Annotated in this window: 64 protein-coding genes and 1 pseudogene (2 of these 65 cut by a window edge); 37 read left to right on the top strand and 28 right to left on the bottom strand. The window is 59.2% G+C overall.

Going from position 1 to position 52634, the window contains the following annotated elements:
* A protein-coding gene (locus ACTG2B_RS19495; protein ID WP_429202430.1) for a zinc/cadmium/mercury/lead-transporting ATPase crosses the window boundary here: on the bottom strand, positions 1-2149 show its 5' portion. It extends 299 nt beyond the left edge of the window; 2149 of the gene's 2448 nt are visible here — the first part of the coding sequence; it begins with the start codon at positions 2147-2149; the stop codon falls past the left edge of the window.
* A 184-nt stretch (positions 2150-2333) separates the two neighbouring features.
* Here ACTG2B_RS19495 and tpx point away from each other — a divergent pair, with 184 nt between their 5' ends.
* On the top strand, positions 2334-2834 hold the full coding sequence (gene tpx, locus ACTG2B_RS19490; protein WP_021230929.1) for a thiol peroxidase: 501 nt from the start codon (positions 2334-2336) through the stop codon (positions 2832-2834).
* 59 nt (positions 2835-2893) lie between these two features.
* On the opposite strand, the gene ACTG2B_RS19485 is transcribed toward tpx, so the two are convergent.
* A complete protein-coding gene (locus tag ACTG2B_RS19485) occupies positions 2894-3721 on the bottom strand; it encodes an ABC transporter substrate-binding protein (protein WP_421318414.1) in 828 nt (275 codons plus the stop codon).
* A gap of 144 nt (positions 3722-3865) precedes the next feature.
* Here ACTG2B_RS19485 and ACTG2B_RS19480 point away from each other — a divergent pair, with 144 nt between their 5' ends.
* Positions 3866-5086 carry a DEAD/DEAH box helicase gene (locus ACTG2B_RS19480; protein ID WP_439996695.1) on the top strand — a complete coding sequence of 407 codons (1221 nt, stop codon included), beginning with the start codon at positions 3866-3868 and terminating at the stop codon, positions 5084-5086.
* A 2-nt stretch (positions 5087-5088) separates the two neighbouring features.
* Here the strand turns inward: ACTG2B_RS19480 and ACTG2B_RS19475 are convergent, their stop codons facing one another.
* From ACTG2B_RS19475 to ACTG2B_RS19465, 3 genes are all read right to left on the bottom strand, one after another.
* The gene (locus ACTG2B_RS19475) at positions 5089-5874 is read right to left on the bottom strand and encodes a hypothetical protein (RefSeq protein WP_439996694.1); all 786 of its coding nucleotides are present in this window, start codon (positions 5872-5874) and stop codon (positions 5089-5091) included.
* Positions 5871-7187 (bottom strand): sphingomyelin phosphodiesterase, encoded by a 1317-nt coding sequence (locus ACTG2B_RS19470; protein WP_439996693.1) that lies wholly within the window; start codon positions 7185-7187, stop codon positions 5871-5873. The genes ACTG2B_RS19475 and ACTG2B_RS19470 overlap by 4 nt, the downstream gene beginning before the upstream one ends.
* 200 nt (positions 7188-7387) lie before the next feature.
* On the bottom strand, positions 7388-8218 hold the full coding sequence (locus tag ACTG2B_RS19465; protein WP_439996692.1) for a lysostaphin resistance A-like protein: 831 nt from the start codon (positions 8216-8218) through the stop codon (positions 7388-7390).
* A 120-nt stretch (positions 8219-8338) separates the two neighbouring features.
* Between ACTG2B_RS19465 and ACTG2B_RS19460 the strand changes: the two genes are divergently transcribed.
* On the top strand, positions 8339-9076 hold the full coding sequence (locus ACTG2B_RS19460; protein ID WP_439996691.1) for a substrate-binding periplasmic protein: 738 nt from the start codon (positions 8339-8341) through the stop codon (positions 9074-9076).
* Positions 9077-9144: 68 nt separating this feature from the next.
* Here ACTG2B_RS19460 and ACTG2B_RS19455 read toward each other — a convergent pair whose 3' ends face one another.
* Both ACTG2B_RS19455 and ACTG2B_RS19450 read right to left on the bottom strand, forming a co-directional pair.
* The gene (locus tag ACTG2B_RS19455) at positions 9145-9441 is read right to left on the bottom strand and encodes a hypothetical protein (RefSeq protein ID WP_005348860.1); all 297 of its coding nucleotides are present in this window, start codon (positions 9439-9441) and stop codon (positions 9145-9147) included.
* A 66-nt stretch (positions 9442-9507) separates the two neighbouring features.
* The gene (locus ACTG2B_RS19450; RefSeq protein WP_031227767.1) at positions 9508-9882 is read right to left on the bottom strand and encodes a YacL family protein; all 375 of its coding nucleotides are present in this window, start codon (positions 9880-9882) and stop codon (positions 9508-9510) included.
* A 209-nt stretch (positions 9883-10091) separates the two neighbouring features.
* Between ACTG2B_RS19450 and ACTG2B_RS19445 the strand changes: the two genes are divergently transcribed.
* The 3 genes from ACTG2B_RS19445 to ACTG2B_RS19435 all read left to right on the top strand — a co-directional run bounded on the left by ACTG2B_RS19445 (position 10092) and on the right by ACTG2B_RS19435 (position 13731).
* Positions 10092-11207 carry a sugar diacid recognition domain-containing protein gene (locus ACTG2B_RS19445; protein WP_439996690.1) on the top strand — a complete coding sequence of 372 codons (1116 nt, stop codon included), beginning with the start codon at positions 10092-10094 and terminating at the stop codon, positions 11205-11207.
* Positions 11208-11325: 118 nt separating this feature from the next.
* Positions 11326-12588: a GntP family permease gene (locus ACTG2B_RS19440; protein ID WP_439996689.1), complete on the top strand. Its 1263-nt coding sequence runs from the start codon at positions 11326-11328 to the stop codon at positions 12586-12588.
* A gap of 9 nt (positions 12589-12597) precedes the next feature.
* The gene (locus ACTG2B_RS19435; protein ID WP_439996688.1) at positions 12598-13731 is read left to right on the top strand and encodes a glycerate kinase; all 1134 of its coding nucleotides are present in this window, start codon (positions 12598-12600) and stop codon (positions 13729-13731) included.
* A 122-nt stretch (positions 13732-13853) separates the two neighbouring features.
* On the opposite strand, the gene ACTG2B_RS19430 is transcribed toward ACTG2B_RS19435, so the two are convergent.
* The gene (locus ACTG2B_RS19430) at positions 13854-14333 is read right to left on the bottom strand and encodes a MarR family winged helix-turn-helix transcriptional regulator (RefSeq protein ID WP_429202417.1); all 480 of its coding nucleotides are present in this window, start codon (positions 14331-14333) and stop codon (positions 13854-13856) included.
* A 163-nt stretch (positions 14334-14496) separates the two neighbouring features.
* Between ACTG2B_RS19430 and ACTG2B_RS19425 the strand changes: the two genes are divergently transcribed.
* Together ACTG2B_RS19425 and ACTG2B_RS19420 are read left to right on the top strand one after the other, a co-directional pair.
* A complete protein-coding gene (locus ACTG2B_RS19425; RefSeq protein WP_439996687.1) occupies positions 14497-15024 on the top strand; it encodes a hypothetical protein in 528 nt (175 codons plus the stop codon).
* Between the two features lie 9 nt (positions 15025-15033).
* Positions 15034-16632: a BCCT family transporter gene (locus ACTG2B_RS19420; RefSeq protein WP_439996686.1), complete on the top strand. Its 1599-nt coding sequence runs from the start codon at positions 15034-15036 to the stop codon at positions 16630-16632.
* Between the two features lie 118 nt (positions 16633-16750).
* Here ACTG2B_RS19420 and ACTG2B_RS19415 read toward each other — a convergent pair whose 3' ends face one another.
* Positions 16751-17989: a multifunctional CCA addition/repair protein gene (locus tag ACTG2B_RS19415; protein ID WP_439996685.1), complete on the bottom strand. Its 1239-nt coding sequence runs from the start codon at positions 17987-17989 to the stop codon at positions 16751-16753.
* Between the two features lie 237 nt (positions 17990-18226).
* On the opposite strand from ACTG2B_RS19415, the gene mutY reads away from it, so the two are divergent.
* The 3 genes and pseudogenes from mutY to mltC all read left to right on the top strand — a co-directional run bounded on the left by mutY (position 18227) and on the right by mltC (position 20779).
* The gene (gene mutY, locus ACTG2B_RS19410) at positions 18227-19279 is read left to right on the top strand and encodes an A/G-specific adenine glycosylase (RefSeq protein WP_279459784.1); all 1053 of its coding nucleotides are present in this window, start codon (positions 18227-18229) and stop codon (positions 19277-19279) included.
* 8 nt (positions 19280-19287) lie between these two features.
* Positions 19288-19558, top strand: a pseudogene (locus ACTG2B_RS19405) (oxidative damage protection protein).
* A 117-nt stretch (positions 19559-19675) separates the two neighbouring features.
* Positions 19676-20779 carry a membrane-bound lytic murein transglycosylase MltC gene (mltC, locus tag ACTG2B_RS19400; protein WP_199427754.1) on the top strand — a complete coding sequence of 368 codons (1104 nt, stop codon included), beginning with the start codon at positions 19676-19678 and terminating at the stop codon, positions 20777-20779.
* A gap of 85 nt (positions 20780-20864) precedes the next feature.
* Here mltC and ACTG2B_RS19395 read toward each other — a convergent pair whose 3' ends face one another.
* Positions 20865-21251, bottom strand: a complete 387-nt coding sequence (locus ACTG2B_RS19395) for a YgiW/YdeI family stress tolerance OB fold protein (RefSeq protein WP_005335826.1) — start codon at positions 21249-21251, stop codon at positions 20865-20867.
* Positions 21252-21505: 254 nt separating this feature from the next.
* Between ACTG2B_RS19395 and ACTG2B_RS19390 the strand changes: the two genes are divergently transcribed.
* Positions 21506-22543, top strand: coding sequence for an SGNH/GDSL hydrolase family protein (locus ACTG2B_RS19390; protein ID WP_069526899.1), 1038 nt, complete (start codon positions 21506-21508; stop codon positions 22541-22543).
* Between the two features lie 265 nt (positions 22544-22808).
* On the top strand, positions 22809-23846 hold the full coding sequence (ompA, locus tag ACTG2B_RS19385; protein ID WP_005363030.1) for a porin OmpA: 1038 nt from the start codon (positions 22809-22811) through the stop codon (positions 23844-23846).
* 131 nt (positions 23847-23977) lie between these two features.
* Here ompA and ACTG2B_RS19380 read toward each other — a convergent pair whose 3' ends face one another.
* Complete coding sequence (locus tag ACTG2B_RS19380) at positions 23978-25000, bottom strand: GGDEF domain-containing protein (RefSeq protein ID WP_019445736.1); 1023 nt, start codon at positions 24998-25000, stop codon at positions 23978-23980.
* Positions 25001-25134: 134 nt separating this feature from the next.
* On the opposite strand from ACTG2B_RS19380, the gene rnr reads away from it, so the two are divergent.
* The 4 genes from rnr to ACTG2B_RS19360 are packed head-to-tail and all read left to right on the top strand — an operon-like array spanning position 25135 to position 29361.
* Positions 25135-27528, top strand: coding sequence for a ribonuclease R (rnr, locus tag ACTG2B_RS19375; RefSeq protein WP_005354835.1), 2394 nt, complete (start codon positions 25135-25137; stop codon positions 27526-27528).
* The gene (gene rlmB, locus ACTG2B_RS19370; protein ID WP_069530024.1) at positions 27525-28274 is read left to right on the top strand and encodes a 23S rRNA (guanosine(2251)-2'-O)-methyltransferase RlmB; all 750 of its coding nucleotides are present in this window, start codon (positions 27525-27527) and stop codon (positions 28272-28274) included. The genes rnr and rlmB overlap by 4 nt, the downstream gene beginning before the upstream one ends.
* Before the next feature lie 2 nt (positions 28275-28276).
* Positions 28277-28849, top strand: coding sequence for a Crp/Fnr family transcriptional regulator (locus tag ACTG2B_RS19365; protein WP_439996684.1), 573 nt, complete (start codon positions 28277-28279; stop codon positions 28847-28849).
* Positions 28850-28905: 56 nt separating this feature from the next.
* On the top strand, positions 28906-29361 hold the full coding sequence (locus ACTG2B_RS19360) for a GNAT family N-acetyltransferase (protein ID WP_064341653.1): 456 nt from the start codon (positions 28906-28908) through the stop codon (positions 29359-29361).
* 72 nt (positions 29362-29433) lie between these two features.
* Here ACTG2B_RS19360 and srmB read toward each other — a convergent pair whose 3' ends face one another.
* Positions 29434-30657, bottom strand: a complete 1224-nt coding sequence (srmB, locus tag ACTG2B_RS19355) for an ATP-dependent RNA helicase SrmB (protein WP_005335816.1) — start codon at positions 30655-30657, stop codon at positions 29434-29436.
* A 119-nt stretch (positions 30658-30776) separates the two neighbouring features.
* Here srmB and ACTG2B_RS19350 point away from each other — a divergent pair, with 119 nt between their 5' ends.
* The 3 genes from ACTG2B_RS19350 to brnQ (ACTG2B_RS19340) all read left to right on the top strand — a co-directional run bounded on the left by ACTG2B_RS19350 (position 30777) and on the right by brnQ (ACTG2B_RS19340) (position 34712).
* Positions 30777-31487, top strand: a complete 711-nt coding sequence (locus tag ACTG2B_RS19350; protein WP_213387725.1) for a tRNA1(Val) (adenine(37)-N6)-methyltransferase — start codon at positions 30777-30779, stop codon at positions 31485-31487.
* Between the two features lie 191 nt (positions 31488-31678).
* A complete protein-coding gene (gene brnQ / locus ACTG2B_RS19345; protein ID WP_005335813.1) occupies positions 31679-32983 on the top strand; it encodes a branched-chain amino acid transport system II carrier protein in 1305 nt (434 codons plus the stop codon).
* A gap of 451 nt (positions 32984-33434) precedes the next feature.
* Positions 33435-34712, top strand: coding sequence for a branched-chain amino acid transport system II carrier protein (gene brnQ, locus ACTG2B_RS19340; protein ID WP_439996960.1), 1278 nt, complete (start codon positions 33435-33437; stop codon positions 34710-34712).
* Between the two features lie 73 nt (positions 34713-34785).
* On the opposite strand, the gene ACTG2B_RS19335 is transcribed toward brnQ (ACTG2B_RS19340), so the two are convergent.
* The 15 genes from ACTG2B_RS19335 to ACTG2B_RS19265 form a co-directional block, all read right to left on the bottom strand.
* Complete coding sequence (locus tag ACTG2B_RS19335) at positions 34786-35016, bottom strand: hypothetical protein (RefSeq protein WP_194494999.1); 231 nt, start codon at positions 35014-35016, stop codon at positions 34786-34788.
* 4 nt (positions 35017-35020) lie between these two features.
* Positions 35021-35482 (bottom strand): chemotaxis protein CheX, encoded by a 462-nt coding sequence (locus tag ACTG2B_RS19330; RefSeq protein ID WP_005335807.1) that lies wholly within the window; start codon positions 35480-35482, stop codon positions 35021-35023.
* Positions 35472-35930, bottom strand: coding sequence for a zinc uptake transcriptional repressor Zur (zur, locus tag ACTG2B_RS19325; protein WP_005335805.1), 459 nt, complete (start codon positions 35928-35930; stop codon positions 35472-35474). Before zur ends, ACTG2B_RS19330 begins: the two co-directional genes overlap by 11 nt.
* A 291-nt stretch (positions 35931-36221) precedes the next feature.
* Positions 36222-36473: a pyocin activator PrtN family protein gene (locus ACTG2B_RS19320; protein WP_150389718.1), complete on the bottom strand. Its 252-nt coding sequence runs from the start codon at positions 36471-36473 to the stop codon at positions 36222-36224.
* Between the two features lie 65 nt (positions 36474-36538).
* Entirely contained in the window at positions 36539-37066 is a 528-nt protein-coding gene (locus ACTG2B_RS19315) for a single-stranded DNA-binding protein (RefSeq protein ID WP_439996683.1), read from the bottom strand.
* Entirely contained in the window at positions 37066-37323 is a 258-nt protein-coding gene (locus tag ACTG2B_RS19310) for a hypothetical protein (RefSeq protein WP_005347020.1), read from the bottom strand. Before ACTG2B_RS19310 ends, ACTG2B_RS19315 begins: the two co-directional genes overlap by 1 nt.
* Before the next feature lie 282 nt (positions 37324-37605).
* On the bottom strand, positions 37606-37794 hold the full coding sequence (locus ACTG2B_RS19305; RefSeq protein ID WP_439996682.1) for a hypothetical protein: 189 nt from the start codon (positions 37792-37794) through the stop codon (positions 37606-37608).
* A complete protein-coding gene (locus ACTG2B_RS19300) occupies positions 37770-38207 on the bottom strand; it encodes a hypothetical protein (RefSeq protein ID WP_439996681.1) in 438 nt (145 codons plus the stop codon). The genes ACTG2B_RS19305 and ACTG2B_RS19300 overlap by 25 nt, the downstream gene beginning before the upstream one ends.
* A complete protein-coding gene (locus tag ACTG2B_RS19295) occupies positions 38207-38362 on the bottom strand; it encodes a hypothetical protein (protein WP_439996680.1) in 156 nt (51 codons plus the stop codon). The genes ACTG2B_RS19300 and ACTG2B_RS19295 overlap by 1 nt, the downstream gene beginning before the upstream one ends.
* On the bottom strand, positions 38359-39273 hold the full coding sequence (locus ACTG2B_RS19290) for a DNA cytosine methyltransferase (RefSeq protein ID WP_439996679.1): 915 nt from the start codon (positions 39271-39273) through the stop codon (positions 38359-38361). Before ACTG2B_RS19290 ends, ACTG2B_RS19295 begins: the two co-directional genes overlap by 4 nt.
* The gene (locus ACTG2B_RS19285) at positions 39270-39662 is read right to left on the bottom strand and encodes a helix-turn-helix transcriptional regulator (RefSeq protein WP_439996678.1); all 393 of its coding nucleotides are present in this window, start codon (positions 39660-39662) and stop codon (positions 39270-39272) included. Before ACTG2B_RS19285 ends, ACTG2B_RS19290 begins: the two co-directional genes overlap by 4 nt.
* On the bottom strand, positions 39659-40783 hold the full coding sequence (locus ACTG2B_RS19280) for a phage N-6-adenine-methyltransferase (RefSeq protein ID WP_439996677.1): 1125 nt from the start codon (positions 40781-40783) through the stop codon (positions 39659-39661). The genes ACTG2B_RS19285 and ACTG2B_RS19280 overlap by 4 nt, the downstream gene beginning before the upstream one ends.
* Positions 40780-41394 carry an Nmad5 family putative nucleotide modification protein gene (locus ACTG2B_RS19275; RefSeq protein WP_439996676.1) on the bottom strand — a complete coding sequence of 205 codons (615 nt, stop codon included), beginning with the start codon at positions 41392-41394 and terminating at the stop codon, positions 40780-40782. Before ACTG2B_RS19275 ends, ACTG2B_RS19280 begins: the two co-directional genes overlap by 4 nt.
* A 35-nt stretch (positions 41395-41429) precedes the next feature.
* On the bottom strand, positions 41430-41567 hold the full coding sequence (locus tag ACTG2B_RS19270) for a hypothetical protein (RefSeq protein ID WP_232307780.1): 138 nt from the start codon (positions 41565-41567) through the stop codon (positions 41430-41432).
* Between the two features lie 115 nt (positions 41568-41682).
* Positions 41683-41928, bottom strand: a complete 246-nt coding sequence (locus tag ACTG2B_RS19265) for a hypothetical protein (RefSeq protein ID WP_439996675.1) — start codon at positions 41926-41928, stop codon at positions 41683-41685.
* An 815-nt stretch (positions 41929-42743) separates the two neighbouring features.
* Between ACTG2B_RS19265 and ACTG2B_RS19260 the strand changes: the two genes are divergently transcribed.
* On the top strand, positions 42744-44138 hold the full coding sequence (locus ACTG2B_RS19260) for a DUF4041 domain-containing protein (RefSeq protein WP_439996674.1): 1395 nt from the start codon (positions 42744-42746) through the stop codon (positions 44136-44138).
* Positions 44139-44175: 37 nt separating this feature from the next.
* Here ACTG2B_RS19260 and ACTG2B_RS19255 read toward each other — a convergent pair whose 3' ends face one another.
* Complete coding sequence (locus ACTG2B_RS19255) at positions 44176-44883, bottom strand: LexA family protein (RefSeq protein ID WP_439996673.1); 708 nt, start codon at positions 44881-44883, stop codon at positions 44176-44178.
* A gap of 325 nt (positions 44884-45208) precedes the next feature.
* On the opposite strand from ACTG2B_RS19255, the gene ACTG2B_RS19250 reads away from it, so the two are divergent.
* The 16 genes from ACTG2B_RS19250 to ACTG2B_RS19175 all read left to right on the top strand — a co-directional run.
* On the top strand, positions 45209-45715 hold the full coding sequence (locus tag ACTG2B_RS19250) for a phage regulatory CII family protein (RefSeq protein ID WP_439996672.1): 507 nt from the start codon (positions 45209-45211) through the stop codon (positions 45713-45715).
* A gap of 68 nt (positions 45716-45783) precedes the next feature.
* Positions 45784-46080 (top strand): hypothetical protein, encoded by a 297-nt coding sequence (locus ACTG2B_RS19245; protein WP_263085398.1) that lies wholly within the window; start codon positions 45784-45786, stop codon positions 46078-46080.
* The gene (locus tag ACTG2B_RS19240) at positions 46073-47152 is read left to right on the top strand and encodes a hypothetical protein (RefSeq protein WP_439996671.1); all 1080 of its coding nucleotides are present in this window, start codon (positions 46073-46075) and stop codon (positions 47150-47152) included. Before ACTG2B_RS19245 ends, ACTG2B_RS19240 begins: the two co-directional genes overlap by 8 nt.
* Positions 47130-47633: a hypothetical protein gene (locus ACTG2B_RS19235; protein WP_439996670.1), complete on the top strand. Its 504-nt coding sequence runs from the start codon at positions 47130-47132 to the stop codon at positions 47631-47633. Before ACTG2B_RS19240 ends, ACTG2B_RS19235 begins: the two co-directional genes overlap by 23 nt.
* 2 nt (positions 47634-47635) lie before the next feature.
* Positions 47636-47905: a hypothetical protein gene (locus tag ACTG2B_RS19230; RefSeq protein WP_439996669.1), complete on the top strand. Its 270-nt coding sequence runs from the start codon at positions 47636-47638 to the stop codon at positions 47903-47905.
* Positions 47905-48165: a hypothetical protein gene (locus ACTG2B_RS19225; RefSeq protein ID WP_439996668.1), complete on the top strand. Its 261-nt coding sequence runs from the start codon at positions 47905-47907 to the stop codon at positions 48163-48165. The genes ACTG2B_RS19230 and ACTG2B_RS19225 overlap by 1 nt, the downstream gene beginning before the upstream one ends.
* Complete coding sequence (locus tag ACTG2B_RS19220) at positions 48162-48812, top strand: hypothetical protein (RefSeq protein ID WP_439996667.1); 651 nt, start codon at positions 48162-48164, stop codon at positions 48810-48812. The genes ACTG2B_RS19225 and ACTG2B_RS19220 overlap by 4 nt, the downstream gene beginning before the upstream one ends.
* Positions 48809-49036, top strand: a complete 228-nt coding sequence (locus tag ACTG2B_RS19215) for a hypothetical protein (protein ID WP_439996666.1) — start codon at positions 48809-48811, stop codon at positions 49034-49036. Before ACTG2B_RS19220 ends, ACTG2B_RS19215 begins: the two co-directional genes overlap by 4 nt.
* A complete protein-coding gene (locus ACTG2B_RS19210) occupies positions 49036-49242 on the top strand; it encodes a hypothetical protein (protein ID WP_439996665.1) in 207 nt (68 codons plus the stop codon). Before ACTG2B_RS19215 ends, ACTG2B_RS19210 begins: the two co-directional genes overlap by 1 nt.
* Before the next feature lie 101 nt (positions 49243-49343).
* Positions 49344-49727, top strand: coding sequence for a DUF4406 domain-containing protein (locus ACTG2B_RS19205; protein ID WP_323936220.1), 384 nt, complete (start codon positions 49344-49346; stop codon positions 49725-49727).
* Between the two features lie 46 nt (positions 49728-49773).
* Positions 49774-50580 (top strand): BRO-N domain-containing protein, encoded by an 807-nt coding sequence (locus tag ACTG2B_RS19200; protein WP_439996664.1) that lies wholly within the window; start codon positions 49774-49776, stop codon positions 50578-50580.
* A 163-nt stretch (positions 50581-50743) separates the two neighbouring features.
* Positions 50744-51376 carry a 3'-5' exonuclease gene (locus ACTG2B_RS19195; protein WP_439996663.1) on the top strand — a complete coding sequence of 211 codons (633 nt, stop codon included), beginning with the start codon at positions 50744-50746 and terminating at the stop codon, positions 51374-51376.
* A complete protein-coding gene (locus ACTG2B_RS19190; RefSeq protein WP_439996662.1) occupies positions 51373-51687 on the top strand; it encodes a hypothetical protein in 315 nt (104 codons plus the stop codon). Before ACTG2B_RS19195 ends, ACTG2B_RS19190 begins: the two co-directional genes overlap by 4 nt.
* Positions 51688-51709: 22 nt before the next feature.
* On the top strand, positions 51710-51871 hold the full coding sequence (locus ACTG2B_RS19185) for a hypothetical protein (protein ID WP_439996661.1): 162 nt from the start codon (positions 51710-51712) through the stop codon (positions 51869-51871).
* A complete protein-coding gene (locus ACTG2B_RS19180; RefSeq protein WP_439996660.1) occupies positions 51861-52127 on the top strand; it encodes a hypothetical protein in 267 nt (88 codons plus the stop codon). Before ACTG2B_RS19185 ends, ACTG2B_RS19180 begins: the two co-directional genes overlap by 11 nt.
* A protein-coding gene (locus tag ACTG2B_RS19175) for a DUF968 domain-containing protein (protein WP_439996659.1) crosses the window boundary here: on the top strand, positions 52124-52634 show its 5' portion. The gene runs 476 nt beyond the window's last position; 511 of the gene's 987 nt are visible here — the first part of the coding sequence; it begins with the start codon at positions 52124-52126; its stop codon lies beyond the right edge, outside the window. The genes ACTG2B_RS19180 and ACTG2B_RS19175 overlap by 4 nt, the downstream gene beginning before the upstream one ends.

The following is a 52634-nucleotide window of genomic DNA, read 5'->3' as shown; positions in this document are numbered from 1 at the left end:
GGGCATCGTTGATGCCATCGCCGATCATCGCGACTTTCTGCGAGCTGGCGAGCTTGGCAATTTCATTGACCTTGCCCTCCGGTAGCAGACCGGCGCGCCAGCCCATGCCCAGCTCGGTGGCGATCGCCTCCGCAGCGCGGGGGTTATCGCCGGTCAACATAATGCTGTTGAGCCCGAGCCGGTTGAGCTCTTGCAGCGCAGCCGCCGCCTCCGGCCGGATCTGATCCCGCAGCGCCAGCAGGGCGACCGGCAGCGCTTGGTCGCCGCTGCTCTGGCAGAGCACCACGACGGTCTTGCCCTGCCGCTCCAGCGAAGCAATCCGGGTTTGCTGTTCCATATTCAGGATCGCCACCCGGCTCGGTGCCAGCAGTTGCCACAGTTCACCGTTGATGTGTCCCTCAACCCCCATGCCCGGCAGTGCGCGCAGGTCGCGGGCCTCCGCCAGCGTCAGCCCCTGTTCGGTCGCGTTGGCGACCACGGCGCGGGCCAGCGGGTGGTGGGAGCCCTGCTCGATGGCAGCCGCCAGTGCCAGCAACTCGGCCTCCGGTTGGCCATTGAGGCTGACCAGCTCGGTCAGCTGCGGCTTGCCCAGGGTCAGGGTGCCTGTCTTGTCAAACGCCACGGTATCGATATGGGCCAATCGCTCCAGCGCGGCCCCGCCCTTGATTAGTGCCCCCTGACGGGTGGCGGCGGCAAGCGCCGAGGTAACCGCTGCCGGGGTGGAGATGACCAGCGCGCAGGGGCAACCGATCAGCAGCAACGCCAGTCCGCGATAGATCCACTCGTCCCAGCTCTGGCCGAAGGCAAGGGGCGGCACCAGCACCACCAGCAGGGCAACCAGCATCATGGCCGGGGTATACCAGCGGCTGAAGCGGTCGATAAAGCGCTCGATGGGGGCGCGCTGGCTCTCAGCTTCCTCGATGAGGTGCAGAATGCGGTCGATGGCGTTGTTGCCGGGTTCGGACACTACCTCGAGGCGCAGTACCCGATCCGCCGCTAGACTGCCGGCCGGCACCTTGTCCCCCTGGCGACGTTCCACCGGAATGGATTCACCGGTCAGGGCGCTCTCGTCAAACGCACCGAGTTCATCGAGCAGGCGGGCATCGGCAGGTAGGCGGGCACCCGGGGCGATTTCGATGATATCACCGGGACGCAGCTCATCGGCAGCGACCTCTTCGCGCACCTCGCCCTCGGCAGTGGTACGGATCCGCAGCGCCTTGTCAGGCACCAGCGCCATCAGGGCGGTGACCCCGGCCCGGGCGCGACCGGCGGCGTAGGCCTCCAGATGTTCACCCAGCATAAAGAGCAGCAGCACCATGGCCGCTTCCGCGGTTTCGCCGAGGAACAGGGCCCCCACGGCGGCGACCGTCATCAGGGTCTCGATGGCGAAGGGGGAGCCGCTCTTGGTCAGCGCCCACGCCTTGCGGGAGATGGGCCATAGCCCCCAGAGGGTCGCCAGGGTAAAGAGCGGCTGACCGAGCTCTTTCGGCAGCAGGGCAGCGACCAGCATCAGACTGGCCAGTGACAGGGGCTGCCAATATTTGCCCAAAAAGTTACCGAATAGATTGCCTTGCAGGGGCTGTTGTGACGCTTGCTTACGGCCAGCTGCCTGCTTGTCAGCACTTTCCCCCTTGAGCTGGAAACCGGCGGCCAGCACGGCGGCGGTGACGGGATCGGGGGAGAGGCCGGGTGCCAGATCCACTACCAGCTTCTCGGTGGCAAACAATACGCGCGCCTGTTGCACGCCGCTCACCCGGCTGACGGCGGTCTCGATCTTGCGGGCGCAGCTGGGGCAATCCATCCCCAATACCTGCCAGCTGTGGCGGCTGTTGCCTTGCACCGGCGCAACCAGCGGGTCGGCAGGGGGCATATCGTGCTCATGCTCATGCTTATGATCGTGAGCTGGCGATAAGGGGGCGCTGCAGCACGCTTGAGCGTGACAGCTTCCTCGGGGAGGCTCTTCATCCCCGGGGGATTCATTGCCGTCACGGGATGCGTGCTCATGAGGCGTCTGGGTTGAACAGCAACTGACGGGCGTGGTGTTGTCGCAGCAGTGGCTATCGTGGTGATGTTCACTCTGGCCGGGGGCCGCCTTGCTGACGGCCTTGATGGGGGCGGCGTGCTGATGATTGCAGCAGGATTTGCTCATGATGAGTCCCTCTTGATGGATCCCGCCCCTGCGAGATCCCTGATTACCGAGAAGGAGTCTAAACCTTGGTGTTAAGTCCAAGGTCAACCCCTTTATATCCCTTGTCTTCGCGGGTGTTTGTCTGGTCCCGCCGCCCCTATACTGATCACCCGGATTTTTACTACACCAATAAAGGACATAACACATGAGCAACTCAGTCACTCTGCAAGGCAACCCGGTTTCCGTCGCTGGTCACTTCCCGGTCGCCGGTGAGCAAGCCAAGCCCTTCTCCCTGGTGGCCAAGGATCTCTCCGACGTGACCCTGGCAAGCTTTGCCGGTCAGCGCAAAATCCTGAACATCTTCCCGAGCGTCGATACCCCGACCTGCGCGACCTCTGTGCGCAAGTTCAACGAGCAGGCCAGCGCGCTGGATAACACAGTTGTACTGTGCATCTCCGCCGATCTGCCGTTCGCCCAGTCCCGCTTCTGCGGCGCCGAAGGTCTGGACAAGGTAGTGACCCTCTCCACCCTGCGCGGTGCGGCCTTCATGGAAGATTACGGCGTTGCCTTCTCTTCCGGTCCGCTGGTCGGTCTGACCGCTCGCGCCATCGTGGTGCTGGATGGTGACAACAAGGTGCTGCACAGCGAGCTGGTCGCCGAAGTGGCCGACGAGCCGAACTACGCTGCGGCGCTGGCCGTGCTGTAAGGCTGCAAGCCATAAAAAAATCCCGCTTCGGCGGGATTTTTTATGCGGGAATTGTCCGTTCAGGGCGTAGCGGGCGGGGTGGTCGCCGGTTCAGCCTTGGCGTTTGGGGAGGGTTGCCACTCCACATAGGGGCGGTGGATCTTCTCGTAAATCTCGGCCAGTTTGCCGGTGGCGGCCAGCTTATCGATGGCTTGGCGGAGAAATTCGTCCATCTCATCACCTGCTGCCCCTTTCTGGATGATGAAGACATCCTCGAAATCTCCGAAAAATTCTCGCCTGATATTGGTCAGCCCCAGCTGCTTGAGCATCAGGTCGGCCTCCTCTTGCGCCCAGACAAAGGCGTCGATACGGCCGCGTGAGAGCTTGCGCAGTGACTGCTCGATACTCATCGAGCGCTGCACCGGGAAGGGCATATAGTCGGGAACGGCCTCGATTAGCAGATCCCGTTTGGTGGGCACTATGCCGTAGGCCATATCCGTGGTGACTGGATAACTGGTATTGCTGTAGATGACATGGGCAACCTTGCCAAAACTGCGGGTACTGAAGCGATAAGCCAGCATATCGATATCCTTGAGGTTGCGGATGGCGGGCAGCCCCAAATCAGCCTTGCCGGAGATCACCCCAGCCATGGCACGGGCGATGGGGTAGATGGTGATCTTGATGGTTACATCGGGGTAGAGGTCATCGATGGCGTGTACCAGATCGACAAAGGGGCCTGTCTTGTCGGCATTGATCAGCCCCGGCAGCTCGCCAAGGTGGGCATTGAGGATGCGCACAGGTTTCGGCGGCTCGGGGGCGGCGTCGTTCTCCGGAGTCTGCGACAGGCCGAGAGTCGCGCTGCCGAGCAGGGTGACCACGAGCAGCAGAAGGGGGATGTGTCTGGTCATGGCGGGTCTCTCTTGGTGATGGGTCAGCTAAAGTGTAGTCAGCCCGTCGCCAGCGCCCCTCGGCCAGGCCATCATGGATATGGTTTTACTTCTCGGCCCCCGCTCACTAGACTTCGCCTCCCACTTCTTTGTTGACGTAGCGCCATGACCTTTAGCGAACTTGCCCTTCATCCTGCTCTGCTTGCCTCTTTGCCCGCCACCTTGCAGACGCCGACCCGCATCCAGCAGCTGGCGATTCCGGCGGCGCTGGCGGGGCAGGATCTGCTGGCGCTGGCCCAGACCGGCAGCGGCAAGACTCTGGCGTTTGGCTTGCCGCTGCTGCAACGGCTGGATCCTTCCTCCAGTCAGGTGCAGGGTCTGGTGCTGGTGCCAACCCGCGAGCTGGCGATTCAGGTCACTGCCGCGCTTGAAGAGGGCGCCGAGGCGCTGGGGCTGCGTATCGTGACGCTATGTGGGGGCGTTGCGCAGGAGCGGCAACAGGACGAGCTGGCGCAGGGGCCACAGCTGCTGGTCGCCACGCCGGGGCGGTTGCGGGATCTGCTGACCCAACAGTTGCTGGGGCTGGATGGTTTGCAACTCTTGGTGCTGGATGAAGCGGATCGCCTGCTGGAGATGGGCTTTGCTCCCGACATCAAGGCGCTGCTCGGCTTTATTCCTGCGGATCGCCAGACCCTGCTCTTCTCCGCCACCTTGCCTGCCGAGCTGGAGACGCTGGCCAACGGCTTGCTGCGCGAGCCAACCCGTATCGAGGCCAACCCCCTCAACAGCGTGGTGAACGAGATCGAAGAGCGGCTCTATCTGGTCAACAAGAGCAGCAAGGTCCCGGCGCTCATCAGCCTGCTCAAGGAGCAGGCGTGGCCGCAGGTGCTGGTCTTTATCAGTGCGCGGGATGATGCCGACGGGGTTGCCAGAAAGCTGGCCAAGGCGGGCATTGCGGTGGCCGCCCTTCATGGCGAGAAGGAGCAGGCGGTGCGCGAGCAGGCGCTCGGCGATTTCAAAGAGGGCAAAATTCGGGTGCTGGTGGCCACCGACCTGATGGCGCGCGGCATCCATGTGGAGGCGCTGCCGGTGGTGATCAATCTGGATCTGCCCGCCAGCGCCCCTGTCTATGTACACCGCATCGGTCGTACCGCCCGGGCTGGACGCGAGGGGCTGGCCATCTCGCTGGTTTGTCATGGCGAGAGTGACATGCTGCAAGCCATTCGCACCCTGACCGGCCGCGAGCTGCCGTTGGGCGATCTGGCTGGATTCCCGGTTACCGACCAGCCTGCCAGCGGGGAGGGCAAGCGCCCCCCGCGTGACAAGCAGGCCAATCGCCGTACTCAGGCCAAGCGCAGCGTCAAGCAGTTCAAGGGCAAGCGCTGACCTCAGGGTTTGCCTTGCTCCCGCGCGAAGAAGTCACGACGCCACTGGCTCAACACCTCCTCCTTGTGTTGTTGCCACAGCGCAGGATCCATCTGCTGTTGGCTGGCCGCCAGTTGCTGCTCCAGCTCGGCCAGCTCTCGCTGGTAGCGGCTGCGTTGATCCAGCTGTTGCTGGCGCGCCCCGGCAAACGCCAGCGTGGCTTCAGCCTGCTCTGCGGGCAGGAAGTGGCGGGCCAGTGTGGCCAGCTCCTCATCTCCCCAAAGCTGACTAGCTTGCTGCAGGCGGGCATCCGGGTTGAACAGCTCGCCTGCCAGATCTGGATGATCCGCTGCCCACCGGTCCTGCAAGCGGCTGAGGGTGTCCAGCCGCTCGGCCAACGGTAACTGCTCGCTCTCCTGCGCCAACTGATCCAGCGCCAGGGCATAGCGCCCCTGTAACCGGATCAGACTCCCCCCCTCGCTCAGCCACCCGGCCTCTGTTGCTTCCAGATTGCTCACACGCTGCGCCAGCGGCAACTCGCTGTCGCTGATCTCGCTGGCAAGCTGGTTGATCAGTTCATCCGGCATCGCCTGCCAGCTGCTGGGCACTTCTTTGCTTTTGCCATCCATCCCCTCAGCGTTTGGCATTCGGGGAGGCGGGCTCCCCGGTTCTGCTGGCAACTGCATATCGGCCGGAGAAGGCGTCGCCGACCGTTCTGGCGATATCGGGGACTGCTCTTCCTGCCAGCCCAGATTCACCAGCAAAAGGGTCAGGATAGCCAGCGCCAGTATCCCGTAACGGCGAGTCATCGGCTGATCTCTCCCTTGACCGGGAAGTGGTCTGAGAGGTTGCTGGCGGGCCAGAGGCTGCCATCGCTGCTGCGCGGGATCCAGACCGTGTTGAGGTTGTGGCTGGCGCTGCCGTACTCCCGGCTCACCACCAGATAGTCCAGATACTCGACGTTGGCGCCACCGGAGAGTGGGCCACCGGCATAGGGGTTGATCCTGGGATCGAAGGTGGCTTCGGTATAGCCGCCATAGGCGGGTTCATGGGCGTTCAGATTGGCCAGCATGTTGGCGTAGTCATCGGCAAACTTGCGTTTGTTGACGTTGAAGTCGCCGCCGTAGATGACGGTGTCGCTGGCGGGGATCTTGAGGCTGGCTGCCAGAGAGCGGATCTGACCGAACTGGATCTGGCGCAGCTTGCGGGCCTCGTCGGTGTCGAAGCTGGCGGTGTGGGTGGCGAACAGGTGCCACGCCTTGCCCCCCTTGATCACCTCGGCGTACATCACCCCCTTGTCGGCGAAGCAGTCGGTGCCGGTGCATTGGGGATAGACCAGCTGGGCCTCCCGCACTATGGGATAGCGGCTGACGATCACCACGCCGCCGTCATGAATGTTGACCCCGGGCTTGTCGAGTACCTTGGTCTGATAGGGGTACTCTTTCGCCAGCGCCTGCAAAAAGCCTTCGCGGCGGCCATCGAATACCTCTTGCAGCAGCAGGGCGTCATAGCCCTTGAGATAATCAGGCAGCAAGGTCAACCGCTCGCCGATGCTGGAGGCGATCACCGGCAGTGCCCAGACGTTGTAGCTGGCCACCTTGAGCCTGTTCTCTGCCGGTTCCGGTTGCTCCCGTTTTTGGGGAGGCGTGATCATATAGTGCAAATCGTCGTAACGGCCGGTGAACTTGGCGGCAAAGGCCAGATCTTGTGGCCCCGTAACTCGGTGGATCACCCGATCGTTTTGCCAGCCGGATGCGCTGGTCGGTGTCTCGCCACCGTGCTGCAAGGTGGTGTTCCACCAGGTTCCCTCCATCAGCTGGTTGAGCCGATAGACGTCGCCACCCGCTGTGGTCACGCGGGTTTCGAACAGATAGCTCTTGCCCGCCTTGACCCCCTCATAGCGATTGAAGCTGAGTACCATGGCGCTCTCCCACGGGCCCAGCTCGGTGCGGTGCTGGCTCCACTGACTGCCGGGTTGCAGCTGGCCGCTGCCGCTTTGGCGGATGTCGATCTGGAGCGGTTCAGGACTGTTGTTGGTGAGGTAGACATCGGTATCGGCCAGTGTCAGTTGCGGAAACTGGCTGACCAGCAGCAGGGCGGCATAACTGAGGGTTTTCTGCATCACAGGATCCTTTTGGTTGCAGGGCAATGGAAAGTGACTGTTATGGCGAATGCAGAGGTCAGCTTGTTTACATTTTGGTTACAAGTAAATGAATTGGTTTTGTTTGGAGCTTTGTGGAGGTGTAAAGCGAGCGAGGCAGCACGCTTAAAGAGAGAGGGGGAGGAGCGAGGGAAGGCGCCCGTGTCAGGCGCCTTCAGGAATTAGCGGTGGGCCAGAGGGTAGGTGAAGAGCGCCAGATGGGCGAAGTTGAAGGCGAAGTGGATCAGGATGGCCACGGAGAGTCGCCCGCTGAGCTGGAATGCCAGGCCGTAGCAGCAGCCTGCCAGGGTCGCAAACAGCGCCAGCAGTGGGCCACCGGGCAAGTGGATGGCTCCGAACAGTAGCGCAGCCACGACGATGCCAATCCAGGGGCGGTAACGCCCGGTCAGCCCCTGCTGGATCGCGCCGCGAAACAGCGCCTCTTCCGCCACACAGGTGAACAGCAGATTGTTGAGTGCAAACAGCCACCACCAGTGGGGCAGACCCACTTCCGGTTTCAGTGCCCCCAGTTGCCAAGCGATGACCAGCAGGGCACCCAGCGGCAGCAGTAACAGGGCCAGTGGGCGCCAGCGGATTGCGCCCCCCTTGCCCAGCAGCATCGGGCAGGCCAGCAGCAAGCCAAAGAGCAGCAGCGGTTTGTCGAGGTTCAGATACATGTTGAACGGCACGCTGGCGGGGCCTGCCAGCGCCTGATCCAGCACCTTGAGATTGTTGAAGCCGGGGATCAGGTGCAGGGTCAGCGCAATCGCCCAGAGGATCAGCACCACTCTGGCCGCCATCGCCCGGCGGGCGGGGAGGGTTGGCGTACGCCATGCCAGCAGTAATCCTGCGACCGAGACCAGCAGGGCGGGTAGTGTCATTCGGTCAAGCCACAGTGCCAGCAGCAGGGAGAGTCCCAGCAGGGCCAAGGCGGGAAGACGCTGGCGGAAGAGGGCAAGCAGCACGGCCAGCGCCAGCGCGCCCCAGATAAATGAGTCGGGGAGGGGTAACATTGGATCTCCTTGATCGAGGCAGGCGGCAACCTTAACAAGTGGGCGTCAGCAGGACAACCGCGCAGGAGGTGGTCGGATCCCTTCTCTATACTCATCAACAGGGTAAAGGGAGAGCAGCTGATGAAGCACTGTCTGTGGTTGTTGTGTTGTTGGTGTGTCTGGCTGCAGGCCGCACCCTTGCTGCTGGTGACCGGTGAGTTCACCCCATATACCGGCAAGGCACTACCTGAAGGCGGCGAGAGCTCCCGGCTGGTGACGACCCTGCTGCAAGAGGCCGGGTATCGGGAGATCTGGGTCGACTACCTGCCCTGGCCCCGCGGCTATCAGTTGACCCGCAATGGGTTGGTCGCGGCCACCTTCCCCTACGCCTGGACTGCCGAGCGGGCCAAGCTCTTCCACTACAGCGCTCCCATTCATATAGATCGCCTATCCTGGTTCACCTATCGGGGGAGCGAGGCCATTCAGGCTGGCCGCTGGCAAGGGCTGCGAGTCTGCATTCCGCTGGGGTGGAGCACCAGCCATGCCGACGGGGTGATCAAGCGTTTCGGGCTGGATCTGCAGCGCCCCAAGACCCTGGCACAGTGTCTGCAACTGCTGGATCGCAAACGGATCGATCTGCTGCCGATGAACGAGACGGTGACCCGGGATGCCAGCCGCCAACTGTTTGGCGACCCATGCCATCTGCAGGCCTTGCCCCACTTTCGACAGAGCGACACCTTTTACCTGATCATTTCAAGGCAGTACCCGGAGGCCGCCAGCCTGCTTGAGCGCTTCAATCATGCGCTGGCTGCCGCCCGTGCCGATGGTCGCTATGACCAACTGGTCTCCCGAGCCGGAAAGGGGATCGATTGCCGTTGAGAGTGCACGGCCGGAAAACAAAAAGCCGGAGCAGTGGCTCCGGCTTTCTTTTATGCCTTCAGGGGCGATTAGCGGCCTGATTCTGCGATCACGCGGGCGATGATATCGGCGCGCTTGCCGGCTTCCAGTTCGCCCAGGGCGATCAGGCCAGCCTTGAAGATGACGTTCTTCGGCAAGCTGACGTCGTCCAGCGTGGCGATCGCTTCAACGTGCATGCCGTTCAGACGGCTGGCATCGCGCGGGCTCAGGTTGACCTGAGTGTTCATCACCTGCTTGCCTTTCTTCTTGGCAGGTGCAGCCGCTTTCTTGGTGGATTCCTGTTCTTCGTCTTCCGGCAGTTCGTCATCAAAATCGTAAATAGACATAGTCAATCCTGTTGAGTTAGGCAAAAGGGCACGTTTGCCCGACATAGTAATCCGACATTGGGTCAATCAGCCCATATCCTCGTTACGGATAAAGGCGCGCCAGGAGCCGAGCACCTGGGCAAAATCTTCCAGCCCGCACATGGCCAGCTGTTCATCATCGTAGTAGGCGAGATCGTCAAGATCCTCACCCAGCTCGATATTGAGGGCGTTGGCTTTCACCTCCGCCTCTTCATGGGTCAGCAGCAGGGAGTAGTCACCGCCGTTGAGCCGATATTCGACTCGGGTGCGGTTGGAGAGCTGATCAATGATGGAGAAGAGCTCGTCGAGCTTCTCCTCATCCTTGCCAACCTCGTCGATCAGCCACTGACCGATGGCTTCATGGCCCATGGAGAACCGGGCGCGATAGCCACCAAACGGGTCGCGGCGAAATTCATAATCCATAGCACAGTCCAGATCGGAGGGATGGGTCATCACGGGCAGGCGGGTGCAAGCACGCAATTCCTGCTCCATGGCGGGGCACACATCGGGTAAAGTGGCCTATTCTAGCGATCCCCCTCTCGCTTGTCTTGATGATGTGGCATCTTTGCGCCCATGTGCCCTGAATCGCCTCGTGGTGACGTAGCCAGATCAGCCCCTTGTCCGGAGATGTTATGCAGCTAAACGATAACCTTGCCAGCCAGATCGTCGCACGGGCGATGAAGATCCTGTCGTTCTCGGTCAACGTGATGGACGAACATGGCCTCATCATTGCGTCCGGCAATCCGGAGCGGATCCATCAGCGCCACGAAGGGGCCGTGCTGGCGCTCACCGAAAACCGGGTGGTGGAGATCAGCGAAGCGACTGCCTTGCAGCTCAAAGGGGTGCGACCCGGTATCAATTTGCCCATCTCCTATCAGGGGGAGCTGATCGGGGTGATCGGCATCTCCGGCGATCCGGAGGAAGTGCGTGCTTACGCCGAGCTGGTGCGAATGACCGCCGAGCTGATCCTGGAGCAGGCGGCGCTCACCGAGCAGTTGCAGTGGGACAAGCGCCACAAGGAGGAGCTGGTGTTGCAGCTCATTCGTGGCGAGGGACGAGTCGATCAATTGCAGCAGGCGGCCCGTTTTCTCGGGCTGGAGTTGGCCCAGCCTCGGGTGGTGGCCGTGCTGGCGCTGGAGGAGGCCGATCCGGCGCGTCTGCGAGAGCTGGTTCATCAGCTGGAAAATCCGGAGCGGGACAATCTGGTCGCCATCAACGGGCTCGACGAGATAGTGGTGCTCAAACCGGCACAATTGAGTTATGGCGTCTGGCAATCGGCGCAGGAGCGCAGCCGGATCAAGCAGTTGCTGGCCCGCATTCCCCACTTCAAGGTGCATATCGCGGTGGGCGATTACTTCGCCGGGATCGACGGGCTGGCGCGCTCTTACCAGACGGCGCGAGATACCCTGCGCCGTGGCATGCGGCAGGCGCCGCGCAAGCAGGTCTACTTCTTTGAGGACTACCGTTTGCCGGTGCTGCTGGGCAGTCTGGCGGACTCCTGGCAGGCGGATCAGCTGCGCACACCGCTGCAGAAACTGGCCCGGGAAGATGGCAAGGGAGCGCTGCAGAAGACCCTGCGCCACTATTTCTTGCAGGATTGTGATCTGCATCGCTGTGCCGAAGCCCTGTTCATTCACCCTAATACCCTGCGCTATCGGCTGGGGCGGATAGAGCAGATAACCGGGTTGAATTTCAACAAGTTAGACGACAAATTTTTGCTCTATCTCGGCCTTAATCTCGACTTATGATTGTAATATTAGACAAAAAACCACTTTTACTTGACGCGATTTTTGGCTATTCAGCCAAAGCGTTCTGATTGCAGATCTCCATAATGGCGGCCATTCACTCCCATTGAAGGTGTCCGTCATGATCCCGGTTACAGCCCTTGGCGCCATCGCGGCGCTCTCCATCGCCATCATCCTCATTTTGAAGAAGGTGCCGCCCGCTTACGGCATGATCGTGGGTGCCCTTGCCGGTGGCCTGATTGGCGGTGCCGATCTGACCCAGACCGTCGCCCTGATGATCGGCGGTGCCCAGGGGATCACCACTGCGGTGATGCGGATCCTGGCGGCCGGTGTACTGGCCGGCGTGCTGATCGAATCGGGCGCGGCCACCACCATCGCCGAAACCATCGTCAAGAAACTCGGTGAAACCCGCGCCTTGCTGGCGCTGGCGCTGGCAACTCTGATCCTGACTGCGGTCGGCGTGTTCGTTGACGTGGCCGTCATCACGGTCGCCCCCATCGCGCTGGCCATCGCCCGCCGTGCCGATCTCTCCAAGGCGGCCATCCTGCTGGCGATGATCGGCGGCGGCAAGGCGGGCAACGTCATGTCCCCCAATCCCAACGCCATTGCCGCGGCTGATGCCTTCCATCTGCCCCTCACCTCGGTCATGGCGGCGGGCATCATCCCGGGCCTGTTTGGTCTGGTGATGGCTTACTGGCTGGCCAAGCGGCTGAACAACAAGGGCAGCAAGGTCGCCGCCGACGAGGTAGTGAGCTTCGAGGGCACCAAACTGCCGGGCTTTGCCGCCGCCATCAGCGCGCCGCTGGTCGCCATCCTGCTGCTGGCCCTGCGGCCGGTCGCCGGTATCGTGGTGGATCCGCTGATTGCGCTGCCGCTTGGTGGTCTGGTCGGTGCCCTGATGATGGGTAAATTCAGCAAGGTGAACCAGTTTGCGGTCTCCGGTCTCGCCCGCATGGCGTCGGTCGCCATCATGCTGCTGGGTACCGGTACCCTGGCGGGCATTATCGCCAACTCAGGCCTGAAAGATGTGCTGATCAGCGGCCTGACCGCCTCCGGCCTGCCCTCTTACCTGCTGGCCCCCATCTCCGGTGCCCTGATGTCGCTGGCGACCGCCTCGACTACCGCCGGTACTGTGGTGGCCTCCAACGTATTCAGCTCCACCCTGATTGAACTGGGGATCAGCAGTTTGGCCGGAGCAGCCATGATCCATGCCGGTGCCACCGTGTTTGACCACATGCCCCACGGCTCCTTCTTCCACGCCACCGGTGGCAGCGTCCACATGGGGGTGGGTGAGCGCCTGAAACTTATCCCTTACGAAACCGCAGTCGGTCTGACCATTGCCACTGTCTCCACCCTGATGTTTGGCGTGTTTGGCCTCGCCTAAGGAATTGATATGAAAATTGTTATTGCCCCCGATTCATTCAAGGAGAGTCTGAGCGCCATGGCGGTGGCTGATGCCATCGAGGCCGGTTTCAAGCAGGTGCTGCCGAACGCCACCTACGTCAAATTGCCGATGGCCGATGGCGGTGAGGGCACGGTGCAATCGCTGGTGGATGCCACCGGTGGCCGCATCCTGCCGGTCGAAGTGACTGCGCCCCTTGGCAACAAGGTGCAGGGCTTCGTCGGTCTGCTGGGTGATGGCGAGCGTGCCGTCATCGAGATGGCCGCCGCTTCCGGCATCCATCTGGTGGCGCCCGAGCAGCGCAATCCGCTGCTCACCTCCAGCTTCGGTACCGGTGAGCTGATCCTGGCCGCGTTGGAGATGGGGGTGAAGCACCTGATCCTCGGTATCGGCGGCAGCGCCACCAATGACGGCGGTGCTGGCATGATCCAGGCGCTCGGTGGCAAGTTGCTCAAAGCCGATGGTTCAGCCATCGAGCTGGGTGGCGCAGGTCTCAGTGAGCTCGCGACCATCGATCTGAGCGGTCTGGATCCGCGTCTGGGTGAGCTGGTTATCGAGGTGGCGTGTGATGTGAACAACCCGCTGTGCGGCCCGAAAGGCGCCTCTGCGGTGTTTGGCCCGCAGAAGGGAGCGACCCCCGAGATGGTGGCGCAACTCGATGCCAACCTCTCCCGTTATGCCGACTGCATCGAACAGGCCCTTGGCAAGCAGGTGAAGGATATTCCGGGGGCGGGTGCCGCCGGTGGCATGGGTGCCGCGCTGGTTGGCCTGCTTGGCGCCGAGCTCAAGCCCGGCATCCAGATCGTGATTGAAGCCCTGAAGCTGGCCGATGAAGTGGCCGATGCGGATCTGGTTATCACCGGCGAAGGGCGCATCGACAGCCAGACCATCCATGGCAAGACGCCAATAGGTGTCGCACGTTGCGCCAAGCAGTTCGGCAAGCCGGTGATCGGCATCTCCGGTTGCCTAACCGACGATTGCGGTGTGGTACACGATCACGGGCTGGACGCGGTATTCGCCGTGGTCAACCGCGCCATGTCTCTGCCGGAGGCGCTGGAGAGCGCCAGCACCAATATTCAACTCACTGCGCGCAACGTAGCAGCGCTCTATCGGTTGCCCCGCTGATATTTGGGTCGATGCCTGTTATCCGGGCATCGACCATCCCTTGCCCTATGCGGGCCTTGCTCAACTCATGAGAAATCCGGTTGCCCTTAGCATTTTGCGCCGACCCATCGAGGTCGGCTTTTTTATGCCTGCTCTTCGGTGAGGAGTCTGACGCTCAGCACCGGGGCGGCATCGATTTCGTCTGCATTCATCATGGCGGAGATGCGTTGCAGGGAGGAGAGCAGCAGGGTCTGCTCCCACGCTTCCAGCGCCTGAAAACGTTGGATGAAGCGCTCTTGCAGCGGGGTCGGGGCCTCAGCCAGCAGGGCGCGGCCTGCGTCAGTCAGTGTCGCGTGAACCTTGCGTTTGTCGGTATTGCTGCGAACGCGCTGCACCAGTTGGCGGCTCTCCAATCGGTCCATGATGGTGGTGGCGGTGGCCTGGCTCATGTTGGTGTGATCGGCCAGCTGACGCATGGAGATCTGTCCCAGCTCGTCGATCCCTTTGAGCAGCAAGAGTTGCGGGGAGGTGAGCCCGGCTTCTTTGATCAAGCGCCTGGAGTGCATGTCGATGGCACGAATAATCTGGCGCAGGGCGACCAGCACTTCATCATGTTTTTCCATGGGGTGTGCGTCATTGGAGGGCAATGGAGAGGCGCAAAATTTTCCGCCTAATTCGTCACAAGGTCAATATTGTTTTTGTTGTAATAATTTCTGCTCTAACTAATTTTGTGTTAGGTTGACGGGCATTTCACGGAATTCACCCTGACATTTGAGGAGCGAAATGATGAATGACGAGCTGGATATCAAGTCTCTGGTGGCCGAGTTACGTGTGGTCAGAGTGCGCTATGAACTGCCAGATACCTCGGCTTTTGTGCGCTATCAGCCTGCCTATGATGAAGACCCCAACAACCTCAAGGTACACCACTATGATGGTGAGTTACCCCTCTCTTGCAGTGAGACAGATACTTTCAACCTAAAGGAGTTGGTGAATGAATTACGCTATGCCTATGTGCTGGTGCACCTCTTTCCTGACGAAAGTGCCATGAACTTCTATCTGACCGGCCTAGATACCGGCCTGGCCCAGCTGGAGTTCATCGGTGGCTCTTACGACTTCAACCGCCTCTGGATCACCAGCGGTATCTCCAATCTGGGCGTCCCCATGGCCATCTTCCTTGGCAAGCGTCACGCCGTGAATGGCCAGCCCTCGGTTTCGCTGGTGGATCACCGCGAACAGGCGGCTGGCAAACTGGTCTATCGCGCCATCGGCGGTGCCGGTGATCATGTGGGCGAAGACTTTTTCAACAACGACTAAGGAGGCTGGATGCGAGCAAGCAAAGGGCTATTGAAAGGCCTCAACCCCACCATGGCCATGACGGCCCTCACCGTGATCACCCTGTTTTTGCTGTTTGGCGTATTTGTTCCCGATACCGCGGCCGCCTGGTTTGTCGGTGCCAAGGATCAGATTATTGCCGGGTTCAAGTGGTACTACATTCTGGTGGTCGCCCTGTTCCTGTTCTTCGCTGTCTACCTGATGTTCAGCCGTTTTGGCAGCATCCGGCTGGGTGACGACGACCAGGTACCGGAGTTCGGCTACTTCGCCTGGTTCTCCATGCTCTTTAGCGCAGGCATGGGTATCGGTCTGGTGTTCTGGAGCATCGCCGAGCCGATGAACCATCTGCAGGGCAATCCGTTCATTACCGAAGGGATGACCCCGGAAGCGGCCCAGATCGCCATGCGCCTCACCTTTTTCCATTGGGGCCTGCACCCCTGGGCCATCTATGTGATCGTCGGCCTGTCACTGGCCTTTTTCAGCTACCGGCGCAAGTTGCCGCTGGCGATCCGCTCTGTGCTTTACCCCATCCTTGGCGAGCGGATCTACGGCTTCTGGGGCCATGCGGCCGATGTGCTGGCCGTGTTCGGCACCGTCTTCGGGGTGGCGACTTCCCTTGGACTGGGTGTCTCCCAGATGAATACCGGCCTCAACCAGATGTTCGGTATGGACGTATCGCAGTCCAACCAGCTCTGGCTGATTGGCGGCATCAGCCTGATCGCCACCCTCTCGGCGGTCTCCGGGGTCGGGCGCGGAGTGAAGATTCTCTCCGAGCTCAATATCTGGCTGAGCGTGTTCGTGCTCGCACTCTTTCTGGTGCTGGGGCCGACCACCTATATCCTCAACGCCTATGTGCAGAACATCGGTGATTACCTGCAGAACATCGTCAAACTGAGCTTCTGGACCAACACCGAGGCCAACGGCACCTCGGCCTGGCAGTCGAGCTGGACGGCGTTTTACTGGGGCTGGTGGATTGCCTGGGCGCCGTTTGTCGGCATGTTTATCGCCCGTATCTCCAAGGGGCGTACTATCCGCGAGTTTGTGCTCGGTGTGCTGTTGGTACCCTCGCTGCTCGGCATGTTCTGGCTCACCGTGTTTGGCGGTACGGCGATGAATCTGGAGCTGTTCGGTGGTGGTGGCGTGGTCGCTGCGGTCAATCAGGATGTGACGCTGGCGCTCTACAAGACGGTCGAGCTGCTGCATTGGGATACCTTCGGCTGGATCGCCAAGGCCGTGCTGACCCTGCTCATCTGCACCTACTTCATCACCTCCAGTGATTCGGGCACGCTGGTCATCACCACACAGCTCTCCATCGGTGATCAGGAGCCGCCGGTACTGCACCGCGCCGTATGGGGTCTGGGGCAGGGGTTGGTTGCGGCCATCCTGCTGGTTTCCGGCGGCCTGGCGGCCTTGCAGGCGGCCAGCATCATAGCGGCACTGCCGTTCTCGGTGATCATGCTGGCGATGTGCTATTCGCTGATGCTGGGGCTCAAGCAGGAGAACCAGCGCCAGTTCGAATATCGCCAGAATCTCAAGCGCCACGATGGCTCATCCCATATGAGCCTGATGGAGCGAATTGGTCCGGCATAACGGCACCAGCAGGGGTTGGCGCCCCCTCACATATCAATCTGGATGCAAAACGGCCGCCCTGGCGATGTTCTCCTTGCGGAGCTCATCATCAGGGCGGCCGTCTGTTATGGGGCCGAGGTTACTCCTCGATAAAGGTCCACTCATCCTTGATGCGGCTGATGGCATCGGTGCGCTTTTTGGCGAGCTGCTCCTTGATCTCTTCCCTTTTGAAACCGGCCGCCACTATCTCTTTCACCGGCACCGCCTGGGCGGCAGCCAGCGCTTCGGCCACATAGTCCGGCTCGGCGTAGACCCGCTCCTCGAAACCGGTGCGGCCATGGAAGTCGGCGCGGCAGGCATCCAGCAGCTGGGCAAAGCGCTCGGGGCGGCGCCAGGCATCGGCCTTGTCGAACACCTTGAGCAGGGTGGCTGGCTTGAGCTCAAAGGCGATATGGATGTGGGTATGCAGATCGCTCACCAGCAGCGCCAGATCCCGGCACTCATTGGGAACCCGGAAGCGCTCGCACAGTGCGCGAATAAGCGGCAGCCCCTTCTGGCCGTGACCGTGATGGCTTGGCCAGAACTCCTGGGGGGTCACTCCCTTGCCAAGGTCGTGGCAGAGGGCGGCAAAGCGGACGGTCAATTCCGGGGAGATCCGGCACGCCTGCTCCAGCACCATCAGGGTGTGGATGCCGGTGTCGATCTCCGGGTGCCACTTGGCCGGGGCGGGGACGCCGAACAGAGCGTCGATTTCGGGGAAGAGTGCCTTGAGGCGCGCGCACTGGCGCAGCACCTCGATAAAGATCTGCGGGGTCGGCCCCAGCAGCACCTTCTCCAGCTCCTTCCAGACTCGCTCCGGCGTGAGGTGGGCCAGCTCGCCAGCGGCCGTCATCTCGCTCATCAGTGCGAGGGTCTCCGGCGCTATGGTAAAGCCCTGAGCGTGGAAGCGGGCGGCGAAGCGGGCGACCCGCAAGATGCGCAGCGGATCTTCGGCAAAGGCGGGGGAGACGTGGCGCAGCAGCCGCTTTTCCAAATCCTCGATGCCACCGTAGGGATCGTGGAGCTGGCCCTGATCATCCTCGGCGATGGCGTTGATGGTGAGATCCCGGCGCAGCAGATCCTGCTCCAGCGTCACATCGGGGGCGGCGTGGCAGACAAAGCCGGTGTAGCCCTGACCCTGTTTGCGTTCGGTACGGGCGAGGGCATACTCCTGCTGGGTTTTGGGGTGAAGAAACACTGGAAAGTCGCGACCGACCTGGGTAAAACCCAGCGCCAGCATCTGTTCCACGGTGGCACCGACCACCAGATGATCCCTGTCGCCCTGCGGCAATCCCAGCAGGCGATCCCGCACTGCGCCCCCAACCAGATAAGTCTGCAAACCGTCTCTCCCGTCATCAATCGTGGGGCCGAGTATATCGTCTTTGTTACCGCTTTGCTGCCTGACCACCGCCTGCCCGCAGTGCCAGTCAGCGCGGCTTTGACTTGGGCGTGACGAGGCCTTACGCTGCCGCACCAGACAGCTGGCGCTGTGCTGCGGGATGACTTTATGCCCGCGCAGGCCAGATGAGCCGAAGGAACCGCAGAGTTCCCCATATATCAACGACATGAGAACAACGTGAATCAATCAACCTTCGCAAGCCGGGTTCTGGAGTGGTACGAGCTTCATGGCCGCAAAACCCTGCCCTGGCAGCAGGAGAAGACCCCTTACCGGGTCTGGGTCTCGGAGATCATGCTGCAGCAGACCCAGGTCGCCACAGTCATCCCCTATTACCAGCGTTTTATGGCGCGCTTCCCCGATGTAGTGGCGCTGGCCGATGCCCCTGTCGACGAGGTGCTGCACCACTGGACCGGGCTTGGCTACTACGCCCGGGCCCGCAACCTGCACAAGGCGGCCCAGCAGATCCGCGATCACCACCACGGTCTCTTTCCCGAGAGTTTTGACGAGGTGATGGCGCTGCCGGGCATTGGTCGCTCAACCGCCGGGGCCGTGCTGTCGCTCTCTCTGGGTCAGCCCCACGCCATCCTTGATGGCAACGTGAAGCGGGTACTCACCCGCTGGCTGGCGCTGCCGGGCTGGCCCGGCCAAAAACAGGTGGAGAACGAGCTGTGGGAGATCGCCATCCGGCTCACTCCCAAGCTGGGTGTGGCGCAATACAATCAGGCGATGATGGATATCGGGGCAACGATCTGCACCCGCAGCAAGCCTGCCTGTGAACGTTGCCCGGTGCGGGCCGATTGCCAAGGGCTGTCGCAAGGCAACCCGACTGCCTATCCCAACAGCAAGCCGAAGAAGAGCATTCCGGCCCGCGATGGCGTCATGTTGCTGATCCGTCACGGCGATGAGCTGCTGCTGGAGAAGCGGCCGCCACAGGGGATCTGGGGCGGGCTCTACTGCTTCCCGCAGGTGGCCTCGCTGGCGGAGGTGGATGGTCTGCTGGCATCCCTCGGCCTGAGCCATCACGGTTATCGGGAACTGGCCGGTTTTCGCCATACCTTCAGCCACTTCCATCTCGATATTCAGCCGCTGCTGATTGACATTGATGAGGCGCAGCCGCTGCGGCTCATGGAAGCAGATAACCGACTCTGGTATAACTTACGCCATCCTGCCGAGGTGGGGCTGGCGGCCGCCACGGCCCGTCTCCTCGCCTATCCAGAGTTACAACCATAGAGGTCAACATGAGCCGTACTGTATTTTGCCAACGCCTGAAAAAAGAGGGCCCGGGTCTGGATTTCCAACTCTATCCCGGTGAGCTCGGCAAGCGGATTTTTGAACATCAGCAAGGAAGCCTGGGCCGAGTGGCAGAAGAAGCAGGTGATGCTGATCAACGAGAAAAAGCTCAACATGATGAATCTTGAGCATCGCCAACTGCTGGAAAAAGAGATGGTCAGCTACCTGTTTGATGCAGGTGAAGTGCAGATCGAAGGTTACACCCCGCCTGCCCAGTAAGCTCTCCGGCTGTTGTACGTGTGAACAGGTGCGGGAATGGCGCCACACTGGCGTGACCGCTCCTGAAGTCGCAGCAAATGAATGATGGGCAGCTCTGCTGCCCGGTTTGAGGATCCTATGGGCCGATTTTTTTGGCTGCTGTGCACCCTGCTGTTTCTCTCTGCCTGCTCATCCTCCCCCAAGCCCAGCGGGAGTGAGGATGACGATCTGGTCAACGGCAAGGACATCCGCGGTTTTGAACACATGATCAGCGCGCTCTCCCATAACGTGAACGAGATATGGGGGCGGGAGGCGCTGTTTGCGGGCAAGTTTGACTACGTCAAATACACGGATCAGTACAAGAGCCGGGCCCACATCGACTTCTCCAGCGGTCACATCATGGTGGAGACGGTCTCGGGCATCGATCCCCGCGCTCACCTGCGTCGCGCCATCATCGAGACCCTGCTGACGCCGGACGATCCGGCCGAAGTGGATCTTTACTCCGACCGGGAAATTCTGACCGGCGGCGAGCCCTTCCTCTACGGTCAGGTGCTGGACAATCAGCGCCAGCCAATCCGCGCCTCCTGGCGCGCCGAGCGTTATGCCGATTACCTGCTCAACACGGCGATGAAGAAGCGCACTCTGGGTATTCGCACCATCTTCTTCGTCGATATACCCATGGTGGCCAACCATGAAGACCGACGGGGCTACAAGTATGCGGGGATCATCCGGGAAGCGTCGCGCAAATACGGCGTGCCGGAGAGCCTGATCTATGCGGTGATCAAGACCGAGAGCAGCTTCAACCCCTATGCGGTGAGCCATGCCAACGCTTATGGCCTGATGCAGGTGATCCCGGCTACCGCCGGTCGTGACGTCTATGTTCGGGTCAAGGGCAAGAACGGCCAGCCGACCCGGGAGGAGCTGTTCAACCCGGCCTACAACATCGATGTCGGTACCGCCTATCTGCACCTGTTGCAGACCGTCTATCTGGCGGATATTCAGGATCCGCGCTCCCGTCGCTATGCGGTGATCTCCGCCTATAACGGTGGCGCTGGCGGGGTGCTCAATACCTTCTCCAGCGATCGCAAGGCGGCGCCGGGCCGGATCAACCGGCTCTCCCCCGAGGCGGTCTATCAGGTGTTGACCGAGCAACATCCCAAAGAGGAGGCGCGCCGTTACCTCTACAAGGTCAATCAGGCCGAGAAGGGGTTCAAGAGAGCCTTTTCCAGTCGGGCCGGTTAAGCGGTGACGCTGGGTTAACCATGCAAAAGGGCGCTTGATATCAAGCGCCCTTTTAACGTCTGGCCAGTTCGTCGTTGAAGTGGCCTTATTTGGCGATAAAGCCGCCCTTGGTCTGCGGGGCCGCGCCCACTTTCTCTAGGGTTTTCACTTCCACTTCGGTTTTGTTCCAGCTGTGGTCCACTTCACCACGGATGCGGATCTGATCATCCGGGCCCACTTCGGTGCCACGCCACACATCCTGATCCACTTCGACCTCCACTTCACCGCTGGCATCGCGGAACAGATAGTTCTCGCCGCCCAGGTGCTTGACCAGTTTCCCTTCCAAGGTGGCCCAGCTGTCATCGGCCAGATCTTTCAGCTGAGCAACGGAAACCTTGTTCTGCTCTTGCGGGCCTGTGTAGGCCGCCATGGCAAAAGAGGAGACAGACATCAGGGTCAACAGTCCGATTACGCTTGCGCTTGCCTTGTTCATTTCATACTCCTGTCGTTGGTATGAGGGCATTGTGCCGGGGGGGGCGTGAAACAAGCGTGAAAGAAATAGGCTGGTGTGATTGTCTGTTTTGTGAGCGCAAGCGATTTCATCGGTGGCGGAACATGTGTGATTTCATCTGGAACTGTAATCTGTCGCCTTCACCAGAAGTCAGTGGCAGCAGACTCTTCCCATGCCTGTCGCCACTCGAGGAGAAGTCCGCAGGTCTCACCTGCTTAATCGAAGAGCATAACAATATGAAAAAATGGCTTGTTTGTTTATTGGGGTTAATGGCATTGACCGCGCAAGCGGCAGAGGGACGCCAACCTTTTTCCCGGGTCGTGATGTTTGGTGACAGCCTCTCCGACACCGGCAAGATGTACAAGAAGATGCGGGGGTATCTCCCCTCCAGCCCACCTTACTTCAACGGGCGCTTCAGCAACGGCCCGGTGTGGCTGGAGCAGTTGGGTGACGAGCGTTTCCCCGGTCTGGTCGTGGCCAACGAGGCGGAAGGCGGTGCAACCGCGGTGGCCTATAACCATCTGGGCGCCCTGAACGGCTGGCTCGGTTTCTGGTCCTGGGATCCCAAATATCAGGTGATCAACAACCTCGATTACGAGATCGATCAGTTCCTGAAAAAGGACAAGTTCCGCCCCGATGATCTGGTGGTGATCTGGGTCGGTGCCAATGACTATCTGGCTTATGGCTGGAACACCGAGCGGGATGCGGATCGGGTGATCGATACCATCCGGCTGGCATCCAACCGGTTGGTGCTCAACGGCGCGCAGCAGATCCTGCTGTTCAATATTCCTGATCTGGGGCAGACCCCGTCAGCCCGCAGCATGAAGGTGGTGGAGAAGGTGCGCCATGTGGCCAGTTACCACAACCAGAAGTTGCAGAACCTCACTCGAGAGCTGGCTCCCCTTGGCATCGTGAAGCTGTTCGAAGTGGACAAGCAGTTTGATGAGATGATGCGCGATCCTCAGCAGTTCGGGCTGAGTGACACAGAACACGCCTGCTACGGTGGTGGCTATACATGGAAGCCGTTCTCCGGCAGCGCCGCCGAGGTGGCTGCGACCCCGGCTTTGAGTGTCTCCGAAAGAGTGGCTATTGCCGGTAACCCGATCCTGGCGCAGGCGGTGGTGAGCGGGCAGGCAAAAGGGCGAGCAGCGACTCTCAACTGCGATGAGCATATGTTCTGGGATCAGGTGCATCCGACCAAGACGGTGCACAAGGTATTGAGCCAGCGTGTTGCTGACTTTATCGATCAGCACTACGAGTTTGTTCGTCACTGATATCGCTTCGGGCCAGCATCTTGCTGGCCTTTTTTCCCTTTCAGCCCTCATCTGTGCGTCTTTTTGCGTCACATTCAGTTCAAATAACAAACGTTTGTTGCTGTTTTTGTAACGTGGTTGCGTTAGAGTGTTTTTTGTTAATTGATATCAGTGACTTGAAAATAGGCTAACGTTGATATGCTGCGATCGCTTTTGGGTGGTTGCACCTATAAGACGAGGTGATATCAATCAACCTCCTCCTACATAAAGTTGCAGAGGCTCAAACATGAAAAAATCATTGATTACCTTGCTGGTTACCGGCTTGCTGGCGGCCAATGCCCAGGCTGCCGGTCAAGACAACACCTGGTATGGCGGTGCCAAACTGGGTTGGTCCAACTTCTACGGCATTGATGAAAGCAATGCCCTGACCCTTGGCAATGAGACCAACGATGCCTTGGGTGCAGGCGTGTTTGGCGGTTATCAGATCAACCAGAATCTGGGGCTGGAGCTGGGTTACGACTATCTGGGCAATTACAAATACGATGCCACTACGGCGGCAGGCGCTTTCAGTGATGAAGTAAAAGCACAGCTGGCTCAACTGACCCTGAAACTGGGTTTCCCGGTTACCGATAATCTGGATCTGTATGGTCGTGTCGGTGGCGGTTATGGCTGGGCTGATACCAAGAGCGATGTCTACAAAGATGACAGCCGCTTTGTCATGGTCGGTGCACTGGGTGCCGAGTATGCGTTCAATCTCGACTGGGCCGCTCGCCTGGAGTACCAGTACACCACCCCGTATGGCAGCCGCGATGATACCGGTCTGAGAATGGATAACGGCCTGCTCTCGCTGGCTGCGGTTTATCGCTTTGGTCAGGTTGCCCCTGTGGCGCCCGCCCCGGCTCCGGAACCTGCTCCTGCACCTGTGATGGTTGAGAAGCAGTTCACCCTGAGCTCCGATGTGCTGTTTGACTTCAACAAGGCGACTCTCAAGCCAGAGGCCAGTCAGGCATTGGATAGCCTCTATAGCCAGATTGAAGAAGCACGACCCAAAGATGGCGTGGCAACCGTAATTGGTCACACCGACCGTATCGGTTCTGATGCCTACAACCAGAAGCTCTCCGAACAGCGTGCCCAGACCGTTGCCAACTATCTGGTTGGTAAAGGGATCCCGGCCGCCAAGATCAATGTGGAAGGGCGTGGTAAATCTTCACCGGTTACCGGCGACAGCTGCGTCAGCAAGTCCAAGCGTGAGCTGATCGTCTGTCTGGCTCCGGATCGTCGTGTTGATGTGAAAGTCGAAGGTGTCAGCGAGGTGCAGGAGTAATCCTTCACACTGAGCAGAGTTCCACTGGGGCTGGAATGAACAGCCCCTGTCGGAGCAAGAGAGACCAAAAAGCCAGTCAGTTGATCTGACTGGCTTTTTACATTGGCATTGCGGTCGGGCAGGGGACTAAATCAGGAAGGGAGCGGCATCACCCGGTTGCGTCCCAGCTCCTTGGCCTTGTAGAGCAGCTTGTCGGTACGTTCGACCAGACAGTCTGCGCTCTCCTGACCGTTGAACTCGCCCACGCCAAACGAGGCTGTGATGTGGTCGATGCGGCGGCCCGATTTGCGATCCAGAATCGACATCCGCTCGATGGCGCGGCGCATGCTCTCCGCCATCTGTCTGGCCAACGCCAGCGAGCGATGGGGGACCAGCATAGCGAACTCCTCCCCACCCAGCCGATAGGCGGTGACCCCCTCCTTGCAGGCATCGCGCAGCCGTTTGCTGAAGGCGCGCAGTACCTGATCGCCGAGCAGGTGCCCATATTCGTCGTTGAAGTTCTTGAAGCGATCGATATCGGCGAGGATCAGCGAGAAGGGGTGCTGGCTGCGGATCAATCCTTCCAGCTCCAGATCGAAGGCGCGGCGGTTGAGCAGGTTGGTGAGGGCATCCTCGTTGGCCAGTTTGCGTGTCTCGTTGAGCGCGGCCCGCAGCTCCTTGATCTCTTTCTCCGCATTGCTGAGCTGGTTGCGAAAGTGCATGGTGGACATGCGCACATCCCGCGATTCGCGCACCAGCTCTCGCAGGATCCCCATGGTGTCTTCCAGGCTGAAGCCCTCGTCATCAATGCGGCTGAGCTTGTCAAAACTCTTGTCGAGCATCTCCTGAAACATGCCGGTATCGGAGATGGCGTCCTGCATGGAGTGGCCGAGCTCGTTGGCCATGGCGGCGAGGCTCAGTTTCATCGCCTCCATCTGCTTCTCATCCTGAGCGGCCAGATACTGGTGATAGAGTCGCTCGCAGGTGGTGAGCGAGCAGGTTCCCTGCATTTTGACTGCCTGATCGATCGCCTGGTTGAGCTCGGGCATGCTGGCCGAGACATAGTTGTACCACAGGTGGTAATTGTCCGGCGTCGTGGGGATCTGGTACTTGATCATCAAGGGGACCGCCTGTTTGAGATAGGCGGCGGATTGGGCAAATGTGTCCTTACTCATGAGTTCTGTGTCTCATCATGCCAGCGAACTGAAGATAGTATGACAGAGAGATTGGCCAAAAGGCAGCCGATGGATGCCATTCGCCCCCCCCTCCGATATAATGGCACCGTTACCACCTACCCTAAGGCCTGCTTATGTCTCAAAAAGATCCTTTCCTCGAACGCGAGGCCGAAAAATACGATAACCCCATCGCCAGTCGCGAGTTGATCCTGGAACTCATCAAGGGCCATGAAAAGCCCATGTCCCGTGAAGAGTTGGCCAAGGTCCTCAAGCTGAAAGATGAAGAGCCGTTGGAAGCCTTGCGTCGTCGTCTGCGCGCCATGGAGCGTGATGGACAACTGGTATTCACTCGCAACCAATGTTATGCCCTGCCGGATCGCCTGAATCTGGTCAAAGGTTATGTAATCGGCCACAAGGATGGTTTCGGTTTTCTGCGTCCGGAAGGTGGTGGTCCGGATCTGTATCTGAACAACCGAGAGATGCAACGCCTGATGCATGGCGATTACGTGCTGGTTCAGCCGACCGAGATCGACCGCAAGGGTCGTCAGGAAGCGCGTCTGGTGCGCCTGCTCAAGTCCCGTGAGGCAGACATTGTCGGCCGTTACTTCGTCGAGAATGGCGTTGGTTTCGTGGTGCCGGATGACAGCCGTATCGGCCAGGACATCATCATCCCGGAAGGGGAAAACAAAGGGGCTCGCCAGAGCCAGGTCGTGGTTGTGCGCATCAATCAGCGCGCCACCTCCCGCATCAATGCCGTCGGCACCGTACTGGAAGTGCTGGGCGAGAATATGGCGCCGGGCATGGAGATCGAAATTGCCCTGCGTACCCACGGTATCCCGCACACCTGGCCGGAAGAGGTGACCAAAGAGGTTGCCGGTCTCGGCGAGCAGGTGCCGGAGAAAGCCAAAGAGGGCCGCATCGATCTGCGCGCTCTGCCACTGGTGACCATCGACGGGGAAGATGCCCGTGACTTCGATGACGCCGTCTTCTGTGAAGCCAAGCGTGGTGGCGGCTGGCGCCTGTGGGTGGCCATTGCTGACGTCTCCGCTTACGTGAAGCCCGGCACGGCGCTGGATGCCGAAGCGTATCAGCGCGGCAACTCCGTCTACTTCCCCGAGTTCGTGGTGCCCATGCTGCCGGAGGTGCTCTCCAACGGCTTGTGTTCCCTGAACCCGCAAGTTGACCGTCTCTGCATGGTGTGCGAGATGACCATCTCGGCCGCTGGCCGCATGTCCGGCTACAAGTTCTACGAAGCGGTAATGAACTCTCACGCCCGTCTCACCTACACCAAGGTGGCGGCGATCCTCGATGGCGATCCCAAGCTGCGCCAGCAGTATGATCCGCTGGTGGGCCATATCGAGGAGCTGAACAATCTCTACAAGGCGCTCAAGCATGCCCGCCATCAGCGCGGTGCGGTGGAGTTCGAGAGCGAGGAGACCCGCTTCATCTTCAACGCCCAGCGCAAGATCGACCGCATCGTGCCACTGGTGCGCAACGATGCCCACAAGATCATCGAAGAGTGCATGATCCAGGCGAACGTGGCTGCTGCTCGTTATATCGAGAAGAACGAAGCCTTTGCCCTGTTCCGGGTGCACGACCGTCCAGGCGAAGAACGTCTGACCGGTTTCCGTGACTTCCTGGCCGAACTGGGTCTGGAGCTCAAAGGCGGCCTCGAGCCCGAGCCGAAAGACTTTGCCGAGCTGGCTGCCAAGTTTGAAGGGCGCCCGGATGCGGAGCTGCTCTCCACCATGCTGCTGCGCTCCATGCGTCAGGCCATCTATCAGGCCGACAACATCGGTCACTTCGGTCTGGCGTTGAAGTCCTACGCGCACTTCACCTCGCCAATCCGTCGCTACCCCGACCTAATCCTGCACCGGGCGATCAAGTATCAGACCGCCAAGGAGCAGCAGGGCAATCTGCGCCACAAGTGGACCCCGAGCGGTGGTTATCACTACCAGCTGGAGGAAGTGGACCCGATGGGCGAGCACTGCTCCATGACCGAGCGCCGTGCCGACGATGCGACCCGCGACGTGGCCGACTGGCTCAAGTGCGAGTACATGCTGGATCACGTGGGTGACGAGTTTGACGGCGTTATCGCCAGCGTCACCGGCTTTGGCTTCTTCGTGCGTCTGGCGGAGATCCACATCGACGGTCTGGTGCACGTCAGCACCCTCACCAACGACTACTACCAGTTTGATCCCCTGCACATGCAGCTGATTGGCGAGAACTTCCGCCGTCGCTACCGTCTGGGTGACAAGGTGCGGGTCAAGGTGATGGGCGTGAATCTGGATGATCGCAAGATCGACTTCGTGATGGTGGAAGAGCCGCTCAAGGCCACCGGCAAGAACGCCAAAGAGATGGCGCGCAAGCAGGCCGAGATCAAGAAAGAGAAGGCCAAGAGCGCCCAGCGCCACGAAAAACGTAAAGAGGGCAAGGATCACGGCAAATCCGACAAGGGTGGCCGCGCCAAACCCAGCAACAGACGACCGAGCAAAAAGGCTCGCGATAAGGCCAAGAGCACTAAATGAGTACTGAACTGATCTACGGCATTCACGCTGTCACCGCGCTGCTGGAGCGCACCCCGGAGCGTTTCATCGAGGTATGGGCGCTGAAAGGGCGGGATGACGACCGGCTGCAACCCCTGCTGACCGAGCTGGAATCCCTCGGTCTCAAGGTGCAGAGCGTGAACCGCAAGACCCTTGATGACAAAGCGGAAGGCAACAATCACCAGGGCATCATGGCCCGGGTGAAAGAGGCGCCGAAGCTCGCCGAGCACGATCTGGCCAGCCTGCTGGATGAGTTGGCGGCACAACAGAACCAGCCCTTCCTGCTGGTGCTGGATGGCGTTACTGACCCGCACAACCTCGGCGCCTGCCTGCGCAGCGCCGATGCTGCCGGGGCTCATGCTGTCATCGTGCCGCGGGACAAGGCCACGGGTCTCACCCCGATCGTGCGCAAGGTTGCCTGTGGCGCGGCCGAAGTGGTGCCGCTCATTCAGGTCACCAACCTGGCCCGCACCCTGCGCGAATTGCAGGAGCGCGGCGTCTGGATTGTCGGCACCGCTGGCGAGGCCGATCACGACCTCTATCAGGCCAAACTGACCGGCCCGATGGCGCTGGTGATGGGTGCCGAAGGTAAAGGTATGCGTCGCCTGACCCGCGAACATTGCGACGAGCTGGTGAGCATCCCGATGGCAGGGGCGGTATCCAGCCTCAACGTCTCGGTGGCAACCGGCGTTTGCCTGTTTGAAGCCGTGCGTCAGCGTCGCGGTTAATCATGTTGACTGACAGACCCCCCTTCGATTGGGCGCTGGTCGCAGATAAAGAGGAGGCCGCGCGCCTCCTCTCTTTTGCCCGCCCGCTGACCCTCAGCCCGAAAAGCTGCCTCTGGCACGCCGGCGACAGCCCGGACCTCCTGGTCAGGGTGGAGCAGGGGCTGCTGCGGGCCAAGCTGGTGCTGGAGGATGGCCGCGAGTACATCAAGGAGTTCTACTGGGAGGGGGACGAGTTTCTCGACTTTCACCACCTGCTCAGTGGCGAGCCGGCCCGCTACAGCGTGGAGGCGCTGGAACCCTGCCGTTTGCAGCTGTTCAGTCTGGCTGACCTGCGCCAGCTGCCTGGCTGGCCGCACTGGTACCAGCACCTGCTGGAGGTGCAGCTGCGCATCAAGGAGGAGAAGGAGCAGTTGCTGCTGACCGGCAGCCCGCAGGCGCGCTATCAGCACTTTCTGGACAGCTTTCCCGCGCTTGATGCCAGAGTGCCGGATCACCAGATCGCCGTCTATCTCGGTATCACTCCCATCAGTCTGAGCCGCATTCGCAAACGGCTGAAAGAACTTAACAAAGGTTAATGCAGGGCGCTGGCGCCACTATTATGCTGGCAGGCCGAACTGATAAGGAGTTGCCGATGAACTGGATCCTGAAACCCTGGTCTGAACTGACCACTGACGAGTTGTATGAGTTGCTGGCGCTGCGGGCCGAGGTGTTCGTGGTGGAGCAGACCTGCCCCTTTCAGGATCTGGACGGGCTGGATCGCCGCGATGGGGTCTGGCACCTGCTCGGCTATCAGGGCGACCAGCTTGCTGCTTACGCGCGGATTATGGCGCCCGGCATCGGCGATGAGAGCGGCGCCGCCATCGGCCGGGTGGTGACCTCACCCAAGGCGCGTGGCGGCGGTCTCGGTCATAAGCTGATCGGCGAGGCGGTCAAGGCGTGCGAGGCGCGCTGGCCGACCCACAGCATCTGGCTGGGGGCGCAGGCCCATCTGCAGGGCTTCTATGGCCAACACGGTTTTGTGGCGGAAGGGGAAGGCTATCTCGAAGATGATATCCCCCATATGGGAATGCGCAGAGTGGTGGCATAACCACTCGTCAGAGTGATTCAGAATGCAGAAGGGCCATCCCGCGGGATGGCCCTTCTCTTTATCGCTCAGCGATCACTTCTTCTTTTTCTTCTTGGCGGACTTCTTCTTGTCGACCGGCTTTTTCTTCTTCACCGGTACCCGCGCTTCCTTGTGTTTCGGGCGCAGCTCGTCGATCACCCGGCGCTTGAGGCGCTCCTCGGTGTAGCGTTCGATCTTGGCGACCATCGCCATGTCGTGGGCTTCCACCAGGCTGATGGCACAGCCACGGTTGCCAGCGCGGCCGGTACGGCCAATACGGTGGACGTAAACGTCTGCGCCGTAGGGCATGTCGTAGTTGATGACATGGCTGACGTTCGGCAGGTCGATGCCGCGGGCGGCGACGTCGGTGGCGATCAGGAAGGGTACTTCCCCTTCGTGGAACTTGCGGATCGACTCGATACGCTTGCTCTGCTCCATCTCGCCACGGATCCAGGCGCAGGAGATACCTGCAGCCTGCAGCTGGCCGGAGAGCTCCGCCAGACGCTCGCGGGTCTTGACGAAGATGATGGCTTTCTGGGTTTCCGGATCTTTCAGGATATGGGTCAGCAGCGCCAGCTTGTGGGCGGCGTCATCAGCCAGATGGATCCACTGGGTAATGGGGCGACGTTCGCTGCGGGGCGGCTCGGCGTGCAGCTCCACCGGATCCTTGAGGATCTCGTTGGCGAACTTCTCAAGGCCTGCCCCTTCCAGGGTGGCGGAGAAGAGCATGGTGTGCTTGCGGTAGCGCGCCTCTTCCACGATGCGGTTCACATCCTTGATAAAGCCCATGTCCAGCATGCGGTCCGCTTCATCCAGCACCAGCACTTCGATGTCGTGGCTCTCGAACTCCTCTTTCTCGATGTATTCGAGCAGACGGCCCGGGGTGGCCACCACGATGTCGGTGGTTTTGGTCAGGGCAGGCAGCTGCTCTTCATGGCTGACGCCGCCGATGATGGTCTCGATGCTGAGGTTGGTGTGAGCCGCCAGCGCCTTGGCGTGGGCGGTCACCTGCAGCGCCAGCTCGCGGGTCGGGGTCAGGATCAGCATGCGGCAGGGGCCCGGCTTGCGGCGCGGGAAGTCCAGCAGGTGCTGGAGTGCCGGCAGCAGGAAGGAGGCAGTCTTGCCGGTACCGGTCGGAGCGGATGCCAGAATATCGCGGCCGTCCAGGGCTGGCTCCAGCACCATCTGCTGGATGGTGGTGGGGCGGGTGAATCCCATCTCGGCCAAGGCCCGGTTGAGGGCTGGGTGCAGGTCGAAATCATCAAAGGACTGGCTCATGGCAATACTCGGTCATTAAGGAAACGGCAGATTATAGGCGATTATCTCGTCGGCTCCTATTGGTGAGTGTGTCTTAGCCGCTATAATCGCCCACCATTTTTGCAGATGACGGGGGCCAGATGGGACGTAGTCGCGGATTTACCTTCAAACAGTTCCATATCAATCACGATCGCTGCGCCATGAAGGTGGGCACCGATGGCATTTTGCTCGGTGCCTGGGCGCCGGTCGAACAGGCGCGTCGAGTGCTCGATATCGGCACCGGCAGCGGCCTGATCGCCCTGATGCTGGCCCAGCGCAGCAGATCTGACTGCCGTCTTGATGCGGTCGAGCTGGATATTAATGCGGCCAGTCAGGCGCGGGAGAATGCGGCTGCTTCTCCCTGGGCCGATCGGGTGACCGTCATAGAGAGTGCCATTCAGGATTATCAGGCCGACCCTTACGATCTTGTCGTCTCCAATCCTCCCTATTTCGTGGCAGGCCAGTCATTTAGCGATCCGGCGCGGGCGTTGGCCCGCCATACCGGTGCCCTCGACAGCCACGCATTACTGGCGGCCTGCGATCGTTTGCTGAGCCCGAACGGGCAGGTGGCGCTGGTGCTGCCGACGGCGATGGCCGATGAAATTTTATGCATTTCGGCGAATTATGATCTGCATGGCATTTGTTATACAGCTGTTATCACCAGAGAGGGTAAAGAGGCAAATCGTGTTTTATTGCTACTTGGCAGAGGATTAAACAGGTGTGAGAGGGGCGAAATTGTGATCCATTCTGCTGATGGGGCCTATTCCGACAGATATATCCAACTGACCAACCCCTTCTATTTGAAGATGTAAATTTCGTCTTGAACTATTTTTTCACGCCATTATGCTGGTTCCAGATCGAGCGCCCGCTCCAGACCAGCTAAAACCACTGGTTGCGATGAAAAAACATGCGGGGCTCTTTTTTTATACCCCCTGAACACACCCGGTCAGCGACCGATAAAAACTATAACAAGCAATAATTTACAAGACAGACGAGGTTGAACTTGACGAAATCACTCACATTGTCCGATGTACTCGGATTAGGGTTTATGACCTTCGCCTTCTATCTGGGCGCCGGTAACATCATTTTCCCGCCGTTGGCCGGTTACATGGCTGGTGAGCACCTCTCCCTGGCGATGTTTGGCTTCCTGGTCACTGCCGTGGGCCTGCCTCTGGTGACCATTCTGGCCGTGGCGAAAGCCGGTAACGGCTGGGCTGGCATGACCAAGCTGCTGCCTGCCGGTGTTGCGACTGCGCTGGCCGTTGCCATCTATATCATCATAGGCCCGGCCTTTGCCGCGCCCCGTACCGGTCTGGTTGCCTACGAGATGGGCCTCAAGCCGTTCATCGGTGATATGGGGCAAGCGGGTCTGGCTGCCTATACCGTGATCTTCTTTGGTGTGGCCATTCTGGTCTCCATGAACCAGGGCAAGCTGATGGACGCCATCGGCAAATACCTGACTCCGGTACTGATGCTGCTGCTGCTGACTCTGGCGATCGGGGTATTTGTTGCGCCGCAAGGCTCCATGCCTGATGCGTCCGGTGACTATCAGAACAGCCCCTTCGTCAAAGGGATCCTGGAAGGCTACAACACCATGGACACCCTGGCGTCCCTAATGTTTGGCGCCCTGATCGTCGATCTACTGCGCCAGAAAGGCATCAACGATTACAAGAGCCAGTTCAAGTATCTGGCCATTGCCGGCCTCATCTCTGCCGTTGGTCTGAGCGTGGTGTACGTCTCCCTGTTCCAGCTGGGTAACACTGCAGCCGGTGTGGCGACCGATGTCAGCAATGGTGGCGCCATCGTCAACGCTTACGTACTTAGCCTGTTTGGTCAGCCGGGTCAGTTCATTCTGGCGGCCATCATCACTCTGGCTTGCTTCACCACTGCCGTGGGCCTGATCTCTGCCTGCTCTGATTTCTTCCACAATCTGACCGGCATGGCTTACAAGAAGCTGGTGGTGTTGCTGGGCGTTATCTGTGCCGTGGTGGCCAACGTGGGCCTGAGCCAGTTGATCAGCCTCTCCATTCCTGTGCTGGTTGCCATCTATCCGGTTGCCGTGGCGCTGGTGCTGGTCACCTTCCTGAAAGGTTACTTCGGCCGTCCCCGTCTGGTGTTCCGTGGCGTGTTGATGGTTGCCTTCCTGTTCGGTTGCCTGGATGGTCTGGGTGCTGCCGGTATGAAGATGGATGCGTTTGCCTTCCTGCCGCTGTTCGACAAGGGCCTCGCCTGGCTGATGCCGACCCTGCTGGCCTGCGTAGTTGGCGTGATGGTGCGTCCGACCGAGATGGCTGCCGAAGCGGCCTGATCACACCCGATCTGATAGTGCCAAGAGCCTGCCCCGTGCAGGCTCTTTTATTTTCTGTGAGCCTCGCTTCTCGCCTCGCTTTGCACTGCCGTAATTGTCACTGTACACAGATTGCATCTGAGCAGCCGTATTTTGCCGCTATAACCGGTTTCCCTCTTCTTGCCTCCCATACGCCAGGTGTGACACCTGTTTATGGAGCGCGAAGTTGTTCGGTGATTAATTCTGCAGCGGTAAATTGTTTCAAGATATTAATTGGTGATTGAGATCGAACTCCTCTTCTTTATGCTAATGGTGGTGCGCCTCATCCGGTCAGCGGGCCGTGTGGGGGCGAGAGGTATTGTTACCGGTTATTTGCCAGGCAGTGGGTGCAATCAATAACAAGCTGATAAGGCAGATGAGGTTGAGTTTGACGAAATCATTGAAGTTGTTCGACGTATTCGGATTGGGGTTTATGACGTTTGCCTTCTATCTGGGGGCAGGCAATATCATTTTTCCGCCGCTGGCCGGTTTTATGGCCGGTGAGCATCTGCTGGCCGCCATGTGCGGCTTTTTGCTGACGGCGGTGGGTTTGCCGCTGATCACCCTGATTGCGGTGGCCAAGGGGAGTTCGGGGGGCGGCGCGAGTGGCTGGACCGGAATGACCCGCTATCTGCCCGCCGGGGCGGCGACAGCGCTGGCCATCGCCATCTATATCATCATGGGGCCCGCCTTTGCCATTCCCCGCACCGGTCTGGTCGCCTACGAGATGGGGCTCAAGCCCTGGCTCGGCGATGCCGGTCATGAGGGGCTGCTGATCTACACCTTGAGTTTCTTTGCGCTGGTGATCCTGGTGGCGCTCGATCGGGGCAAACTGCTCGATGCGGTCGGCAAGTATCTGACCCCAGCCCTGATGGCGATGCTGCTTATTCTGGCGGTCGGGGTCTTTATGACGCCGCAGGGCACCATGCCAGATGCCAGCGGTGAGTACATAGATGCGGCTCTTACCAAAGGAATGCTGGAGGGGTACAACACCATGGATACCCTGGCCTCCCTGATGTTTGGCGCCCTGATCATCGGGTTGCTGCGCCAGGAGGGGATCGAGGATTATCGCAGCCAGTTCAAATATCTGACCATTGCAGGCTTGATCTCGGCGGTCGGGTTGTCGGCGGTGTATGTCTCGCTCTTTCAGCTAGGCAACAGCGCCGGTGGGGTGGCGAGCGATATCAGCAATGGTGGGGCCATCGTCAATGCTTACGTCCTGAGTCTGTTTGGTCAACCGGGTCAGTTTATTCTGGCTGCCATCATCACCTTGGCCTGTTTTACCAGTGCGGTCGGCCTGCTCTGTGCCGGTGCCGACTACTTCCATGGCCTGACAGGTTGGGCCTATCGCAACTGGGTCATGCTGCTGGGGGCGCTCTGTGCAGTGGTGGCCAATGTGGGGCTGAGCGAGCTGATCGGCCTCTCGATTCCGGTGCTGGTGGCCATCTATCCGGTTGCCATCGCGCTGGTGCTGGTGACCTTCCTCAAGGGATGGTTTGCCCAGCCACGGCTGGCGTTTCGCGGCGTGCTGACGGTCGCCTTTCTGTTTGGTTGCCTCGATGGGCTGGGGGCTGCCGGGATGTCGATGGACGGCTTTGCCTTCCTGCCGCTGTTCGACAAGGGACTTGCCTGGCTGCTGCCGACTCTGTTGGCCTGCATCGTCGGCATCTTGATGCGACCAAGCGGTAAGCTGGCGGCCGAAGCGGCTTGATTCAGAAACAACGAGATAGCAAAGAGGCCAGCATCTGCTGGCCTCTTCTGTTTCTGCTGTAGCAGTTACAGGATCAGATTTGCGGGCCTTTTGGCTTGGGTTTTCCCTCCAGACCATACCAGTGGGTTTCTACCCGTCCGGCATGCCACTCGAAGGTGCCCCAAGGCTGCTTGGATTCCCAGCGCGGGAAGTTGATAAGCACCCGGTTATCTTCGTACTTGTAGAGGGAGGTGCTGATCTGAATGTCCGACAGGATCAACAGCAGGGCCCAGCAGATGAAAATCCATTTCAATGCTTTCCACATAGGGTTACTCGAAGCAGATTTCGATAGTGGCGCGACCGAAATCCGATTCGAACGGCATCATGATCTTGGTGCCATCGGCACGGTGGGTAATGGTGTGGTTGGGGCCGGAGACGATGATGGGGGTCGCCATGTCAAACTCGTAGCCCTTCTCGCCCAGCATCCGCTTTGCACCGCCGGTCACCATGTTGGTGATTTCACCGACCATGTCGGTCACCTCTTCGTTGATGTTGGCGGGAGCTTCCCCCAGCATGCGGCGCATGATCTCCAGCGCCAGCCCCTTCTCGAAGCTGATGGAGAGGGAGCCACGGGTCTGCGGGCCGACCATGCCGATCAGGCCGGAGACGTCGCCGCGCGCCAGCTCATCCATCTTGCGTTTCGGTTTGCCCGGTTTGAGTTCCAGCTGTGCCATGGTCGAGAGCACATTGAGCAGGGATAGCAGGAACGGATTTACAAAATCAGCCTTCATGATGACTTCCTACAGTGGGCGTACAACGGGCACATTGGCCATGTGCCTCTATCGTCTTATTGGTAATAGTAAAACCATGCAAGTGGGCCTGCTCGGAAAACGCGCTATCGATCGCCGTATCGTGAAGCTCGACTACATCCCCGCACTCGTCGCAGATCAACAACTGCATCGGGTGAGCGTGATCGAAGTGGCAGCAGAAGATAAACGCGTTGAGAGATTCCACCTTGTGAGCAAAGCCCTGTTCGAGCAAAAAATCGAGTGCACGATAGACGGTTGGCGGCTTGGCATTGGCTTCGGTTTGTTGCAGCTGGGCCAACAAATCATAGGCGCTGATGGCGTTGCCGTGTGCCGCCAGCAGGCGAAATACCTGACGTCGGGTCGGGGTGAAGCGGATCCCTCGCTGTATACAGAGTCGCTCGGCTCGTTGTAAAAGTTGGTCTTGATTCATGATCGCGCAGATACCCTTTCTATTAGCCGGATACTATCACAGGGCCTCGCATGGCGCGGCGACAAAATTCATTTTCTGGGGCTGCTTCACGTTGTGATAAAATCCGCCCCTTTCTTTAGCCAACCCGGATGATTTTTATGCAGGCGCAGCGTTTTTCCATCGCCCCCATGCTGGATAGGATCGACAGGCCTTAAATCATCAGGCTTGTGGCGTTTGTGGTGTACTATTGGTGTCCTGATGCACCACGAAATCAACGAAAATATCCCAAAATAAAACCGCCTCGAGGGCGGTTTATTGGCAGTGAGCGTACTCTTCCGAAGCCTCTTTTCGGCGGTTGTCGATGAATTCGGCGAGGTCTTTTACGTGTACCAGACGGGGGCTTTTTTGGCTCTCTCCCATCCTGAAAGTCGGGAAGGGGAGGCGGCCCGTTCTGGCGTGAGTTTCTGCGGTTGCCGGCTTCAGTCCGAGGAGGCTTTCGGCGATCTGGGAGAGCGGGATGGTGGCGGCGTTGAACTGGGCCATCAGCAAAAATACGGTGTTCATCTTCAATCCTTACGCCTCACGGCGAGAAGGGCGGCTGCGAGAGCCGCCGGTTGTTCTGTCTTGCCTCAGATGCAGTTCATCAGCGATGGGTGACCTGCGAATCTAAAGAACGGGATATCGTCGTCAAACTGGGGTGGCGGCTCGTTGTAGTTCTGGTTGTGCTGGGCTGGCTGCTGGGGTGGTCGTCCATATCCGCCCTGTGGCTGCGAGGCGGGCGCCTGCTGCTGGCCGGTACCCTGCGGCCTGCCGCCAAGCATCTGCATCACGCCGGTGAAGCTATCGACCAGCACCTCGGTGGTGTAGCGTTCCTGGCCGCTCTGGTCCTGCCATTTGCGGGTCTGCAGTTTGCCTTCCACATAGACCTGGGAGCCTTTCTTCAGGTGCTTACCTGCCACTTCAGCCAGAATGCCCATGAACACTACGCGGTGCCACTCGGTGCGCTCCTTCTGCTCACCGGTCTGCTTGTCGCGCCAGGTTTCGGAGGTAGCCAGAGTAATGTTGGTCACAGCACCGCCGCTCGGCATGTAGCGCACTTCCGGATCCTGACCGAGATTGCCTATCAGGATGACTTTGTTGATACCACGACTGGCCATCAGCGAGCCTCCAGCGTCTGGTGGAGTTGCTGGAACTTCTCGTTTACCTGGCGCCACTCTGGATCTTTGGCGCTCTTGAGGCAGCGAATGCGGCGGGCCATGGCGAACTTGGCCTTGCTCAGCATATTGGCGCTGGCGGCGTGGTGCTGGGCCTTCTTGTAGGAGAGCGCCGCATCGGCAAAGTTGCCTGACTGCTCTTGCTGGATGGCTTGAGCCATATCATCGCGGTAATTGCGTTGGTGGAGTTTGGTGCTCATCGTGTCCTCCCGGACAGTTGTTATCTGTTACATCGCGGCCAGGGTGGCCAGTATCACTGTGGCGATCACCAGGATGGCTACGCCTTTCGCTTTTTCAGTTTCCATTGTTGCTCGCTGATAGCTATTGCCGGGGCCGAGCTCAGCGCTGCGACCATGGCGCACATGACAAGAGAGGTGCGCAGGTTGCGCGGCGGTGGACCGTTGCGCATGGCTTGCAGCTTTCGCTGATGCTCCTCTCGTTTGAGCTGGTGCTCTGCGGCGGCCTGCTTTCTCCGTTGTCTGCTATTCACTGGCTTCCTCCCGGTACTCCAGCTCGTTGAAATTGAGATACTGGGCTGGGGCCTTGTCGATGGCGGCCAGCCTGATCTGTTGATGGGTCATCGGGTGGTGCGCCTCGATGGTGCCGGTCAGGCGATCCGGCGCAGAGCCCAGTTCTGTCGCGGCGTTCAGGGTGTAGCTGTAGCGGTGCATCTGCTTGCTCCTTTGGTAGTGTCTATCTGCCAACTGTACCCGCCGTGTTTATCCTGCTGGCCGGCAAGGCAGCGGGTGATGGCAACCCGGACAAAACCGCCCTTAGCCTCGGCTTCGTAGATACTGTCAAACCGGACCACCTGGCCACCGCAAGTGCCTATCACAGGGGTCTTGCGCCACTGCGGCGGCTTTACCGCATCCACATAGAGGCGGCGAGTGTGGCGGCCACGGCCGTTATCTCCGACAAGGCGGAAGTGCTCAACCCGGGTAGCGAATCGAGGTGCTATGTGGATCTGCCCCATCACAATGCTGGCCGCGCTGACAGTGAGGGAAAACTCGGCGGCCACTTCGGCACTGATGGCCCCGCCTTCTCTGCCGTGAATCCACTCGGCTATGTCCTGCACGATGCTCATCACTGTATCTCCCCGTGGTCAATGCCATACTGGCTTGCCAGTTGGCGGAGTTCGATTTCATTGCGCTTCTGCTGGCGCCGCTTGAGCGCCTCGGCCGCAGGGCGGTCTTTCTTCAGGCCTTTGCTGCAGATTAGCTTCTGGCTGTTGGTGGTCATGCGGCCTCCATCAGTGCCTGGATGATTCGCTTTCCAGCCAGTGGCGGAACTGCGTTGCCAGCCATGTGAACAGTCAACCGGTGGTTGCTTGGGCGCTTGATGTCGCGCGGGAAGCTCATTGCCAGCAGGTTTTCTTCTGCCGTGAGCATCCGCATGCGGTCACCGTCCACGACAGCCCAGCGATCGCGGGTAGTGATGGTGCCAATCGGCCGCTCAATGCTTCGCCCGGTGCGGGTGTTGCCGTAGTAGCTCATCACGAATCGGTCACCGTGGGCCGCTCTGCCGTTGGCAACTCGCTCCAGCGTCGCCTCTGCTCGCCCTGGCTTGGCTATCGGTGACCAGCGCCCTGCGGCAAAGTCAATGAACTGAGTCGCAGGAACATGCTCCAGCTTTGGCAGGTTCAGGGTTAATGGGTTTGCCGAGCGGGTGCATACGATGAACATCCGGATCCGCTCCTGCGGAACACCGAGATCAGCGCAGTTGACTACATGGGGCGCCAAGGCATAGCCGAGAGCCTGCATGGCTGCTGCCCACGCCGGATAGAGCGGCCACTCAAGGAACTCCGGCACGTTCTCCACGATGGCAGCTTGCGGCCGGTGAAACTCAAGGGCAGAGACCACGGCCCATGCTGTTGAGCGGCTGGCATCATGCTGCGGGTTACCGCTTGCCTTGCCACGCGCTTTGCTGTGCCCTTGGCAGCAAGGCGAGGCTAGCAGCAGATCATGACTCGGCACTTGCGTCCAGTCGGCCTGGTGCAGGTCTTGGCAGACGTGCTGAGTGTCAGGGTGGTTCTCGCTGTGCCAGTGAACGGCTTCCGGCCAGTGGTTGGCCGCCCAAAGCACTTCGCAACCAGCCATCACGGCACCGGTAGACCAGCCACCCAACCCAGAGAACAGATCGATTGCCTTCATGCTGCCTCCATGTTTTTATGTAGCCATTTGTGAACATCTTCTGCCCGCCATGCGGTAACCCGCTCGGATAGCTTTACAGGCTTGGGGAAAGAGCCCTGTTTGACATTCCGCCACAAAGTGGTTTTAGAGAATGGGAGTTGCTTTAAAAGCACTGACTGACGAATGAACCCTGTAGATGGAATACCGTTTTGTTTTTCCTGTACCGGTTTTGATTTGTGGGGCTTTTTTTCCTTGGACATCTCTTTAACCAGTTCGTACAACCCCTCAATTTGGCAGGCCGCCTCTCTCATCCAATAGGCTGTATGCTCTGGCTCGCTTTCGCTAATGCTTCGTAGTTGTGCGCTGATATCGAGTGAATCAGCAAACGCGGCCAAACGTTTAGAGCTCATGCGGCCTCCCCGTTGTCGATAGCGAGCTGGAGCTGTTCTTCTTCAGGGTTCAGCATTTGCTTTGCCATCTGAATGGCGTGGCTGAGCGTGTTTTCGCTGTCAGCCCCTGATGCTTGCAATCCCTTGATGTAGCCGGCCAGCAGGCGGGTGTTGGCAGGCGTGAGCAGGTCAGCCTCGTCAATCTGGTAAATCACGAATTTGATGGCAGGGTGTTGCTGCCAATCGTTCAGTGGCTCAATGTTTTGAACATCATTACCACAGGCGATCCGCTCAATCTGATCAAGGTCAATTGGGCGACTGTCCTCAAACTCCAACAAAGCCTGCTCTTGAGCTGTTGCCTCATTGGTCTGGTCATCGGTTGCCACCGTAGGCTCCCACTCAGCCGGCTTGGCTACGGCTGGCTGGTCTTGCAGCATGGCTGGCTCAGCATTGACTGACTTGGCAATAGTCCGGCTTGCCTCTTCGTTAAGCGCGACAGCTTGGCGATGGATCATGTCGAGGAGGATCTGGCCTGTGGTGATCAGGTCGTCACGGCGCAGGCGTGCTTCCGGGCGGCGCTCGCCCTGCCAGCTGGCATCGAAGATCACCACTGCGGAGGCGAAACCGCTGGAGCTTGGTTTGTCCTTCTTCGGATCACGCGGGACGTACCAGCTCGGCACCTCAAATGCGATGCGGCCGCTGATGAACTGGATAAAGTCGGCATCCTCCGGCCACCATGTTTCGCTGGTAGCAGCCTTGATGAGCAGCATGATCTTGGCGCCCTGCGCCCGCTGCTCGCGGCAGAAGTTGAGGATTGGCTCCATCCCGGTGATGTGGTTGCCCTCACCATCGACGCATGGGCGGGAGTAGGGCGGGTTGCCGAAGGCTGCACCACCCAGGCGGCGCAGGTCGGATGCCAGCTCCTGAGTGAGGGCGTTGTCGGCCGCATCGTAGTAGTTCGGCACCAGGTGGTTGCAGTCGTCGGCGAACATGTCGAGCACCACCGGCCCCAGGGTGGGCGCGAAGTGGTGGAACAGGCCCCAGGCCAGCGCCTTTGGGGTCTGCCACTGGTCGCCTATCTGCTTGAGTTCGTGGTCAGGCTGGAGCTGGAGCTCTGCCAGTGCTTTGGCGTAGTGGTTCATGCCGCCTCCTTCTCGCTCGGCAGGCCGATGAGCTCGTTCAGGTCTGCAGTTTGCACTGCCGGCAGTTGCACCTTCTGAATCTCTTTCGGCATCAGTTCGGCGGCTTCCGGCCACACTTTCAGAAGCTGGTTATCGGTGTTGATGCCGCTCATCGCTGCAGCCACGCTGTTTTCGATGTGCTCGCGCTTCTCCTTGAGTGACTTGGCATCCTGCTCAAGCTGGTGAAACTCGATGGCAAGTGGATGATCTGCCGCTAACTTGCATGGACGGCACGGCTTTTTTACCGTCTTATGGCAAGAGTCATAACCAAAGGTACCGTTGAAGCGCGGGCGAAGGCTGATACCGCCGCAGTTCAGATAAAAATCGCTGTCTATGTTGATCGGGTTGTATCCGGTAGTGACACCCTCCGGCAGCGCTGCCATGATGACCTTGATTTGCTCGATGGCATTATCGACAGCCTCAGCACCTTCCTTGCCACCAAGAGAATCAACCCGCACAGCCTCTGCCCAATCAACGCGGCGAAGGCGAAGCGCCTCTTCTTCTGCAGGAATGCCAGCCTTGGCGATGGCAGCTGTGACAATCTGCTGTTTAATCTGGTTGGTCAGTCTCATGGTCTTTCCTCACTCGTTGCGACCCGAACCCCGGATCAGGGCTTGGCCTGCTTGGCCGATTCCGCCTTCTTCGCGATCCTTGCTACTGCGCGGGCCGCCTTGAGGCACTCATCGAACACCTTTCCTTTGGCAAAGCTGGGTGTCCGGTCGAAATAGCGCTTGGCTTCAGCCACGCCCAGCGAGATCGCATGGGGGGGAATTGCTCTTTCTCCAGCGTTGCCTTGATGTGCTTGGCAATGAACTCGCTTGGGTGCATGGCTGCCTCTGCTATCTCTGAAATTGGTCTCATCACACAAGCGACAGGCAATAGGAGGCCGTGACCCGCTGTTGGGCCGCTATCGCTTGTGGGATAAGGGCCCCGTTGCCGGGGCCAGGAGAGAACATGTCGGGCTGGTTTGGCAGGGCCTGGAGCCCTGTGCCATCGTGAGCGGTGGAACTGCCCTTGATGGCGCCGCCATGGAGGTGACGGTTGGTGTTGCTTGTTGGTCCTGCCAGCCCGAGCAGCCAGATCAACATCAGGAGTAGTAACCACATGCGTTGCACCTGTGGTGAGGCTGAGCGCTTCACAGCGAGTCAGCCGTTCTTGTTGTCGGCACCAGTGCGCCCTCACGGGCAGACCTACCATTTAGAAACTGTCGCCTCTCGGCGAGGGCCTGGGTGGCGCTTCACAGCGTGACCAGGCGACCGCGTAACCCTGCGGTGGGAGATATGATCACCTCCTTGGGTGGTCAAATCGGTTGGCTGTGGTGGTCGCGACCAAGACGGAGTTCTTCAGGTCGGTATCCCTATCTCATTCGATGGGGCGCATTCCTCGCCATTTATGGCCCTCACCACAACTGTGGATTGCACTCGCTCAAGTGTGTCTTTCGGGCGTGTTGTTTGGCGCCCTAAGTCCAGTTAGGAATGCAATCCCAGTTGTGCCCCGGCCTTTCACCGGGTGGGTGGCTGGGGAGTCAGACCCGCCACTCGCTTTGTTCGCTTTAACTTCGCTGTCTTTCCAGCTGCCAGCCGGTCACTGATTTTGTTTTCCGGTCACCCTTGTCGGCACGCATTACACCTTTCAAGGGGAGAGCGGGGAGGTGAATCAGCCCGGTTGCCGGTGTTATATCCCCAAGCGGTCTGTTGCCACCGCTGCCAGTGTTGTGCTGGCCCTCCGGCTGGGGTTGTCTTTCGCACTTGTTTTAACTGGTGTGTGTCTACGAGAAATACAGTAACCAATGGTGTGCGTTTCGTCAATCATTGGTGTGTGTTTTTTTATGGTGTTTTTTAGCAGCAAGCGAAGAGGTTAGAATGAGACCTTGAAACGAGGTGCTTGAATCCGGTTTAACAACAACTACTTGGGGTGGGTTATGGAAGTGTTCATTGGGCTGCTGGTTTTCTTCGGCCCCTATGTCTTGGCATTTGTCTTGTACCGAAGGAAGCGATTACTTGAAGCAAAGTTGAGGGATGCGGACTCTGCACTGGTGAAGATGGCAGTGCGAAATGCCGAGATGGAGGCGAAGCTGCAGCCAATTGAAGATGCAGAGCGGTACACCAGAATGCTGGTTATTAATGCTGAAGACAAAGTTGCTGAGATCATGGCTGAACTGGAGAAAAGCAGCCTTGAAATAAATGAAAAAATTTCTAAAGACAAAGAGTTATCTGCGTTTTTAGAGCGCACTGTTCAAGCAATGAAAAATGCAATTGAAGGTTACAGTGATGAGTACATCATTCCGAACCAAAGTGTTTTGGATGAACTTGCTGAGTCGTATAGTCACAAGCAAGCCGGTGAACAACTAAAGATTGCGCGTAAAAATGTTAGGCACCTGATCCAGAGCAACCAGGCAGGTAACTGCGATTACAGCAACTCATATCGCCGTCAATTTGCTATCCATTTTGTTGTCGATGCTTTCAATGGGAAGGTCGATTCTGCTCTTAGCAGGGTTAAGGTCGACAACTATGGGAAGATAAAGCAAGAGATCATTGACGCATTTACTTTGGTGAACCATAACGGCATGTCATTTCGTGGAGCTAGAATTGAACAGGTTTATCTCGATGCTCGCCTTGATGAGTTGAAATGGGCCGTCGCTACATATGAGCTTCAGCAGCAAGAGCGTGAGGAACAGCGCCAGATCCGTGAGCAGATGAGGGAGGAGGAGCGGGCCCAGCGTGAGATGGAGAAAGCCATCAAAGAAGCGGAAAAAGAAGAGCGAATGTTACAAAAAGCATTGGATAAGGCTCGTCAAGAACTGGCTGGTGCAAATGATGAGCAGCGCCAGCTGTTTGAGGCGCAACTAGCTGAACTTGAAGCGAAACTTCAAGAGGCAGAGGCAAGAGGGCAGCGAGCGATCTCAATGGCTCAGCAGACTCGTAGGGGGCATGTCTATGTAATAAGTAACATTGGTAGCTTCGGTGAAAATGTCTTCAAGGTTGGCATGACCCGGCGTTTAGAGCCACTCGATCGCATTAAGGAGCTGAGTGACGCTTCGGTACCATTCGACTTTGATGTTCATGCGATGATCTACAGTGATGATGCTCCATCCTTGGAGAAAGATTTGCACCGAGTATTCGACGAAAACTCTGTCAACAAAGTGAATCCAAGAAAAGAGTTTTTCCGCCTACCGCTGGCCGATATTAAGAAAGCGATCGAAGGCCATGGTTTGGGTGACATTCACTGGACAATGAAAGCAGAGGCCACTGAGTATCGCGAGTCACTCAGCTTGCTAAAAAAGGAACAGACAGTCAGAGAACTTGTTGAGGCATAAATCTCAAATTAAAGGGCACCATATCGGGGTGGTGCCCTTATTCTTGCTGTACCGCACAGCGAACTACCCCGCAGATCACCACATCTTCAGTTACTTCAATCATTCGGAATTGTGGGTTAAGTGGTCTTAAGAACCAATGGCCCGCATCGTTTACCAGTTCCTTGAATGTCGTCTCATCACCAATCCTAGCGATAACTCTTTTATTGTGCTCAGGAACTGCATCTGGATCCACAATCAAAATGGTTCCTTCTGGATAACTTCGGCCTCCATTCATTGACACCATCGAGTCGCCACGGACTCTTACCGCATATGCCCTTTTTCCAACCTTCACCGGGCTAGGGATGAACTCTTCAACCTGCTCGAGCAGTGGAATATCGCCGTTATTACAGAACGCCCCAGCCTGGACCCATGAAAGCAGCGGTACATTCCCCAGGGCCAAGCCAGCTTCATCAACATTGGTATCTGTGCCGGTCAGCAGCCATTGCACTGATTTTCCAATGATATTTGAGATGGTTCCAAGCCGCTTTACTTCCGGCAGTGAGTCACCTTCTAACCACTTTCGTATGGCTGTGAGTGAGGGGATTTGCACATCAGTAGTGGATGGTGTCTTGGCGAGCAATTCTTGCAGACGAGCTGGGCGTCCACGTTTTGGAATGCCAGCCTCATCAAGACCTAAATTGAGCCTTCGCGCGAAGTCGATTTTATCGGTCTCATAACGAGCCATTTCTTCTTGTCTCTGTTCCATCTCTCGGTCCTCTATTGTCCCCATTTCGCACTCGAACTTTCAGTTGCAAAAACACGCACCAACGGTTACTGTTTTGTCGGTTATGTTCAGATAGGTAAGTTCCTGTGGAAACTCTTCTCGCTCACTTCAAAAACAAGGCAGCCCTTGCCAAGGTTCTTGGCATCAAGCCTCAGGCGGTCCATCTCGCATGTGCGAGGGGGCGAGTTCCAACAAGCTGGCTGCCTAAGCTGATCAAGCAAGGTATTAGCATCTCGGTATTGTCATCACTGCCACTAAGCAGGAACGGCTCCGAGTTAATCTCCGTCATGAAGGATATGGAGTGATCATGACACAGACAACCGAAAGTTCCACGTTAAGTAAACCAAGGGTTTCACGTCCAGATGTGCTGCTGGCTGCTTATTTGCTCGGCAAGGACAACAACATCAGCGAGCTGGCCCGCCTGATGGGAAAGGGTGAAACGGTGTTGGCCAACAAGATGAACCCAGAGTGCGACAGTCATCACCTGAATCTGGGGGAGGCTGTTGCAGTAACCGAGATCACTGGTGATAACCGGATTTTGGAAGCTTGGGCCACCAGTCGTGGCAAGGCGCTGGTTGATCTACCGGCTGGAGTTGTCAGCGACGATGACCTGGTTGAACAGGTGCTGCTGGCGCAAGCGGTGTTCGGCAAGTTGATGCAGGCCATTCACGACGCCAGAGCTGACGGCGTTATCGACCGGGTGGAGCACAGCCAGATTGAGCGGATTGGCACCCAAGCAGCAGAGCATGTGCTTGGCCTGATCAGCACTACCGCCTCCAACGTGCGGAATCTGCCGGTCTCTGCTGGCAAGTAAATACAATTCGGCCCCGCACTGCGCTAACAGTCGGGGCCACGGCTCAAACATCACTAGGAGATGTGAACATGGAAAATCATACGGATATCCAGCCCATTGGGCAAGTCTGGGATGAAGCTGAGTTGGAAGAGATCAATGCCTGGTCTCGCGCTCACCGCCCTGTCAAATCATGTGGCCGCCGCAACGGTGCCACCCGTCGCAATGTGATCCCCGCTGTGCTGCCGCGTCTGGTCGATGGCACCAGCGGCACCTATCTGGTCTACGGCAGCCTGAAAAGCGGGCTCAAGATCCCGGTGACCGCCGAGCAGGCCCAGCGCCATCTGCAATGCCTGATGCAGCACCTGCAGGAGGTTCGCCATGGGTGAGGTAGTCAGACTGGCGGCCCATGCGGCCGCCCCAATTCAACGAGGTTGCAACGTGACCGAGAACCGCCGCAGCGGGTTTGTTCTGCTGTACAAGAGCATCAAGGATGCGACTTTTTACCGTAACCTTGAGCGCAAGTCCCTATGGCTGCACCTGCTGATAGAAGTCCAGCACGAGCGCACCGTTGATACCTTTAACGGCAACCGCGTCACCCTGAATCGAGGCCAGCTGGTTGGGTCTGCTCGTTCGCTTGGAGAAGCCTGTGGCGTCTCTGAGGATAGTGCCCGCCGGTCTTTGGAAGCATTCGAACGTGATGGCATGATCACCCGCACCAGCAAGCAGGGCACCAAGGGTTACACGCTGATAACAGTTCTCAACTACGACCCTTATCAGCGCGGAGTTTCAGAACACGATTGCGCGGAGTTAGGCGCGGAGTTTGAAGCCGCGTCAGATATGGGGTTGCAGGTGGTATCGCAATCTGATTGCGCGGAGTTAGGCGCGGAGTTTCACGCCGAAGCTCTAAACAATATAAACAATAAAACAAGTAAAGATCTTAAAGACTCTTCGTCGCAACTCGCTAGCGCGACTTTCGACCAGCAGGGTGAGCAGCTCATCACTGACGAACCTGTTTCTGCTGAACCCGCTACCGAACCCAAGACCCGGGTTATTCCAGAGGCCGCCATCCAGACCCCGAGCGGCAAGGCATGGGGCACCGCTGAAGACCTGCAAACCGCGCAGTGGATGTTTGCCCGGGTGCAGCGGATTAACCCGACCGCACTGGAGCCGAACTGGCCGCAATGGGCCAACGTGATCCGCCTGATGCGCGAGCTGGACCTGCGCAGCCACAGCGACATCTGCGAGCTGTACGACTGGGTGAGCCGGGATCCGTTCTGGTGTGCCAACGTGCTCTCCCCGCAGAAGCTGCGCCAGAAGTGGGACCAGCTCACTGCCAAGCGCAATGCGGCACCGCTGCATAACAAGCGACCGCTCGGCAATCTTGCCGCTGCTCAACAACACGCTCAGGCCATCATGGCGAACTCAGGAGTCGGCTATGACGATAACACAATCCTCTGAGGTGGCAGTGCTTCACCGGGGTGCCCTGCAGGCCGAGCACGTTGTTGCAGATCCGCTAACCCTGTTTCTGGCAAACGAGCTGTTCCCGATGATGATCGCTTACTGGCCTGCCAGTGCTAACCAGCTGGACAGCAACGCCACCGGTACTGCGAAGGCATGGGCCCTGACCATCAAGGGCTTCCCTGTCGGTTTGGTGCGTGAAGCGGTGCTCAAGCTGGCCGATGATGCCGATCGGCAGTTCGCCCCCCGCCCTGCCGAAGTAAAAGCGCTGATGACAAGCATGATGCAGACCGCCCAGCCTACCGCTCAAACAGGGCGCACCATTTCGATTCGGGCTTGTGAGATGGAGGCCACGGTTCGCGTGTATTTGCGGGTGGGGAAGGTTGATGAGTTGGTGACTGACGATGCCGTAGCCGCAGAGCTGGAGTCGATTTTATCCGATAAGCGCCGCGCAGGCGTCACAGTGACAGGGAGGATTTAGTCATGAGCAACAAGAACGATGTGATCGCCGGTGCGGCAATAAACAATTTGCACAAAATGTGGCCTTCCCAGTTCGACGTCGAGGTGCCAGAAGCTCCGCAAGGCTGGTACTGGACTGTGGCATGGAACAATAACCACTTCGATATGATTTTGGCACGGCCAGGCGAAGGGGATATCTGCGATCCTTCCGCCGTGGAGGTGATTACCAAAGATTCTGTAGCCCAGATGGCATCAATCCTGAAATCAAATATCGGTTGTCTGGGGGGGCAGTGATGAGCAGTCAATTCAATGCCACCGCCGAGCGTGATGTGCGTGAGGCGCAGTTCTGCCGGGTTGCCATCTATCCGCCGGTGCGCGGCTGGGTTGGGGAGCGGGTCCATCTTGAGGTGTCGAACTCGCTGGAGACGCTGGGCACTACCGATGCGAAGACCGCTGCCGGTTATTACCTGGTGGTTGATGGTGCCGAGGAGGCGAGGGCGGAAGCGGCGCGGATCCGTGGTAGGGCGGTGGAGCTGGTGAGGGTGGGGTCATGAGCGAACAGATGACTCACGCTCGGCTGTCTGAGATTGCCTGTGCGTGGCTAAAGCGCCCAATTGGAAACAAGGGGCCTGCCTGCCAGATAGCAATGATCGAGGTTGGCGGCCTCTATGGCGGTGAGCGAGCTGATGCTTGGGGTTACCGCTGGGGCTACAACGGTGGTTCGGTTCTCGTTGAGGTGAAGGTCTCTCGTTCTGACTTCCTTGCCGATGCCAAGAAGCCGCACCGTAATGGAGAGGTTCTGGGGATGGGGACCTATCGGTACTACATGTGCCAGGAAGGCATCATCACACTGGATGATCTGCCGTATGGTTGGGGCCTGCTCTTGGTGAACAGCCGCGGCCATGTGAAGTTGATGGCCGGTCATGTCTGCATGCTTCAGGGGCGTAACGGCCCAGGGGCTGAACAGGTGTGGGCTCACCGGAAGAATGATCAGCTCGAGCTGGAGATGTTGGCCCATATTCTCAGCCGCATTGGCGATCCAGAGGTTATGAACAGACGCCTCCGAGATGCTGAGCAGAAAGCACAGAGGCTCGCCCGCTACCATGATGACTTTCATCGTCAAAAGAGTGAGATGCAGCTTCTGAATTATCGGGTGCGGCAACTTAACGATCTGCTGGTCGAGAAGGAGGCGCAGCCATGATGCACTACTACGCCCAGCATACGGCAACCCGCAACTGGTTTGCGCCGCTGCTGACCATCGAGGAGGTGGAGCGGGCCAAGGAGGCGCAGATCCCCGTGGTGACCGCGCTCCACCTGATTGGGGAATTCGGATTTGAGTCGGTGGCCGAACAGGCTGCCGATGTTGTCGGGCAGGCGCTCCATCGCGCCGCCCACCACGCCACCACCGGGAGGGGGAGGAGTTGATGGAACTGGTATGGATGTTTGGTTTGTTGGGGCTGCTCTGGCTGGCGCTGCTGGCGATGTTGGTGGTTACCGTTCGCCAGTGGTTGGCGGAGGAAATTGGCCCAGCACTGGACGGTGACGGCCCGGATGATGAGCCGCGGTTGGTATCGACCTGCCGCGAGCTGAGCGAACTGGCAGCCAAGACCCGGGAGGCCAGTCATGGCTAAAGCGGGGTTCGTGGTGATGCTGGTGTTTGTGGCGCTGTTTCTGGCCGCCAATCTGTCGGTGGGGGCGCCCGCCATTCAAAGCCAAGCCGAGGAGGCTCGCAATGACCAATAAACCGGTAACGGAAGCAGGCCAGATCGCCCTGGCCGGGGTGAAGGTGTATGTGGCTGGCCCGATGACGGGCCTGCCTGAGTTCAACCGTCCGACCTTCTTTGCCGCCGAGGCGCACCTTAAGGAGTTGGGCGCCGTGGTGATGAACCCGGCGATCTTGCCGGATGGCTTCAGCCATGACGCTTATATGCGGATCGCCATCCCCATGCTGATGGAGTGCGAGGCGGTGGCGTTTCTGCCGGGCTGGCAGCAGAGCAAGGGGGCGCGGCAGGAGTTCACCCGCGCTCACGCCTTCGGGATGGATCTCTACCAGCTGGAGGTGGGCTCGGTGGCGGGTGAATTGTGGATCACCAGTATTGCGGTACTGGATATTTAACCAGTAGTATTTAGGTCTGACCATTCATGACAATCGGGAGAGTGACATGCAGGTGTTGAGTTTTGACAGTGCGGAATTTGGCAAGGTACGGCTGATCCAGGAGGAGGGGCGCGTGCTGTTCTGCGCGGTCGATGTGTGCAAGGCGCTGGGCTACAGCAATGCGCGGGATGCCGTGAAGCGCCATGTGGATGAGGGGGATGTCGTGAAACGCGACACCCCCACAACCAGCGGGGTGCAGGAGGTCTCCTTCCTCGATGAGGGTGGGGTCTATGCGCTGATCTTCGGCAGCAAGTTGCCAGCGGCCAGGGCGTTCAAGCGCTGGGTGACCGGTGAGGTGCTGCCATCCCTGCGCAAGACAGGCCAATACCAGGTGGCCCGCCCCGCGGTCAATGTGGAGGCGGTGCAGGTGGAGCTGCTGTTTGTCGAGACCGCCGCCCGCATGCTGAACGTCAGCAACTCCGGCAAGCTGGGGATGCTGCAGACCATCCAGCGCCAGCACGGCCTGCCCAATCTGCTGCCGAGCTACGCCATCGATGCGCCGAGCGATGCCACCGATGGCAGTTCGCGGCCGACCTTTTCTGCCACCGAGGGGCTCAAGCAGCATGGGGTGACCATGAGTGTGCGCTACTTCAACGCGCTGCTGGAGTCGAATGGGTTGATCGTCAAGATGCAACGACCCTCCTCCAAGACACCGGAAAAACAGAAGGAATTCTGGTCGATCACCCCCGCTGGCCTGCGCTATGGCAAAAACATCGTGGATCCGCGCTGCCAGCGTGAGACGGCGCCGCACTGGTACCAGAGCCGCTTTGCAGACCTGCTGGCAAAGGTCGGGCTGGGGAAGGTGGCAGCATGATAGTCATTAAGCAAGATCTGAGTGGCCAATATCGCATTGTTAATACTGACAAGGTTGAGAACCCGTGCAGGCTATTCATCACCCCCAATCGCCGCAATGATCGAGCGGCAGCATCAAAGCGAGCTGCTCGCAGCCGTCGCAACAAAGCCAAGCGAGGTAACGCATGATTTTTAGCGGCCTGAGTACGAAGCCATTTTACGAAGTGTCAGCCGAGCGGCTTGCCGTGGTCGATATCGAAACGCTGGGGCAGGGGGCTGATGCGGTGATCTGCTCTATCGCTGTGGTGGTAGTCGATCTGGGCAGTCTGGTGGTGGTCGATGAGTTCTATTGCCGGGTTGACCACAACCAAGTAAACCGGAGCCGCTCGGAAGGCACGCTGGCTTTTTGGGAGCAGCAACGGCAAGAGAGCCCGGCGGCGTGGGATGAGCTGTTCAACCCTGCTGGCCAGCGGCTGTTTATTACCAGCGCCCTCGAGTTGCTATCTACCTTCTTGCTCAAGGCGTTTGGCCGCATTGAGGATGTGCAACTGATGGGCAACGGCAGCGAGTTCGACAACGTGATCCTGGCTCACGCCTATGATCAGTGGGGGATGGCGCAGCCATGGCACTTCAGGGGTAACCAGTCGCTGCGAACTGCGGTATGGATGGGGCGAGTGTTGCTGGGGATTGACCCCAAGTATCAGCTCCCCTTCGAGGGTGTTCGTCACCACGCCCTGCACGATGCTCGCCATGAGGCGGCCTATCTGATCGCCATCCTGAAGGCGTTCAGGGAGCGGCTGGCAGGGGGTGAGGCATGAAAACCTGGCTCGCAGAGTTTGTTGAAGCATCAGTAGACGAGGACGATCCGAACAAGCTCAATCTGGTGATGTCGCTGCCATCTGCAGCCCATCACGCCAAGGCGCTTGCTGACTCTTTCAGCAAGATTTCTTCGCACCTTAACCGGTCGCTGCACGAGCTGGAACGTACCGCTGAGGTTATGCGCAATGCCGCCCGTAGCGGGATCACGCCGGAGGCGCTGGCCTTTGCGGCGGATCATGCGGCCAAGGCGGCCAGTCAGATACGAAGTGAGGTATCCGGCCATGATATTCAACCTCGCGAGGCTTCCTGAAGAGGCCCGTAAGAGGGTACACTTGGACAAGTTGGCGGCCCTGCTGGTATGGCAGTGTCGCCACGGCCAGGCGAGTCGCGCCGATGTCGCCAGGGCCATCACCGAACAGCCAGCGGATTACCAGGCGTATTTTCGCGAACGGCTGAACCACTACCGTGAGGTAAAGGGGTCACATGAGCAGTAAATTCAACAGCCGCAGTGCTGCCCGTGCGCAGCATTTGCAGCGTCAAGCCGCCAATCCGATTGGCGCCGAACTCAATATCAGTGCCGAGCTGTTCCGCTCAATCGACAACGCCAGCCCCGGCCTGACCGCCGCCGAGGCAGCCCGCCGCGTGATCGCCTCCGAATCCGCCGCCCTGCGCCGCAGCGCCAGCTATCAGCTGCTCGCTCGCCTTGGCCCGTTACTCGACAAGCTCGAGATGGTGGAGAAGCTGGCGTGAACCCGACCCATCCGGTCTTTGTACCTGAGATGGGGATGGTGTTGCTGGCGGTGGGGGATGGGTTGGCCAAGTTGCGCTCATCCCTGGGCAATCGTCCGGCAATGCTGGTTCCCGCTGCTGATGGGGGTGATCTGCTGGCGCAGTTCCCGGAGCTCGCCAGCGCCCTACTGCACCCCGCTATCGTCAAGGCCGCCGGTGGCGAACTGGCCTTGCGCAGCGTGGGCCAGTGCCTGATCGGCGAGGGGTGCGTGGGCGAGACCGTCACCACCGAGATGGGTGGTCTGCCGCTGCCGCTGTGCTGGCATCACGATAACGAGTATCGGGATGGTCAGTTGCCGTTCAACCCCGCCCAGCATGCCACCGCCATTGCGCGGGCGCTGCTGACCCGGGTTGCCGGATGGTGCGGGGTGCCGCTTGCCCAGCTGCAGGCGCGGGATCTCTGTTGGTGGGCCAGCGTTTACAAGGTGCAGGGGCATCTGCCGATCTCGGTGGTGCGCCACGCCTGCC

It is taken from the genome of Aeromonas sp. 30P, assembly GCF_051919805.1.
Lineage (GTDB): Bacteria > Pseudomonadota > Gammaproteobacteria > Enterobacterales > Aeromonadaceae > Aeromonas > Aeromonas veronii.
This window is presented reverse-complemented; position numbering and strand designations above follow the sequence as displayed.

What these genes read in the sequence shown, in the direction of transcription:
- tpx (WP_021230929.1), top strand. Translation starts at nt 2,334, where the DNA reads ATGAGCAACTCAGTCACTCTGCAAGGCAACCCGGTTTCCGTCGCTGGT.
- ACTG2B_RS19485 (WP_421318414.1), bottom strand. Translation starts at nt 3,721, where the DNA reads ATGACCAGACACATCCCCCTTCTGCTGCTCGTGGTCACCCTGCTCGGC.
- ACTG2B_RS19480 (WP_439996695.1), top strand. Translation starts at nt 3,866, where the DNA reads ATGACCTTTAGCGAACTTGCCCTTCATCCTGCTCTGCTTGCCTCTTTG.
- ACTG2B_RS19475 (WP_439996694.1), bottom strand. Translation starts at nt 5,874, where the DNA reads ATGACTCGCCGTTACGGGATACTGGCGCTGGCTATCCTGACCCTTTTG.
- ACTG2B_RS19470 (WP_439996693.1), bottom strand. Translation starts at nt 7,187, where the DNA reads ATGCAGAAAACCCTCAGTTATGCCGCCCTGCTGCTGGTCAGCCAGTTT.
- ACTG2B_RS19465 (WP_439996692.1), bottom strand. Translation starts at nt 8,218, where the DNA reads ATGTTACCCCTCCCCGACTCATTTATCTGGGGCGCGCTGGCGCTGGCC.
- ACTG2B_RS19460 (WP_439996691.1), top strand. Translation starts at nt 8,339, where the DNA reads ATGAAGCACTGTCTGTGGTTGTTGTGTTGTTGGTGTGTCTGGCTGCAG.
- ACTG2B_RS19455 (WP_005348860.1), bottom strand. Translation starts at nt 9,441, where the DNA reads ATGTCTATTTACGATTTTGATGACGAACTGCCGGAAGACGAAGAACAG.
- ACTG2B_RS19450 (WP_031227767.1), bottom strand. Translation starts at nt 9,882, where the DNA reads ATGGATTATGAATTTCGCCGCGACCCGTTTGGTGGCTATCGCGCCCGG.
- ACTG2B_RS19445 (WP_439996690.1), top strand. Translation starts at nt 10,092, where the DNA reads ATGCAGCTAAACGATAACCTTGCCAGCCAGATCGTCGCACGGGCGATG.
- ACTG2B_RS19440 (WP_439996689.1), top strand. Translation starts at nt 11,326, where the DNA reads ATGATCCCGGTTACAGCCCTTGGCGCCATCGCGGCGCTCTCCATCGCC.
- ACTG2B_RS19435 (WP_439996688.1), top strand. Translation starts at nt 12,598, where the DNA reads ATGAAAATTGTTATTGCCCCCGATTCATTCAAGGAGAGTCTGAGCGCC.
- ACTG2B_RS19430 (WP_429202417.1), bottom strand. Translation starts at nt 14,333, where the DNA reads ATGGAAAAACATGATGAAGTGCTGGTCGCCCTGCGCCAGATTATTCGT.
- ACTG2B_RS19425 (WP_439996687.1), top strand. Translation starts at nt 14,497, where the DNA reads ATGAATGACGAGCTGGATATCAAGTCTCTGGTGGCCGAGTTACGTGTG.
- ACTG2B_RS19420 (WP_439996686.1), top strand. Translation starts at nt 15,034, where the DNA reads ATGCGAGCAAGCAAAGGGCTATTGAAAGGCCTCAACCCCACCATGGCC.
- mltC (WP_199427754.1), top strand. Translation starts at nt 19,676, where the DNA reads ATGGGCCGATTTTTTTGGCTGCTGTGCACCCTGCTGTTTCTCTCTGCC.
- ACTG2B_RS19395 (WP_005335826.1), bottom strand. Translation starts at nt 21,251, where the DNA reads ATGAACAAGGCAAGCGCAAGCGTAATCGGACTGTTGACCCTGATGTCT.
- ACTG2B_RS19390 (WP_069526899.1), top strand. Translation starts at nt 21,506, where the DNA reads ATGAAAAAATGGCTTGTTTGTTTATTGGGGTTAATGGCATTGACCGCG.
- ompA (WP_005363030.1), top strand. Translation starts at nt 22,809, where the DNA reads ATGAAAAAATCATTGATTACCTTGCTGGTTACCGGCTTGCTGGCGGCC.
- ACTG2B_RS19380 (WP_019445736.1), bottom strand. Translation starts at nt 25,000, where the DNA reads ATGAGTAAGGACACATTTGCCCAATCCGCCGCCTATCTCAAACAGGCG.
- rnr (WP_005354835.1), top strand. Translation starts at nt 25,135, where the DNA reads ATGTCTCAAAAAGATCCTTTCCTCGAACGCGAGGCCGAAAAATACGAT.
- rlmB (WP_069530024.1), top strand. Translation starts at nt 27,525, where the DNA reads ATGAGTACTGAACTGATCTACGGCATTCACGCTGTCACCGCGCTGCTG.
- ACTG2B_RS19365 (WP_439996684.1), top strand. Translation starts at nt 28,277, where the DNA reads ATGTTGACTGACAGACCCCCCTTCGATTGGGCGCTGGTCGCAGATAAA.
- ACTG2B_RS19360 (WP_064341653.1), top strand. Translation starts at nt 28,906, where the DNA reads ATGAACTGGATCCTGAAACCCTGGTCTGAACTGACCACTGACGAGTTG.
- srmB (WP_005335816.1), bottom strand. Translation starts at nt 30,657, where the DNA reads ATGAGCCAGTCCTTTGATGATTTCGACCTGCACCCAGCCCTCAACCGG.
- ACTG2B_RS19350 (WP_213387725.1), top strand. Translation starts at nt 30,777, where the DNA reads ATGGGACGTAGTCGCGGATTTACCTTCAAACAGTTCCATATCAATCAC.
- brnQ (WP_439996960.1), top strand. Translation starts at nt 33,435, where the DNA reads ATGACGTTTGCCTTCTATCTGGGGGCAGGCAATATCATTTTTCCGCCG.
- ACTG2B_RS19335 (WP_194494999.1), bottom strand. Translation starts at nt 35,016, where the DNA reads ATGTGGAAAGCATTGAAATGGATTTTCATCTGCTGGGCCCTGCTGTTG.
- ACTG2B_RS19330 (WP_005335807.1), bottom strand. Translation starts at nt 35,482, where the DNA reads ATGAAGGCTGATTTTGTAAATCCGTTCCTGCTATCCCTGCTCAATGTG.
- zur (WP_005335805.1), bottom strand. Translation starts at nt 35,930, where the DNA reads ATGAATCAAGACCAACTTTTACAACGAGCCGAGCGACTCTGTATACAG.
- ACTG2B_RS19320 (WP_150389718.1), bottom strand. Translation starts at nt 36,473, where the DNA reads ATGAACACCGTATTTTTGCTGATGGCCCAGTTCAACGCCGCCACCATC.
- ACTG2B_RS19315 (WP_439996683.1), bottom strand. Translation starts at nt 37,066, where the DNA reads ATGGCCAGTCGTGGTATCAACAAAGTCATCCTGATAGGCAATCTCGGT.
- ACTG2B_RS19310 (WP_005347020.1), bottom strand. Translation starts at nt 37,323, where the DNA reads ATGAGCACCAAACTCCACCAACGCAATTACCGCGATGATATGGCTCAA.
- ACTG2B_RS19305 (WP_439996682.1), bottom strand. Translation starts at nt 37,794, where the DNA reads ATGCACCGCTACAGCTACACCCTGAACGCCGCGACAGAACTGGGCTCT.
- ACTG2B_RS19300 (WP_439996681.1), bottom strand. Translation starts at nt 38,207, where the DNA reads ATGAGCATCGTGCAGGACATAGCCGAGTGGATTCACGGCAGAGAAGGC.
- ACTG2B_RS19295 (WP_439996680.1), bottom strand. Translation starts at nt 38,362, where the DNA reads ATGACCACCAACAGCCAGAAGCTAATCTGCAGCAAAGGCCTGAAGAAA.
- ACTG2B_RS19290 (WP_439996679.1), bottom strand. Translation starts at nt 39,273, where the DNA reads ATGAAGGCAATCGATCTGTTCTCTGGGTTGGGTGGCTGGTCTACCGGT.
- ACTG2B_RS19285 (WP_439996678.1), bottom strand. Translation starts at nt 39,662, where the DNA reads ATGAGCTCTAAACGTTTGGCCGCGTTTGCTGATTCACTCGATATCAGC.
- ACTG2B_RS19280 (WP_439996677.1), bottom strand. Translation starts at nt 40,783, where the DNA reads ATGAACCACTACGCCAAAGCACTGGCAGAGCTCCAGCTCCAGCCTGAC.
- ACTG2B_RS19275 (WP_439996676.1), bottom strand. Translation starts at nt 41,394, where the DNA reads ATGAGACTGACCAACCAGATTAAACAGCAGATTGTCACAGCTGCCATC.
- ACTG2B_RS19265 (WP_439996675.1), bottom strand. Translation starts at nt 41,928, where the DNA reads ATGTGGTTACTACTCCTGATGTTGATCTGGCTGCTCGGGCTGGCAGGA.
- ACTG2B_RS19260 (WP_439996674.1), top strand. Translation starts at nt 42,744, where the DNA reads ATGGAAGTGTTCATTGGGCTGCTGGTTTTCTTCGGCCCCTATGTCTTG.
- ACTG2B_RS19255 (WP_439996673.1), bottom strand. Translation starts at nt 44,883, where the DNA reads ATGGAACAGAGACAAGAAGAAATGGCTCGTTATGAGACCGATAAAATC.
- ACTG2B_RS19250 (WP_439996672.1), top strand. Translation starts at nt 45,209, where the DNA reads ATGACACAGACAACCGAAAGTTCCACGTTAAGTAAACCAAGGGTTTCA.
- ACTG2B_RS19245 (WP_263085398.1), top strand. Translation starts at nt 45,784, where the DNA reads ATGGAAAATCATACGGATATCCAGCCCATTGGGCAAGTCTGGGATGAA.
- ACTG2B_RS19240 (WP_439996671.1), top strand. Translation starts at nt 46,073, where the DNA reads ATGGGTGAGGTAGTCAGACTGGCGGCCCATGCGGCCGCCCCAATTCAA.
- ACTG2B_RS19235 (WP_439996670.1), top strand. Translation starts at nt 47,130, where the DNA reads ATGACGATAACACAATCCTCTGAGGTGGCAGTGCTTCACCGGGGTGCC.
- ACTG2B_RS19230 (WP_439996669.1), top strand. Translation starts at nt 47,636, where the DNA reads ATGAGCAACAAGAACGATGTGATCGCCGGTGCGGCAATAAACAATTTG.
- ACTG2B_RS19225 (WP_439996668.1), top strand. Translation starts at nt 47,905, where the DNA reads ATGAGCAGTCAATTCAATGCCACCGCCGAGCGTGATGTGCGTGAGGCG.
- ACTG2B_RS19220 (WP_439996667.1), top strand. Translation starts at nt 48,162, where the DNA reads ATGAGCGAACAGATGACTCACGCTCGGCTGTCTGAGATTGCCTGTGCG.
- ACTG2B_RS19215 (WP_439996666.1), top strand. Translation starts at nt 48,809, where the DNA reads ATGATGCACTACTACGCCCAGCATACGGCAACCCGCAACTGGTTTGCG.
- ACTG2B_RS19210 (WP_439996665.1), top strand. Translation starts at nt 49,036, where the DNA reads ATGGAACTGGTATGGATGTTTGGTTTGTTGGGGCTGCTCTGGCTGGCG.
- ACTG2B_RS19205 (WP_323936220.1), top strand. Translation starts at nt 49,344, where the DNA reads ATGACCAATAAACCGGTAACGGAAGCAGGCCAGATCGCCCTGGCCGGG.
- ACTG2B_RS19200 (WP_439996664.1), top strand. Translation starts at nt 49,774, where the DNA reads ATGCAGGTGTTGAGTTTTGACAGTGCGGAATTTGGCAAGGTACGGCTG.
- ACTG2B_RS19195 (WP_439996663.1), top strand. Translation starts at nt 50,744, where the DNA reads ATGATTTTTAGCGGCCTGAGTACGAAGCCATTTTACGAAGTGTCAGCC.
- ACTG2B_RS19190 (WP_439996662.1), top strand. Translation starts at nt 51,373, where the DNA reads ATGAAAACCTGGCTCGCAGAGTTTGTTGAAGCATCAGTAGACGAGGAC.
- ACTG2B_RS19180 (WP_439996660.1), top strand. Translation starts at nt 51,861, where the DNA reads ATGAGCAGTAAATTCAACAGCCGCAGTGCTGCCCGTGCGCAGCATTTG.